48 protein-coding genes, 1 tRNA gene, 1 pseudogene and 1 CRISPR repeat array (1 of these 51 only partly in view) are annotated in these 57,671 nt (G+C 36.7%); of the genes and pseudogenes, 26 read left to right on the top strand and 24 right to left on the bottom strand.

Going from position 1 to position 57,671, the window contains the following annotated elements; all coding sequences use genetic code 11:
• From ACIR131C_RS0118615 to ACIR131C_RS0118595, 5 genes are all read right to left on the bottom strand, one after another.
• Positions 1-462: the 5' portion of a hypothetical protein gene (locus ACIR131C_RS0118615; protein WP_028083476.1), read on the bottom strand. The gene continues 3 nt to the left of window position 1, outside the view; 462 of the gene's 465 nt are visible here — the first part of the coding sequence; the start codon lies at positions 460-462; its stop codon lies beyond the left edge, outside the window.
• Between the two features lie 289 nt (positions 463-751).
• Positions 752-1,297 carry a hypothetical protein gene (locus tag ACIR131C_RS23330; protein WP_051347625.1) on the bottom strand — a complete coding sequence of 182 codons (546 nt, stop codon included), beginning with the start codon at positions 1,295-1,297 and terminating at the stop codon, positions 752-754.
• Between the two features lie 158 nt (positions 1,298-1,455).
• The gene (gene rsmH, locus ACIR131C_RS0118605; RefSeq protein WP_028091406.1) at positions 1,456-2,364 is read right to left on the bottom strand and encodes a 16S rRNA (cytosine(1402)-N(4))-methyltransferase RsmH; all 909 of its coding nucleotides are present in this window, start codon (positions 2,362-2,364) and stop codon (positions 1,456-1,458) included.
• A gap of 17 nt (positions 2,365-2,381) precedes the next feature.
• Positions 2,382-2,807 (bottom strand): hypothetical protein, encoded by a 426-nt coding sequence (locus ACIR131C_RS23325; protein WP_051347624.1) that lies wholly within the window; start codon positions 2,805-2,807, stop codon positions 2,382-2,384.
• A 187-nt stretch (positions 2,808-2,994) separates the two neighbouring features.
• Positions 2,995-6,222 (bottom strand): type ISP restriction/modification enzyme, encoded by a 3,228-nt coding sequence (locus tag ACIR131C_RS0118595; protein ID WP_028091405.1) that lies wholly within the window; start codon positions 6,220-6,222, stop codon positions 2,995-2,997.
• A 320-nt stretch (positions 6,223-6,542) separates the two neighbouring features.
• Between ACIR131C_RS0118595 and ACIR131C_RS0118590 the strand changes: the two genes are divergently transcribed.
• Complete coding sequence (locus ACIR131C_RS0118590) at positions 6,543-7,727, top strand: NAD(P)H-quinone oxidoreductase subunit H (protein ID WP_028091404.1); 1,185 nt, start codon at positions 6,543-6,545, stop codon at positions 7,725-7,727.
• Between the two features lie 55 nt (positions 7,728-7,782).
• On the opposite strand, the gene ACIR131C_RS0118585 is transcribed toward ACIR131C_RS0118590, so the two are convergent.
• Positions 7,783-8,454: a hypothetical protein gene (locus tag ACIR131C_RS0118585; RefSeq protein WP_028091403.1), complete on the bottom strand. Its 672-nt coding sequence runs from the start codon at positions 8,452-8,454 to the stop codon at positions 7,783-7,785.
• Between the two features lie 137 nt (positions 8,455-8,591).
• On the opposite strand from ACIR131C_RS0118585, the gene ACIR131C_RS0118580 reads away from it, so the two are divergent.
• Complete coding sequence (locus ACIR131C_RS0118580) at positions 8,592-9,809, top strand: glycoside hydrolase family 10-like protein (RefSeq protein WP_028091402.1); 1,218 nt, start codon at positions 8,592-8,594, stop codon at positions 9,807-9,809.
• A 185-nt stretch (positions 9,810-9,994) separates the two neighbouring features.
• Here ACIR131C_RS0118580 and ACIR131C_RS0118575 read toward each other — a convergent pair whose 3' ends face one another.
• The 8 genes from ACIR131C_RS0118575 to ACIR131C_RS0118535 all read right to left on the bottom strand — a co-directional run bounded on the left by ACIR131C_RS0118575 (position 9,995) and on the right by ACIR131C_RS0118535 (position 22,488).
• Entirely contained in the window at positions 9,995-11,611 is a 1,617-nt protein-coding gene (locus tag ACIR131C_RS0118575) for a bifunctional pantoate--beta-alanine ligase/(d)CMP kinase (protein WP_028091401.1), read from the bottom strand.
• Positions 11,612-11,764: 153 nt separating this feature from the next.
• Entirely contained in the window at positions 11,765-12,937 is a 1,173-nt protein-coding gene (locus ACIR131C_RS0118570) for a septal ring lytic transglycosylase RlpA family protein (RefSeq protein WP_028091400.1), read from the bottom strand.
• A gap of 939 nt (positions 12,938-13,876) precedes the next feature.
• The gene (locus tag ACIR131C_RS0118565) at positions 13,877-14,761 is read right to left on the bottom strand and encodes a ParA family protein (RefSeq protein WP_028091399.1); all 885 of its coding nucleotides are present in this window, start codon (positions 14,759-14,761) and stop codon (positions 13,877-13,879) included.
• A 200-nt stretch (positions 14,762-14,961) separates the two neighbouring features.
• Positions 14,962-17,514, bottom strand: a complete 2,553-nt coding sequence (locus ACIR131C_RS0118560; RefSeq protein ID WP_028091398.1) for a DNA translocase FtsK — start codon at positions 17,512-17,514, stop codon at positions 14,962-14,964.
• A 29-nt stretch (positions 17,515-17,543) separates the two neighbouring features.
• A complete protein-coding gene (locus tag ACIR131C_RS0118555; RefSeq protein ID WP_028091397.1) occupies positions 17,544-19,652 on the bottom strand; it encodes an ATP-binding protein in 2,109 nt (702 codons plus the stop codon).
• A gap of 58 nt (positions 19,653-19,710) precedes the next feature.
• A complete protein-coding gene (locus ACIR131C_RS0118550; RefSeq protein ID WP_028084557.1) occupies positions 19,711-20,571 on the bottom strand; it encodes a hypothetical protein in 861 nt (286 codons plus the stop codon).
• A gap of 553 nt (positions 20,572-21,124) precedes the next feature.
• On the bottom strand, positions 21,125-21,844 hold the full coding sequence (locus ACIR131C_RS0118540; protein ID WP_028091396.1) for a lipoate--protein ligase family protein: 720 nt from the start codon (positions 21,842-21,844) through the stop codon (positions 21,125-21,127).
• A 164-nt stretch (positions 21,845-22,008) separates the two neighbouring features.
• Entirely contained in the window at positions 22,009-22,488 is a 480-nt protein-coding gene (locus tag ACIR131C_RS0118535) for a YbjN domain-containing protein (protein ID WP_028091395.1), read from the bottom strand.
• 738 nt (positions 22,489-23,226) lie between these two features.
• On the opposite strand from ACIR131C_RS0118535, the gene ACIR131C_RS0118530 reads away from it, so the two are divergent.
• Positions 23,227-23,607, top strand: a complete 381-nt coding sequence (locus ACIR131C_RS0118530) for a hypothetical protein (protein ID WP_028084553.1) — start codon at positions 23,227-23,229, stop codon at positions 23,605-23,607.
• Positions 23,608-24,469: 862 nt separating this feature from the next.
• On the opposite strand, the gene purH is transcribed toward ACIR131C_RS0118530, so the two are convergent.
• The gene (purH, locus tag ACIR131C_RS0118520) at positions 24,470-25,993 is read right to left on the bottom strand and encodes a bifunctional phosphoribosylaminoimidazolecarboxamide formyltransferase/IMP cyclohydrolase (RefSeq protein ID WP_028091393.1); all 1,524 of its coding nucleotides are present in this window, start codon (positions 25,991-25,993) and stop codon (positions 24,470-24,472) included.
• Positions 25,994-26,115: 122 nt separating this feature from the next.
• Between purH and ACIR131C_RS0118515 the strand changes: the two genes are divergently transcribed.
• From ACIR131C_RS0118515 to ACIR131C_RS0118500, 4 genes are all read left to right on the top strand, one after another.
• Complete coding sequence (locus ACIR131C_RS0118515) at positions 26,116-26,742, top strand: alpha/beta hydrolase (protein ID WP_028091392.1); 627 nt, start codon at positions 26,116-26,118, stop codon at positions 26,740-26,742.
• 145 nt (positions 26,743-26,887) lie between these two features.
• Positions 26,888-27,100, top strand: a complete 213-nt coding sequence (gene isiD / locus ACIR131C_RS0118510) for a protein IsiD (protein WP_028084549.1) — start codon at positions 26,888-26,890, stop codon at positions 27,098-27,100.
• 85 nt (positions 27,101-27,185) lie between these two features.
• Complete coding sequence (gene coaBC, locus ACIR131C_RS0118505) at positions 27,186-28,406, top strand: bifunctional phosphopantothenoylcysteine decarboxylase/phosphopantothenate--cysteine ligase CoaBC (protein ID WP_028091391.1); 1,221 nt, start codon at positions 27,186-27,188, stop codon at positions 28,404-28,406.
• Positions 28,407-28,768: 362 nt separating this feature from the next.
• The gene (locus ACIR131C_RS0118500) at positions 28,769-29,461 is read left to right on the top strand and encodes a hypothetical protein (protein WP_081677221.1); all 693 of its coding nucleotides are present in this window, start codon (positions 28,769-28,771) and stop codon (positions 29,459-29,461) included.
• A 69-nt stretch (positions 29,462-29,530) separates the two neighbouring features.
• On the opposite strand, the gene ACIR131C_RS0118495 is transcribed toward ACIR131C_RS0118500, so the two are convergent.
• Both ACIR131C_RS0118495 and ACIR131C_RS0118490 read right to left on the bottom strand, forming a co-directional pair.
• Positions 29,531-29,968, bottom strand: a complete 438-nt coding sequence (locus ACIR131C_RS0118495) for a hypothetical protein (RefSeq protein ID WP_035372482.1) — start codon at positions 29,966-29,968, stop codon at positions 29,531-29,533.
• Positions 29,969-30,208: 240 nt separating this feature from the next.
• Positions 30,209-30,433 carry a type II toxin-antitoxin system HicB family antitoxin gene (locus tag ACIR131C_RS0118490; protein WP_028091388.1) on the bottom strand — a complete coding sequence of 75 codons (225 nt, stop codon included), beginning with the start codon at positions 30,431-30,433 and terminating at the stop codon, positions 30,209-30,211.
• A gap of 304 nt (positions 30,434-30,737) precedes the next feature.
• On the opposite strand from ACIR131C_RS0118490, the gene ACIR131C_RS0118485 reads away from it, so the two are divergent.
• On the top strand, positions 30,738-30,971 hold the full coding sequence (locus ACIR131C_RS0118485) for a hypothetical protein (RefSeq protein WP_028091387.1): 234 nt from the start codon (positions 30,738-30,740) through the stop codon (positions 30,969-30,971).
• 164 nt (positions 30,972-31,135) lie between these two features.
• On the opposite strand, the gene ACIR131C_RS0118480 is transcribed toward ACIR131C_RS0118485, so the two are convergent.
• Positions 31,136-31,558 (bottom strand): hypothetical protein, encoded by a 423-nt coding sequence (locus ACIR131C_RS0118480; RefSeq protein WP_028091386.1) that lies wholly within the window; start codon positions 31,556-31,558, stop codon positions 31,136-31,138.
• Between the two features lie 219 nt (positions 31,559-31,777).
• Here ACIR131C_RS0118480 and ACIR131C_RS0118475 point away from each other — a divergent pair, with 219 nt between their 5' ends.
• Both ACIR131C_RS0118475 and ACIR131C_RS23320 read left to right on the top strand, forming a co-directional pair.
• Positions 31,778-33,640, top strand: coding sequence for a S8 family peptidase (locus tag ACIR131C_RS0118475; protein ID WP_028091385.1), 1,863 nt, complete (start codon positions 31,778-31,780; stop codon positions 33,638-33,640).
• Positions 33,641-34,166: 526 nt separating this feature from the next.
• Positions 34,167-34,577 (top strand): zinc ribbon domain-containing protein, encoded by a 411-nt coding sequence (locus tag ACIR131C_RS23320; RefSeq protein ID WP_051347623.1) that lies wholly within the window; start codon positions 34,167-34,169, stop codon positions 34,575-34,577.
• A 218-nt stretch (positions 34,578-34,795) separates the two neighbouring features.
• Here ACIR131C_RS23320 and ACIR131C_RS0118455 read toward each other — a convergent pair whose 3' ends face one another.
• Positions 34,796-35,668 carry a WYL domain-containing protein gene (locus ACIR131C_RS0118455; protein ID WP_028091384.1) on the bottom strand — a complete coding sequence of 291 codons (873 nt, stop codon included), beginning with the start codon at positions 35,666-35,668 and terminating at the stop codon, positions 34,796-34,798.
• Positions 35,669-36,155: 487 nt separating this feature from the next.
• Between ACIR131C_RS0118455 and ACIR131C_RS0118450 the strand changes: the two genes are divergently transcribed.
• The 12 genes and pseudogenes from ACIR131C_RS0118450 (at position 36,156) to cas2 (ending at position 47,384) form a co-directional block, all read left to right on the top strand.
• The gene (locus ACIR131C_RS0118450) at positions 36,156-36,326 is read left to right on the top strand and encodes a hypothetical protein (RefSeq protein WP_231395497.1); all 171 of its coding nucleotides are present in this window, start codon (positions 36,156-36,158) and stop codon (positions 36,324-36,326) included.
• 80 nt (positions 36,327-36,406) lie between these two features.
• Positions 36,407-36,649: pseudogene (locus ACIR131C_RS0118445) on the top strand (DUF1016 N-terminal domain-containing protein); the annotation flags it as partial.
• Positions 36,642-37,094 (top strand): type VII toxin-antitoxin system MntA family adenylyltransferase antitoxin, encoded by a 453-nt coding sequence (mntA, locus tag ACIR131C_RS0118440; protein WP_028091381.1) that lies wholly within the window; start codon positions 36,642-36,644, stop codon positions 37,092-37,094. The pseudogene ACIR131C_RS0118445 and the gene mntA, both read left to right, overlap by 8 nt.
• 108 nt (positions 37,095-37,202) lie before the next feature.
• Positions 37,203-39,218 (top strand): type I-D CRISPR-associated helicase Cas3', encoded by a 2,016-nt coding sequence (gene cas3, locus ACIR131C_RS0118435; protein ID WP_028091380.1) that lies wholly within the window; start codon positions 37,203-37,205, stop codon positions 39,216-39,218.
• Between the two features lie 3 nt (positions 39,219-39,221).
• Positions 39,222-42,197, top strand: coding sequence for a type I-D CRISPR-associated protein Cas10d/Csc3 (gene cas10d / locus ACIR131C_RS0118430; protein ID WP_028091379.1), 2,976 nt, complete (start codon positions 39,222-39,224; stop codon positions 42,195-42,197).
• Positions 42,197-43,249, top strand: a complete 1,053-nt coding sequence (cas7d, locus tag ACIR131C_RS0118425) for a type I-D CRISPR-associated protein Cas7/Csc2 (RefSeq protein WP_028091378.1) — start codon at positions 42,197-42,199, stop codon at positions 43,247-43,249. The genes cas10d and cas7d overlap by 1 nt, the downstream gene beginning before the upstream one ends.
• Before the next feature lie 3 nt (positions 43,250-43,252).
• Positions 43,253-43,918, top strand: a complete 666-nt coding sequence (gene cas5d, locus ACIR131C_RS0118420; protein WP_028091377.1) for a type I-D CRISPR-associated protein Cas5/Csc1 — start codon at positions 43,253-43,255, stop codon at positions 43,916-43,918.
• Between the two features lie 83 nt (positions 43,919-44,001).
• On the top strand, positions 44,002-44,820 hold the full coding sequence (gene cas6, locus ACIR131C_RS0118415; protein ID WP_028091376.1) for a CRISPR-associated endoribonuclease Cas6: 819 nt from the start codon (positions 44,002-44,004) through the stop codon (positions 44,818-44,820).
• A gap of 69 nt (positions 44,821-44,889) precedes the next feature.
• Positions 44,890-45,258, top strand: a complete 369-nt coding sequence (locus ACIR131C_RS0118410; RefSeq protein WP_028091375.1) for a four helix bundle protein — start codon at positions 44,890-44,892, stop codon at positions 45,256-45,258.
• Between the two features lie 44 nt (positions 45,259-45,302).
• Complete coding sequence (cas4, locus tag ACIR131C_RS0118405) at positions 45,303-45,956, top strand: CRISPR-associated protein Cas4 (protein WP_028091374.1); 654 nt, start codon at positions 45,303-45,305, stop codon at positions 45,954-45,956.
• Between the two features lie 97 nt (positions 45,957-46,053).
• A complete protein-coding gene (gene cas1d / locus ACIR131C_RS0118400) occupies positions 46,054-47,058 on the top strand; it encodes a type I-D CRISPR-associated endonuclease Cas1d (RefSeq protein WP_028091373.1) in 1,005 nt (334 codons plus the stop codon).
• 53 nt (positions 47,059-47,111) lie between these two features.
• Positions 47,112-47,384 carry a CRISPR-associated endonuclease Cas2 gene (gene cas2, locus ACIR131C_RS0118395; RefSeq protein WP_028091372.1) on the top strand — a complete coding sequence of 91 codons (273 nt, stop codon included), beginning with the start codon at positions 47,112-47,114 and terminating at the stop codon, positions 47,382-47,384.
• Positions 47,385-47,611: 227 nt separating this feature from the next.
• Positions 47,612-49,820: a CRISPR direct-repeat array (repeat unit 37 nt; unit sequence ATTGCAATTTAACTTACTCCCTATTAGGGATTGAAAC).
• A gap of 445 nt (positions 49,821-50,265) precedes the next feature.
• Here the strand turns inward: cas2 and ACIR131C_RS0118385 are convergent.
• The 4 genes from ACIR131C_RS0118385 to ACIR131C_RS0118370 all read right to left on the bottom strand — a co-directional run bounded on the left by ACIR131C_RS0118385 (position 50,266) and on the right by ACIR131C_RS0118370 (position 53,146).
• Positions 50,266-50,955: a sterol desaturase family protein gene (locus ACIR131C_RS0118385; RefSeq protein WP_231395496.1), complete on the bottom strand. Its 690-nt coding sequence runs from the start codon at positions 50,953-50,955 to the stop codon at positions 50,266-50,268.
• Between the two features lie 163 nt (positions 50,956-51,118).
• The gene (ccsB, locus tag ACIR131C_RS0118380) at positions 51,119-52,162 is read right to left on the bottom strand and encodes a c-type cytochrome biogenesis protein CcsB (protein ID WP_028091369.1); all 1,044 of its coding nucleotides are present in this window, start codon (positions 52,160-52,162) and stop codon (positions 51,119-51,121) included.
• Between the two features lie 85 nt (positions 52,163-52,247).
• The gene (locus ACIR131C_RS0118375) at positions 52,248-52,862 is read right to left on the bottom strand and encodes a chorismate lyase (RefSeq protein WP_028091368.1); all 615 of its coding nucleotides are present in this window, start codon (positions 52,860-52,862) and stop codon (positions 52,248-52,250) included.
• Between the two features lie 201 nt (positions 52,863-53,063).
• Positions 53,064-53,146: transfer RNA gene (locus tag ACIR131C_RS0118370), tRNA-Leu, on the bottom strand.
• A gap of 279 nt (positions 53,147-53,425) precedes the next feature.
• Here ACIR131C_RS0118370 and accC point away from each other — a divergent pair.
• Positions 53,426-54,772, top strand: coding sequence for an acetyl-CoA carboxylase biotin carboxylase subunit (gene accC / locus ACIR131C_RS0118360; protein WP_028091366.1), 1,347 nt, complete (start codon positions 53,426-53,428; stop codon positions 54,770-54,772).
• A gap of 344 nt (positions 54,773-55,116) precedes the next feature.
• On the opposite strand, the gene ACIR131C_RS0118355 is transcribed toward accC, so the two are convergent.
• Complete coding sequence (locus ACIR131C_RS0118355) at positions 55,117-55,404, bottom strand: YggT family protein (protein WP_028091365.1); 288 nt, start codon at positions 55,402-55,404, stop codon at positions 55,117-55,119.
• 252 nt (positions 55,405-55,656) lie between these two features.
• Here ACIR131C_RS0118355 and psbX point away from each other — a divergent pair, with 252 nt between their 5' ends.
• The 3 genes from psbX to ACIR131C_RS0118340 all read left to right on the top strand — a co-directional run bounded on the left by psbX (position 55,657) and on the right by ACIR131C_RS0118340 (position 57,570).
• Positions 55,657-55,776, top strand: a complete 120-nt coding sequence (gene psbX / locus ACIR131C_RS0118350) for a photosystem II reaction center X protein (protein ID WP_028083398.1) — start codon at positions 55,657-55,659, stop codon at positions 55,774-55,776.
• 244 nt (positions 55,777-56,020) lie between these two features.
• A complete protein-coding gene (locus ACIR131C_RS0118345) occupies positions 56,021-56,947 on the top strand; it encodes a Ycf66 family protein (RefSeq protein WP_028091364.1) in 927 nt (308 codons plus the stop codon).
• A 62-nt stretch (positions 56,948-57,009) separates the two neighbouring features.
• Positions 57,010-57,570, top strand: a complete 561-nt coding sequence (locus tag ACIR131C_RS0118340; RefSeq protein ID WP_028091363.1) for a TolB family protein — start codon at positions 57,010-57,012, stop codon at positions 57,568-57,570.
• The last annotated feature ends 101 nt before the right edge of the window (positions 57,571-57,671 follow it).

Genomic DNA, 57,671 nt, shown 5'->3' with positions numbered 1-57,671 from the left:
ATTTTTTTCAAAAATTAAACCATTGATTTCTTGAGACTTTATCTCTGCGGCTTGATAGGCCAGCAAATATTCTTGGCCACCCAACATAACATCACCATAATAATCATAAGGCGCTTCACCATAAATAGGTAAAGGATCATCCTCTGGATAATCTTCCTGAGATTCTTCAATTACAGCTTTTAACTGCTTAACACTGAGACTTTGAGCCGGAAAATAATAAAGTTCTTGGGGCTTTTTTTGGAGAAAAGGAAGTGTAGGATCAATAATCACATCATTAACTTCAATCCAACCATGTTCAACGGGTTTATATGGCTTACCCGCAAATACTAAAAAGCCTTGTACATACTTTGCCCCCTCAGTCACCAAAACCGCTTTATAAGCATTATCAAAAGGTTTTTTGGCTTTACTTTTGATAGTGTTTGCAACTTGATGAGACAGAGTTTCATCTAATACTTTATTCATTGGATAAATCCTCCTTTAATTATGCCGACAATTATCTGTTAATTTTTGGTTTAGCATTAAGTAATTTTAGCAAATTTGGGATCATTTTTACTTTTTTTGGGTAAATTTAATATTTTATTTGTTCTTTCTGACCCAGTTATTTCATATTCAGGAAGCAAAACAGAAATTAAACAGAAATTAGGGGTAATTCCTGGATTACCCCTATAATCAGGTCATTAGCCATATCCTAATAATAAATTCCCTGACCTTCAACAGGATATTTTAAAAGTATCATCAGGAATAAATAAACCTAATTTGAATTATTTTTATTTGGGTTTTTATTTGGGTTTTTATTGGGGGTTTTTTGTGGTGCAGGAGTTACCGCTGCTGGTTTAGAAACTTCTTGCTTGTAAAAGCGAACCACCTGCTGCACATAACCAGCCGTAAAGCCCTTATCGCAGCCAGTATAGTTACCAGTCATCCACCAACAAGCAACACCACGTACAGCAGCATTCTCATCGTTTTTAGTGGCTGCAAATTGCTTATTTAACTCACGGGTGGTGATACAAGAAACAACTTGACGGGCTACCTTGGGATCATTTTCAAACTGAGTTGGTGTTAATTCTTTTTTCAGACAATTTCTCGTCCAACCTTTGAGAGTTTCCGGTTTAACTTGCCATTCACTATAATATCCATCATTGCGCTTTTTCGTTTTCGGTGCAGCTAGTCGCAAAGCTTCTACCATGGCTGCGACTTGGGTATCAGAAGCAGGAGGTTTCGCTTGCGCTAAAGACGGTAAAAATCCCAAACCAATAATCATAGTGCTAAACATCAATACTATCGGGTTTTTGTTCATAACTCAATTTCTGATTCAAAACATCAAAATATAGCATATAACAACAGTAGATAATTCAGTCAAGAATTTTCTTCACTCCCTGTCCTCTGTACCTAGAGTGGTTAGTTCAAAAAAGAGTTTTAGGGCTAAACCAGGGACAAAGAGAGAGTTTAAAAGTATCAATCATCTACAAATTTCTTTTCTGCTATTCTCAACTTAGCAGAACGAGAACGGGGGTTTTCTTTTATTTCCGCTTCCGTAGCCATAATTGGTTTTTTTGTTAAAATTCGCAAGAAAGGTAAGTTTCTTAAACCGTGTTTAACTATTCTATCTTCTAAGCTGTGAAAACTGATAATTGCTATTTTTCCACCGGAAATAAGGGCTGTTGGTGCTTTTTCTATTAAGGTTTCTAAGACATTTAATTCATCATTGACTGCTATTCGCAGGGCTTGGAAAACACGGGTGGCAGGGTGTATTCTTCCGTAGCGATATTTAGGAGGGACAGAGTAGGCGATCGCATTTGCTAATTCTGTAGTAGTATTAAATGGGCGATTTTCTACTATTCTTCTAGCTATTTTTCTGGAAAGTCTCTCTTCACCATATTTAAAGAAAATATCCGCCAATTCTTTCTCGTCCCATTCATTGATAATATCTCCAGCGGTGAGAGATTGTTGTTGGTTCATACGCATATCTAAATTAGCAGTATTTCTAAAACTAAAACCTCGTTCTGGATGATCTAAATGATAGGAACTTACTCCCAAATCTGCTAAAATTCCATGATAGGTACTTTCTAGAAATTGGTAATTTGCAAAATTGCTATGAATAAAATTCACTCTATTTCCAAATTCCGCTAAATTCTCTTTGGCTGCATTTAAAGCATCTAAATCTTGGTCAACGGCGGTAATTTTCACATCTTCAGCAGTTGCTAAGATTAAGCGACTGTGACCTCCACCACCAACGGTTAAATCTAAATAATGTCCACCAGGTTGGATATTTAAACCTGTGATTATTTCTTGACTGAGAACGGGAATATGGGAAAATGTAATTTCTTCTAAATCTAGTGAGTTTTGTAAATCTGATTTGCTCATTAATTTATTTTATTAATTTATGAAAATGTAACTACTTTTTGCTTTTTAATGACAGAATTAAAATCAATTCCTTTCCAATCTTTAAATAGTTCCGCAATTTGTTCTAATGTGGTAAAATTGTCTGTAAAATATTCAAATTGGCAAAGATCAAGATTGAGAAAAAAACTCAAAAAGCTACAATGATCTTTTACACCAAAACCAAGGGAACAATCAACACGCCAATTATCTATACTTGTGCCATATTCATGAATAAATTCGCATATTTTTTCAATGCTACCAGAATATTTTTGACATAATTCTAATAATTCAAGAGGATTTTTAGCGATATCACAAAATAACTCTATTGCTTGATAGGTTAAATTGGTAGGACGATATTTAAAATCAATTAATAATTGACAAATATCTAAGGCTTCTAAAAATTTTTGTTCAGATGTTTTGTTCATTATGAATATCAAGAATATTGACCATATTTTGACCAAGGGGCGGTTAGAAACCGCATCTCAACAGACAAAACCCACCTACGTGGGTTGTTAATTTAGTCCGCGCGGACTTTGTTTGTGTAGACGCGATAGCGCAGCGTAAGCCATATTATATTCGCCGGAGTTTTATTATATTCACTTATTGATAATCTCATTCTAACGGAAAACCGCCATATTTGTCAATGATTTGATCAATATTTTCCATAATGTTAATAGTCTCCGATATGATGGAAATAATATTTTGATAATGACTAATATCATCAAAATTTAATTGTCTTCCTTTTCTGTCTTTCAACCATTTTTGACAAACTTGATAACCACCAATATAAAAATTCCAGATTTGTTGCGGAACTTGATCAAAATACTGTTCAGCATTTATCCAGATTTGTTGATGATTTTCATGATATTTGACCTGTTCGACCAGATCAGAACCAGGAATAGGATAGGTAGAAATTTCTGTTCCGGTTTCCTTCATTAAATGGTATTTTACTAGTTTATCACCTTTGATTACTAATTCCCAAAAAAGTGCAGCATTGGCAGTTAAAGGAACACGAGGAAAATCAATCTTTAAAAATTCGGCGTAACGTTGACGGTAAATAGGAGCATGAAAGATAGCGTAAATGTAATTAAAAATATCCTCTGGTCCAAAGGTTTTAGTTTTATCTCCTTTTCCATCATAAATAAATTCTAAGTCTAGTTTTTGAGAGAATTGTGTAATAAATTCTGGGGATAAATTCGGTTTACGTTCATGAGAATGATTAATGACATTATTATCAAGAGTAGGCTTATTAGTTGGGTAAAGATAGAGAGGAAAAATATACGAACCATTTACATCCATAGAAATAGCAGTACAGGGAACATTAGATATTAGTGAATGTCTCCATTCCTGGAGTTTTACTATTCTTGGTAAATTGAAAACTAAATTATCTTTCCTAAAAACATGATTCAGTAACTCTTTTCTAGGTCTATCCATTACTACATCACTATAATAACAATAGCGTAAATCAAAAGGACGATATAAACAAGTAATTATTTTAGCTTTCCATTTATCATCTGAGAGAATTGCTTTTCTAACTTTATCTAATTCCCAATTTTGATTATTAGTAATGTTATATTTGTCAGCATATTCTTGATTAGATAAATTGTTCTCTCGCAATTCCTGAATTTTTTTAGTCATACTTTCTTCATCAAAATCAATAGCAAAATTGTCTCTATGAGTTTGAAAACCTAAAACATTAACACTCATTATTTCGTTAATTTTCCACATTTGCTCATGTTCGACTCTTAAATCAATATTTTGAGGCTTAAATAAATAAAATGGTGTATTTGGTGCTAATTGTTCCCAATTAGTAGAATTAATATCATTTTCCCCTAACCAATGATACTTACCACCAACTAACTCTTTATTTTCATAAACTTCTCTAGAACCCCATAAATCAGCATGATAAACTGTTGCTAATTGTTTCTGACTATTTTGTTCTTTATTTTGATATTTAATAAAAAATCCAATTGCTACCCCTTGCTGAATATCAAAAACATTTTGATCTGCTGAACCGTCAGGACAAACTTCTTTCTTCTTGCTATTACCATGTAGATCTAAAACATAAATCTCATCAAAAGTTTCCATCAAATTTTGACGCATACCCCGAAAGGTGGGGTTATCTAAATAACCATGATTGGTAATAAAAGCTAAAATTCCGTAACCTGTTTTTTCAATTCTCCATTGACTAAACCGGATAAATTTTACATAATCATCATTTAACCATTTAGGATTTTTTTCACCTAAAGGTTTTCCGTCAACTTCAAAATAATTTCCTGTTTCACAATTATAAATACTATCTTCACCTTTCAAAAGATTTTTGATCCAATCACCTGTGTTTACAGAGTGTCCAGAATAAGGAGGATTTCCCAAAATTACCATAACTGGATTTTCTTGTTTAATAAGCTTTGCTGCTTCTGCTTCTTGTTTAATTCGATAACCAAAACTAACCATTTGATCTTCTAACTGAAAAGCCTCTTGTAAGGTATTAGTTAAATAAATCCTTAACCGTTCCTCAGAACTAAAATCATAACCCAATTCTTGCAACTGTAAAACTAATTTTATATGTGCTACAGTATAGGGAGCCATTAATAACTCAAAACCAAATAATCGCGGTAATAAATGTTGACTAACATAACTTGACCACATTCCCCTTTGATTTTTAAACTTATCATAAATAAAATCAATGACATTGTGAATAAAAGTTCCCGTTCCCACCGCAGGATCTAAAATCAAAACTTGATGGGTTTCGATAGTTCCCTCACCCTTGGGATTAGGAACTTTAATCTTTTTAGAATCTGCTAAACCTTTACTAATATTAAACTTATGTTTGAGAATATAATCTACACTTTTGACAATATAATTAACCACTGGTTCAGGAGTATAATAAACCCCTCTTGATTCTCGCATTTTCGGGTCATATTCCGCCAAAAACGTTTCATAAAAATGGACAACAGGGTCTTCTGTGCGAGTCCGTTTACCAAAATTTTTGAGAATTTCCGCCATTTCCGTTTGTTGGAGAATACGCGCTAAATTATCTACAGCCCAACTAATTCTATCATCTAAATCAGGTCCGGCTATTTGTCCAAAAATACTTCTTAAAAAAGGGTTAGTTTTCGGTAATTTAAACGCTGCTGTTTCCCGTGAAAAAGTCTGAACATTATCAGTATTACACCGCGCTGCAAATAAACCATAACAAATAGTTTGGGCGTACATATCCGCAAATTGTTCAACGGTTAAATCCTTAATTAATACTCGTTGAAATGATTCCAACTGTTCCCGTAAAGTTCCCCCTTTATCCACATCATGCAACGCAGTTTTAATTGCATCTCTCATCAATTGAGCTAAACTAGCCATACGTTTAGCTAAATCCTTGGGTGTCGTGATTTGGGGAACTTTAGCTAATAAAAATTGCTGCAAAAGTTGGTCAACTTCCTGCATTCCTTCCTGATCAACTTTGATTTTTTTGTTTTTATCAATAGTTCCCAAAGCAGCAGATAGTTTTAACTCTCCTTGGACATACCAACGAAACTCTAAATAATCAGTTAAAATCAAATTACCCAAAGCCTGAAAATAACGCCCCATTTGAGCAGTTTTTTCCGCTTTTTTGAGAGAAAAACCAATATCTTTAGCCTCAATATGACCAACATCTAAAACACCATTTTTGACCACAAAATCCGGCGCACCACAAGCGATTCTTTTCGGTTCATTAATAGCTTGAATACCAGAATCTAAAGACTCCATTAACTTCTTCAAAGCTGGACGATAACTATGCTCAGTAGCATTTTGTCCTTGATAAACTTGAGTAACTTCCTGAAAATAAACTTGCAAATACTTCATAATTGAATCATACCCCTTAAAAAACTCTGCTTCTCCAACTTTGCACATCTGGGTGAGCTAAAAAAAATTAGCCATAGATAGCCATAGATACTAATTAGGGTAATTATAAATTAAATTTATCTTGCTACGAGTCAAAAACCATCAAAACTACCCAAAGATTGATATAATTGTCAAGAACTCAATACCAATCATCCTCTGATACATGAAAAAAGTCAAAACTCTTAATCCCCTATATATCAAGCTTCCCTATAATAATTGAAGTACAAGTTAATCTTAGCGGGTCAATTGACAACATCCACAACGGGAGAACAGCAAAATCTATGAGTAGAATAGAAACCCGCACCGAACCGATGGTGCTAAATATGGGTCCTCATCACCCATCAATGCACGGAGTTTTGCGCTTAATCATGACCTTAGATGGTGAAGATGTCGTTGACTGTGAACCAGTTATAGGCTATTTACACCGGGGGATGGAGAAAATTGCCGAAAACCGTTCTACAATCATGTATGTCCCCTACGTTAGCCGTTGGGACTACGCTGCGGGGATGTTTAATGAAGCGGTGACAGTCAACGCACCGGAAAAATTAGCGGGTATTACCGTACCCAAACGCGCCAGCTATATCCGTGTGATCATGCTGGAACTCAACCGCATTGCTAACCACCTCCTATGGTTTGGTCCATTCTTAGCTGACGTTGGCGCCCAAACACCCTTTTTCTACCAATTCCGGGAACGGGAAATGATTTATGATCTGTGGGAAGCCGCCACAGGCTACCGCATGGTTAATCATAACTATTTCCGTGTTGGTGGTGTGGCTGTTGACTTACCCTATGGTTGGGTAGATAAGTGTTTAGATTTTTGTGATTACTTTATCCCCAAAGTTGATGAGTATGAACGCTTAGTTACCAATAACCCCATTTTCCGCCGCCGTATTGAAGGCCTGGGAACTATTACCCGTGAAGAAGCTATTAATTGGGGGCTTTCTGGTCCGATGTTACGCGCTTCTGGGGTAAAATGGGATTTACGGAAGGTTGACCACTATGAATGTTACGATGATTTTGATTGGGATGTTCAGTGGGAGACTGTGGGCGATTGTCTTGCTCGTTACATGGTACGGATGCGAGAAATGCGCGAATCTGTAAAAATCATTCGCCAAGCTATTGCAGGATTACCCGGAGGACCCTACGAAAACCTGGAAGCGAAACGGATAATGGCTGGAAAAAAATCTGAATGGGATGGTTTTGATTACCAGTTCGTGGCTAAAAAAGTTGCTCCTACTTTTAAAGTTCCTAAAGGTGAAATTTACTCCCGTGTCGAAAGTGGTAAGGGAGAATTGGGAATTTACCTAGTTGGTGATAATAATGTTTTCCCCTGGCGCTGGAAAATTCGCGCCGCAGATTTCAACAACCTACAAATTCTTCCCCATTTACTCCGAGGAATGAAGGTAGCAGATATTGTTGTTATTCTCGGTAGTATTGACGTAATTATGGGTTCTGTTGATAGATAATCAATAGGAAACAACCAAATTTAGTAGAGACGTTTCCTGGAACGTCTCTACATTTCTAATGTTTAAGTTGAAATTGTTGACTATGATTTTGGAATAAAGGACGAACAATTATATACCCAGCCGCAAAACCAGTAATCATAATTAATACAATGGTTATTAATAAATTCCAGCCGCTTAACTCCTTTGTATTAGACATGGTAGGACGAGAAAAGCGTACCTTTTTCTCTTCTATAAATACCTTTTGTGATCCCGTAGCGTTAATATTCGTACCAGATACGGTTGCCCCCTGGTGATGGTTTTGAGAATGTGTATTTTTTATGACTGCTTTTTTTTGGGGTTTAGGCTCTTGACGTGGAGGTGCTGCGGTGAACTTCGGCTTATTTGTAGGTTTATTTGTATATGTTACCTCATCGTTATTACTGATTTGAGGTTGAATTTGAGTTAAAGATTTGACTCGTTTATTAGGCTGAAGTGCTACGGGAGAACTAGGCGCTGAAGCATCAACTAACCTTTGTAGTTCTAAGCAAGACTCAATGACTTTGGTAATTTCTTGACGCAGTTGTTGATTTTCTTGGGCTAGTTTTTGATTGTGATTTGTGACTACATCCAATTTGGATTGTATTGCTTGTAACTCTGCTGTCAACTCCCGATAAACATACAGAGGGACAGAGGGGGGGTAGTTGGTAGGTGGTTGACTATAGTTGTTAGAGGCTGTAGATGTTTTCATGGATATTTTAGTATCAAAATTTGCTAATTAGACTCAAGACAACAAGGAGGAGAATATAGTTATTTGCGAGATTATGCCTAAGAATAATGTAAAATTGCACAGAAGGCAAAGTTTTGCAATTAAATTAATTGAAATTAATGAAAAAAATATTTCTCAAATGGCAAAGTCAAACTAGAAAACTGGGATTTTTAGCGATTATCATGGCCATGAGTATGATAGCTATCATTATGCTATCATACCCTTTAAATGCCCAAATTCCTAATTCCACAGAATTACGGGGGGTATGGTTGACAAATATTGATAGTGATGTTTTATTTGAGAGAGAACGATTAAAACAGAGCTTACGAACATTACAGCAATTCAACTTTAACACCGTTTATCCCGCCGTCTGGAATTGGGGATATACATTGTATCCTAGCAAAGTAGCAGCCAAAGTAATTGGTAAAGCAGTTGACCCCACCCCCGGACTGCAAAAGCGAGATATGCTTAAAGAAATCATCACCCAGGGACATAAGCAAAATTTAACAGTCATTCCCTGGTTTGAATTTGGCTTTATGGCACCTGCTGATTCACTTTTAGCTAAAAATCGTCCTGGTTGGTTGACAAATCGCCAAGATGGCACAAGAATAGTCAAAGAAGGAATACATAACCGAGTTTGGTTAAATCCCTTTCGTCCCGAAGTGCAAAAATTTATTCAAGATTTGATAGTAGAAATAGTTAAAAATTATGATCTTGATGGAATTCAATTTGATGATCATTTCGGTTTACCATCAGAACTAGGATATGATAGCTACACTACAGCATTATACCAGCAAGAACATCAAGGTAAACTTCCCCCCACAGACTTCAAAAATCCAGAATGGGTAAGTTGGAGAGCGAACAAAATTACCGCATTTATGCAGCAGGTATTTACAGCAATTAAAGCCAATAAAAAAGATTGTATCGTTTCCGTTGCACCAAATCCCCAGCGTTTTTCCTATGAATATTTCCTAGCAGATTGGCAAAAATGGGAAAGAATGGGAATAATTGAAGACCTAGTTTTACAGATTTATCGTGATGATTTAAACATCTTTATCAGCGAATTAGAATATCCAGAAGTAAAACTAGCCCAAAGTCATATTCCCGTGAGTATTGGAATTTTAAGCGGGTTAAAAAATCGTTCAGTTTCCATAGAACAAATAAAAACCCAAGTCGAGAAAGTACGCGAGAGGAAATTTGCTGGTGTTTCCTTTTTCTTCTATGAAACCCTCTGGAATATTAGCCAAGAAAAACCCCAACAACGTCAACAAACATGGCGAAAAATATTCCCCACACCTGCAAATTATCCCAACTTATTAGCAAATTGGAAACCGTAGGAAATTACAGCAGTTATCGGTATTCACAAAGTACAGATATGAATGATAAGATAAAACTCTTGTGGTGCGGGCATCTTGCCCGCATAAGCTGTATTTCACTCAATCTGAACTTGCTGTATCTCATTACCCGACGACAAAGCCGTCCTAGAAGGACGGGGCTTGTATCCAATTTTTTTCGGTCATTATCAATGGGATAGCCGCTGATTGTAATGGCTAATAATTTGTGCAGCCACTTCAGAAGCAGTTAAACCATCGGTTTGGACTTCAATAGCATCAGGTGCTTTTTGTAAGGGGGAAACCTTACGAGTGCTGTCTTTTAAGTCCCTTTCCGCAATGTCCCGTTCTAGCTGTTCTAAACTAACTTGGGGTTGATTTTGTTTTTCAAAGTCTTGATAACGACGACGGGCCCGTTCACCCACGGAAGCAGTTAAAAAGATTTTAACTTCTGCATCTGGAAACACATGAGTACCAATGTCTCTACCTTCCGCTACTAAACCTCCCCGTTGTCCCCAAATCTGTTGTTGTTGGACTAATGCTTGTCTAACAGCGCTTTGGGCAGCGATCGCCGATACTTTTGATGTCACCTCAGTTGTGCGAATTTTTTCAGTTACATCTATATCGTTAATCTGGACCTTTACGGGAGATTGCAGACTTTGACCAGGAGTAAGTTCAATTTTACACCGCATCGCCAATTCAGCCACAGCACAATCATCATCAATATCAATAGCTTGTTCCAGCACCAGCCAAGTGATTGATCGGTACATAGCACCCGTATCTAAATAAACCAAACCTAATTCCTGTGCCACCTGACGAGCGACTGTAGATTTACCAGCGCCCGCAGGACCATCAATAGCGATAATCGGTTGGCGGATTTGGTCCTTGACATCCCGTAGAATCGTGTTGTCAATTAACCTGGTAGAACCAAGACGAGCCGCGATCGCCAACATTCCTTCATTCTCAACTTTTTCTAAAAACATCAACGTATTTGGTTCAACTAATTCAATATATTCCAAGCTGATAGTCCTCACCTTGGCGATTTCTTGCCTGGCCAATGCTATTAACTCACTACTGTGACGAACGCCAGCTTGAAACGCCGCTTTAGCCTGTTCTAAAGCTTTAAATAACACTGTTGCTTGCTCTTTTTCCGTGGTAGTCAAATATTGATTCCGAGAACTTAAAGCCAAGCCGGACAATTCCCGCACCGTGGGACAAGAAACAATCTCAACGGGCAAATTCAAATCAGTTACTAACCGCTTAATAATTGCCAGTTGTTGACCATCCTTTTGTCCAAAGTAAGCTCGGTCAGGTTGTACCAAGTTGAAGAGTTTAGTCACAATTGTGGCTACACCCGCAAAATGACCCGGCCGAAAATTACCACACAAACTAGACATCATAGCAGATGGGGGGATAACTTGTGTCACCTGAGTTGCTGTGATATTTTCAGCAGAGACACCAATTTCTTCAGGATTTGGGGCAAAAATCGCATCTACACCAGCTTGTTCACAAAATTCTCTGTCCCGTGCTAAAGTCCGGGGATAGCGTTGATAGTCCTCATTTGGTCCAAATTGCAGCGGATTAACAAAAATACTGACAATTACCGTCAAATTTTCCCTCCTAGCTCGATGAATCAAGCTCAGATGCCCTTGATGTAAATTACCCATAGTTGGCACTAAACCCACCGCAGTCGGATACCAAACAGCTTGATCATCAACTTCCTTATCCTGGGTCGTCCCGAAATGGTAACACCTCCGGCGGCCATTCAAATAACACCGTAAAGCTGTAACTGTTGTCAGCAACCGCACAAAAAACCCCCAGTTCCTTTCAATCCTTTCCCCCGTTAGTGTATATCTGATAGCGCCGCGTGGCACAATTGATAATTGGGGGATAAATAAGATAGATGAACCAGGGGAATTTAATAGTGAAGAGCGAAAAAAGATAAGGAACGAGAAAGGGGATTATCTTCCCAAAATTTCCAGACTGACTGGAGCAAGACCACTGCCGATCATACCTAATACACGGGCAGCACCGGCAGAAAGATCGATAATTCGACCACGGATGTAAGGACCTCTGTCATTGATGCGGACGACGACAGAACGCCCATTTCTGGTATTAGTAACACGGATTTTTGTCCCCATAGGTAAACTGCGATGAGCAGCAGTTAAACCTTCGGGATTATATCTTTCCCCACTGGCTGTTTTATTGCCAGAGCCGTCATAACCATACCAAGAAGCTATGCCGCGAAAATTAATATTTACCCCGCCAAAAGCAATTTTTTGTGGTAACTTTAGTGTAGAAACTGATTTACCAGCGGGTAGATTAGCGATTTCCTTGATGGGATCTGCATTGCCAATCAGTCTCCGCAGTCTATTAGTTGCCTCTAAAGCATCTTGAGCCAGATTAGTGGCTGGGGTTTTCCTGTCCCCATTAGTATTGGCTGATAGTCGCGTGGTTTTATTGACTTCTACCAGTTCTTGACCGTCAATTGTGATGGTGTAGCGATCACGGAGCGATCCATAGGAATCCCCAGACGGTCTACGAACAGAGCGGCCATTCTTGTAAGCTTTGTTATTACTTGCGGGATTATCCGCTATTTTCCAACTGACGGTAATCTTGCTTGCGTCTACATTGTTTTCAACTAGTTCATTAATTCTAGCTGCTATGACACTAGCTTTCTCAACCGGGTCATTGTCAATGGCACTGAATTGTTTGTTGATATTGATTGTATTGCCAGTATTGCTAAAATTGGCAAATTTACCTGAGTCAGCAGCAACTTCAGAATCAGAATTTAAACTCTGATTATTGCCAATGACTCCAATTTTGATTTTCTTGTTAGAAACTCGGGCAGAACCGAGAAAGGTGAGAACGGGAGTATCCCGAACATAAAGAGTTGCTGCTTGTAAACCCTGAATACTGTGAGGCTTAATTCTGGCAATCACAGGCTCAACCAGGGGTTGTTCTGTCGGTAATTGGTATTCTCCAACTTTAACCGCATCATTGGCAGATGATTTGGCCAGAGTTGGAGAACTTCCCTCGCTGGCTTGAGTTCTAGCTGCTAAGGGTAGACCCAAAACGGTTAGGGTCAATATTGTTTGGGCTACGACAGTATTCCACAAATGTCTTTGATTCATGCGTCCGATTTTTAAAGCGACTTGAGAACTTAAGTTGTTTTTAGTTGGGTTTTTCACTTGTGATGGTGACAGTACCTGCAAACTCGAACCTGTTCCGCTTCCACTTTGGATTTTGTAACTGCAATAGACTAGCATGAATGTTTAAGGTTGGGGATCAGGGTTTTAGCGTAAATTTCAACAGACTGGCAAAATTTCAACTCAGACTTGGGCTGTCAAACTGTTTTCAATTCAGGATTTTAGCTATGTAACGTTTTTTGAAGATATCTATATTTTCTCAGACCAAATTATTATTGACCAATAACTTGATCCCAGAGTTACTACTTAATATTTATCCTCAGTATTTATCAAATATTATGTATTTAAAATAAACTTAGCATCATTTAGGTTTAGATGCAATTTTACTGGCAAATAGTTTTATTCACAGAAGCTCAAATCTCGGAAAATATAGTCTACATAAGGACTAAATTTGAAAACCTATTTGGGATATTTCACTAAATACTTAATTTGTTACCTACATAATTAATGGATAAATACTGATAATAACTTACTTATCTAGTATACATAATTACACGAAGTATTGAGTAATAAAAGTGTTTTTTCTCCAGTAAGTATTTATTCCTGTGATCAGGTCAATAATTAATGAGACAATGAAAAAAGGGTAATAAGCGCGTATATATTAATACTCAAGGTCTAAAATCATACATATTTGCTTTTTATTCAGTGATAACCTCAGTAATCAATTTTGTATCAAGCTATCAACCCTATATTTAGTCCAGAAATTTCAGAAATATTACCACCAGCACTTTTAAACATGATTAAGGAATTGTATTTCCAGTATAAATCCCTCAAAGATGGGTAGCAACTAACTATAACTATATTCCCGAAATTGCAAAAATAAATCCCAAATTCCTAAAACCCTAAATCCTTGTAGAAACCTACTTACAACTTCTGCAATAATTCCTGAGTTAATTGCATAAATGCTTTAGAACCGGCTGTATTAGGACTTAGTAAAGAAACTGGCATGAAACTATCAACAGCTTTGGCAACATTCACATCAACTGGTATTTGCGCTTTACAGATTTTATCTATTCCAAAATCTTCAATGACTCGGTGCATTACCTGTTTATAATATTTACTATTCAGGATATTTGCACTGGACATACTAAAGACTATTCCCAAGATTTTAATATCCATTTTTGCTTCTTGTTTGTGACTATCTTTTAATTGGGAAATCCGTCTTTCTAAAAGTTGGATTCCTACTACAGATAAGGGTTCTGGCCTAGCTGGGAGAATATAGAAATCACTACTGGCTAAAGCACTACGAGTCATGAGATTATAACCGGGAGCGCAATCTAAAAGAATAAAATCATATTCATCGCGCACAGGTTTTAAGATATCTCTAATTAAGACTCTTTCAAAGCGATTCCAGATAGTTTCAAAGTCCTGTTCACCCAATGCTACAGATTGATTATGCAGCATTTCTGAAACCACAAATTCATCATATAAATCTATATCTCCCGGTAATAAATTTAATCCAGGAAGATTACAAACTTGCGGTTGAATAATGTCATGAATGGTAAATTTTGCCTCTGGTTCGGGGTTGATAATTTGATCTAGCAAATATCTCAATGTCTTTCTTTGTTTACGACGTTTGGCAAATTCTACTGGTGACATTAAACTCAGTGTGGCACTAATTTGACTATCTAAATCTAAAACCAGGACTTTTTTTCCGTAATTTTTCGCTAAACAAGTAGCTATATTGACTGTAATAGTGGTTTTACCAACTCCACCTTTCATGTTTGCTGTTGCGATTATATGTCCCATTTTACTTCCTCTACTGACGCTTTCCCATTTAGATAGCGTTCATATTATCTAATAGATTTTAACTTTGGTGATGTTACTCTTTTAGAGGGATGTGGAAAAGTATCAAATGATTTCTAATAGACATCTCCGACAAAAATAGTAGAAACGTTCCATGGAACGTCTCTACTAGATGGAACGTCTCTACTAGGTTATTTATTTGGCTAAACTAATGGTAGCTGAATACTTTGTGCTAATAAACTCTGAAGACGTTGCAAGTGTGAACCAACTTGGTAAACTAAATCACCTTTGCCTATCAGATAAGCTGCTACGGTTGATGTTCCACCTAAGATGATTTTTGAATCTGCTTCACTTTTAGTGCTGAGTGCAACCCTTCCAGGTAGGTTAGAACGGATAATTGGGGTGACAATACTCGCTTCTGGACGTTGGGTAGAAATAATTAGATGAATACCTGCGGCTCTTGCCATCGCGCCTAAACGTTTGATACTTTGTTCTAATATGGTGCGGACCTCTTTTTCTGCCATAAAATCGGCATATTCATCAAAAATACAAACAATGCGCGGTAACATTGGGGAGGAACGTTGATTATAAACTGTTAAATCTGCACATTTAGCCTTTTCAAATTTTTGATAACGAGATTCCATTTCTGCAACTAGTTCCTGCATTAATTCTACAGCGCGATCGCTATCTTTGACAACTGGTGCATATAACCATGACATTTGTTCAAATTCGGGAAATGTTACCCGCTTAGGATCAACTAAAGCAATTTTTAAATGTTGGGGAGAATGACGATAGATTAAACTGAGAAGAAGCGATCGCAAAAATTCACTTTTTCCGCTTCCTGTTGTTCCTCCCACCAAAAAATGACAGGTATTTGGATCTGATAAATCAGCCTCTAACAATTTACCATCAATACTCACCCCAATGGCAATTTTTACGGGTGCTGTTGGGGGTAAAAATTGCTTTTGAATAAAATCTTCAAATTTAGCAATTTGTCTATCTTGACGGGGTAAATCAATACTTACATAACCAGCTTGAGGTGCAATTAAAGGCGGATATTCTAACCCCAATTGTACTTGTAAATCAGCGGATAATTTGAGAATTGAATTTACCTTTACACCCGAATTTGGTTTAAGTTTGACTCTGATAAATGCTGGACTTACCGCAGCACCATGATACTCAACACCAATACCAAAAGATTGCAAAGTATTAACTAAATCTTCGCCTATCTTATCAGCATTAATAGATGGCTCTGGCTTTTTTCTAGAAGGTTCTGTATCTGAATTTTGATCATGATTAGATTCAACATCAAAAAAAGTTTGACATTTTTGTTGTTGGGGACAAATTTCACATAAATGAGGTTGAGTTGTCGCTGGTGGTGGGTTAGGATTGGGAGATTCCCAACTTAACCAGTTTTGCATTTGTAATAATTTATAGGGAATTAATTGATGAACCGTATTTTCTAACTGTTCCCAAGAATATTTGTACTCTTTAAATTCTGGTAAAACACAATAAACAGCAGAATCAACAGGTGTTTTTTTCTGCTTCGATAACATATAACTATAGAGAGAGACTTGCGCTAATTGTGCTGCTGAATCTACAGGTTGATAGGTTTTAAATTCTACCATAAAAAGGCGTTTAAGTTCAAAATTAAAAACCAGACAATCAAACTCACCTTTAATTAATTGTTTTGTGCCATTAGGTAAATCAAAGTAATATTCTAAATTGTGTTCTCCAGAAATAAAAGTATTTTGAATAACTGTTTCCGCACTGCAATAACGACGATTGATGATCATCAATTCAGTAAACCTCTTAATTAATCCTTGTAAACCTTGCCAAACTTGTAGTAATACAGGTGCTTTACTCGCGTCTTTTGCAATTACATCTTGTAAATAGGGAAAGAACTTAATTTGATAGAATAATTGTTGAATTTCCGATGTAATTACATCTACCTTTAATTGTGTTGCAGATGGATTAAATAAACTTTTAAATCTGGGTTCAATCAGCAGTAAATTAATAAAATCATCTGCTAATTTATGAAAAACATTACCAACACCCCCAACAGTATCTTTAGGAGAGAATATTGCTTTACAATTAAAATGGTGATTTAGATAAAATAGTCGAGGACATTCAAAAGCTAATCTAACTTTAGTAGGAGTTAAAGAGGAATTTTCAGATTTGTGATCTACCATATTAAATACACGACTGATAACATCAGGATTGGATATTTCAAGCAAGCGATAATGAACAGCAGCGAGATAAACAGTATCCATAGCTGCATAGTTTAACTGTTTTTGAGTCAGGGGACGTTTTCCCCAATCACTGCTTCCCTCTTCTGCGTCTACATGAGAAAATTGACAGAGTTCAGCAGCTAGAGTTTTTAGTTTTAAGTTGGTAGTTTGTAAAACTTCTTTGGTAATTTTTTTAGCTATTTTTATAGTACAAGTGACATTTTGGGCTAGTTCCTTCCCTAAATATTTTAAATCAAAACCAGCATTATGAAAAACTTTCTCAATTTGGGAATTAACCATAATTTGGTTAATGAAATATACAGCCAAATCAGGTTTATCTAAAACATCAAAAATGTAAGCAGATTCACCAGTTAAATCTGTATAATCAGCCAATACCTGAATTAGTGCTAATTTTGGTTTATCGGTATAACAATCAGCAATTTCTGTATCTATCCATAGGGTTTTAGATAGGGACAGTTGGGAAATTTGCTGGTAAATTTCAGAAGCTTCTGTCAGGTAGTGCATTGACTGATATAAAAAATGTGCTGGATAGATTACTTGTGAGGAACTAAGCAAATTAATTGAGCTTCTGGCTTGGCTTTGGGGTCAAGAATTTGAATTTTATTTTCCTCACATAGTTGTTGAATCAATACATTAATTTGAGCTTCGTTAACTGTGGAAAAGTTGCTAATAGCATTGTCAATTAAAGTTGGTTTTCCTAAAAGATGTTGAGTTTTAACTAGATTTAATAAGAAATCCTTAACAGGTCTTAAATCTTCTCCTTCCTTACCATTTGGCTTTGGATTTGGTTTAGAAACAATTCCCAAATCTTGTAATAAAGTACATTGATTCAATATCTCAGATTCATTAATTAAAGTTTCTAGTTCTTGTAAATTAATCGTTTTACCACCAATTACCAATTCTTGAGATTTGGCAGAATTTACCAAACTTTGATATGTTGCCAAATAGTGAATAGACTGTAAACTTGGTTTAATATGAACATGATTAGTATCAGTGAAAATCTGTCTATAGAGTTTATTTCCCGCCAGATTTGGTTTTCCTAAATCCCCACCACGAATTAAGTACATAGTTTGACAGAGATTTTTTTGAATGACTGTTTGACAAGCGTTCATTACATGATAAAAGCTATTCATATGTGAGTCTTCTGTCCAAACTATACCCAATTTTTCCTGCTTGGTAGGATGTTGATAACTCAAGGAATAACTAGCATACTTTCCGCTGAAAAGTTTAGACTTAACTCCCTGCATTTTTAAACTAGATATAGACTGTTGCAACATCTGAATTAAATCAGGTGATGACAACAAAGAAATCTTGGTAATTTTCCCATGACTTTTTGTATATTCCTGCTGCCATAATAATTGAAATTCTGCTTGAGTTGTATCTTGATTATCTGGAGGTGGTGGGGGAAGAATAAATATAGGTTTAGAAACCGTTTTTTCATCGGGTATTGTCACCTTTATTTGTATTGTAACTGGTTCGGTCTTTGGTTTTTCATCTAATAATGAACCTTTATATTTTTGATATTCTTCACGACCTAAAACTAATGTATTTCTAGGCATAGTTTTACCACCAGGGGAGGTTTTCTCTAAAATTTGCCGATTTAGAGGAAAAATAGGAGATTCAGGTCTAGGATTTGCTAGTTGATGTAATGGCTGAAGTTGATAGGACCAAAGTGCTTCTGCCTGTTCTATAGTAATAGGTTTTAACTGAATTGTTTTATGTATTCCGGCTTTATCGGCTGGGAGAATCCGATCAAAATGCCGTTTTAATGTGTTTGTAATAACGCTAATTATCACCAAGAAATTTTTTAAATTATCCCCATGAATTGTGGTGTTGACATTGAAAAAAGGTTGTATGTCCAGGAAACCTTCTGGTAACTGGGGCATAGTATCTAAATTGTCGAAACATAAAACTATTGGTTGGGTTTGTGTGGAAATTCTGCCAAAATTTGCTAAAATATTTTTCGCAGCATCTTCTGTATCAATGCAGGTTTTGACTTTGATTTCTTTCATGGAATCTTCATTTAAGTCATCTCCACGCAGCCATTCACAAGCTAAGTCATATAATTCTGGATTTGCGAGATCATGTAGCACTCCAAAAAACATATCTGGATTATAAATACCTGCTTTTTTATAAGTATCTTTGAGGTGTTTAATGAATCTTTGCCGATTACTTTGTAATGCTTCCCAAAAATTATCATTAAATATTCGTTGTTGGATATCACTTCTTGTAAACGCCGTTAAACTTTTTAGCCACAACATTAACTGTGATTCTTTTTCACCTTCGGGAACTTGAATTAAACTATCAACAGTGTGACGTAAAATATGCCGCCAGATATTACCACTATCAGCCCAGTTGCAGAGAATATAAGCAAAAAAGGCTTTCGGGTTAAGAGTACGTTTAAGCCGACCTAATAAATAGCTTTTGCCAGAACCAGACTCACCGGCTAATAAAACTGTACGGCTACGATGATCTTTACCTACTAAATCAAGTAAACCTTCAATTTCTATGATTACGTTTTTATGAATTGACTCAACCATGAGTTTTGAATCTTGTTCTTCAGCCCAAAAATTAGTAGGCTTTAAATTGATCACGTCAAAAGGGTTGACCTCGCGTTTAATAATGTCGTTAATGTCTGTCATAGATACACATTTGTGAGAGGAGGAAGTAATGAAAAAATGAAAAATATTGGAAAACCTGTTAATTAACTATGAGAAAGAACAGTTGTCCACCAATATTTTGAGGAATTCCCGCGTCAATTTGTTCTGGTGTATAAGCACTGACTTCTTGTAGGGTACTAAAATCAATTTTGTCACTTTTTTGTAATCTATACAACGCCTGATCTAAATCGTCTCGTAATAAAGGCGGTTGTAACTTTTGCCGTAAATGGAAAATTGGTAAATAATTCTCTGTCCCCAATTCCCGATCTAATTTCTTAATAGTTTCTAAAATTTCTTCATCACTGATATTGCCAGTAATATCAGAATGTGATGCCATATTATCAGAAACTAAAGTAGAAACTTGTTCTGACTTAACCCGCAAATTGTTCCGCAAAAAGCGCAAGTAATTACCCAGCAATTCCAAACTAATAACAGGGTTAGTACCTTTCTGGGGATTATATTCATCCCGCAAAACCTCAATACCTCTTTCTGTTAACCAAACATCAGCGTTACGCATTTTCATCTTAATTTCAGCAGCAATCAAACCTCGTTCACTCAAGGTTTTTAATATTACATCTCGTTCATCTGATTTTAGTCCTGAAACTTTGATTTCACTGGGGGCTATTTTTCCAGAACTTTTATTTATCTTCTCCAGTACCTTGAGTTCTTGATCATCAATAGGTAACTGTGTAGAGTCAAGTTTCAATAGTGCTTGACCAGCAGGTAATATCTTCACCGTAGCAACTTCCTGGGAATAGCCCACATATTCCAATTCTCCCAAATCTCGACAAATTTTGTTTTTTTCACTTTTAAAACTATCAAAAATGCTAGAACTCAAGCCAGTACGATAATTGGGACATCCCAGCAGCTTTAATAGGAACTTTAACTGTTTCGTTTCCATCGGTTACTTAGATTGTATTTGATACCTAACAAGTCTAGTCAGAATTACAAAAAATTAATAAACCTTCTCCAAAATAACACAATGAGTATAATTCGTCTATATTTCTACAATTTTTGCAACACCAAGTGGATATGTTTCCTTAGTTCCCTTATTTCTGATAAAAATCTTATACATATCGTCAATAATTTACACAAAAAGACGAGATTTATATGTATCATCTTTTAGATAACTAGATCATCCAGAAATATTAGCCTATATACCAGGTAAAATCATGAATAATTACAGCCATTGTCCGCGCAATTATCTACTCCAAAAACCAGTAAATAAAGATCAAATCAAACAAAAAGAATTATGTGATTTTTGTTGGAATGAATATTGTTTTTGTTGGTCAGAATACTGTTTAAATGAATGGTACGAACTGCAAATAAAACATGACAATTTAAAAAATAGACATCATACCAAAGACAAAAACTAAAATAAACCTGACTTCTCTCTGCGCCTCCGCGTCTCTGCGAGAGAAAAAAACTTAGGGTAGTCCAAAAACTGACCCTAATCAACAATCTGCTAAAATCAAATTCCACTCATCTTCAGACAAAGGTATCACCTCTATTTCCATAGCAAAACAATCACAAGCTGCGGCTATTAAAGCCTTAATAATTGTTTCTTGATTAATACTTTCAGGAAATTGAAAAGGATGAAAAAACTCCTGATTAAATACTTTTATAAACAAATCCCCATCTGGATTTAATCGTATAGAACCATGTTGAAGAACTGCGTCACCTCTGCGTAATTGGGCGCTACCAATGAGTTTAGAACCATCTGCTAAAACCAAATCTGCACCAGTGGCCGTTCCAAAACAATTAGGATTATGAATATAACCCCGTCCAGCCTGACCATAGTACAACTCTATACCAAGCGATCGCCATCCTTGGATTAAAAATTCACAAATCTTTGCATATATTTCTAAAGTATTTCCTCTGAGACCAGAAGTCACAACAGAGTAAGTTAAATCACCTTGATGTAAAACCGCTCTCCCACCAGTAGGACGACGTACCAAATCCAATTTTTGGCCTTCCCAGATTAGATCTTGCCAAAATTCAGGATATTGACGTTGATGATAACCCAGAGAAATTGCTGGGGGAGACCAAGTATAAAAGCGCAGAATCGGTGGACATTTTCCCAACTCATGCTGTACTAATAACCAACGGTCTATAGCCATCTGGACAGAACCAGAAGCTGCTAAAATCGGAATAAGTCGCCACTGCTCAGGCATTAAAAGTCAACCCCCAGGCTAAAATACTAAAATAGTGACAGCAATAGTTACAGCAGTTTTCATGTATTTAAACCACAAAATCAACCTATTCCTTTGCGGCTTTGCTCCTTTGCGTCTTAGCGCGAAACATAATAAACATAATTTATACCGCAATAGTGCAATACCTACACTTTACAAAACTCAGATTGCAGATATTCATCATTATCATCAGCGATAGTTGCAACGATAGTAATGATCCGAGAAACTTCCCCCGGAGACAACTCTGCTAAAGTGCGTGTAGAAATCACCACTACCTGATTGTCAATAATCCCAAAACGGGCTTCAAAGGTACTCACACAGTTCAATTCTAATAAATAGCGTGTTAATCTGGCCTCATCTTGAACTGGTAGCGTTAGCACAGCAGACCAAACCGTAATTGTATCCTCATCAGTAGTTCCCGTCAACTGTACAAATACTTCTACACTGCCATACTGGAATTTCCACAAATACCCACCCTCGGCCGAATGGCTTACCATTGCACTTTGATCTTCCGCTAGAGTATTAATCACATTTTCAATAACTTCTACATGATTTAGCGGTGTGGTTTCTTGCATAACTTGATCAAGCAACTCTTCTGGAGATTGGGTTTCTAGGTAGCTGGCCATACAGATTTTTTTCCAAAAATATAGTTTCTAGTGTAATCTATTATTCTGCTACCAGAAATGCCAGTATCTACCTTGGTTGTATAGTAGCGAATTATATTCCCCCAATAGTTTTAAAACATCCTCTTAGATATATATTTAATTTGCTTTAATCTTTTTTGATAAATATAAATAAAGTCATAGGTACATAATAGCTTATGCAAAATTCGGTCAATCTGACAATTATTTTTTCCCGGTTTCAGACGTTTACATCCAGAAATATTAGATGTAATTCGTCTTTATCACCATTGGATGTCAACATGAGGAAAGACTCTCCAATTTATTGCTTACTGCGTCTGATTAATTACACACAAAACTGCCTATCTTACTTTAATTGCCAAAAATGCCTTTTGTCTGTTACGTAAACTACAAACTACTAATTTGGTTGATAAATTCAATTAAATTAATTAAAAACAGTTTATTTGGTACAGCCCAAAAATTACCAGACTTACTTAGTGTTACAAAATGTAAGAATAATAAAAAAGGAGTAGTTTATTGATTTATAGTATCAGGAGATACGGAAATATGAGTTAAATTCTGCACTGTTGTATGGAGTTCTCTAAAAACTCGAGTTGACAACTTGGGGTGACATCTGTTAAAAAATTCTGAAATCTCACGGAAAAAAACCGAAAACTTTTAAGAGATTTTTCCGGATTAGCCAAAAAATCTCTGATTATTGTTACACTGATTTTAATAAACACTATGAATATCAAGCTTGATCACAGCACCCCATGTCATTTAACTTCCTTCTTTGCTTTACTCATGAAAGAAGGTATTTCCCCGAATCAAATCGTTCTTGGTATTGTTCAGTTAGCCACTCAAACCCATGAATTAGATGGCATGATGGCATCAACAGACTGTTTACGTTTGCTACTAGTGCTAATGCCAGCAACAACCTGTGCTAAAGGCGTTTCCGAATATATCTCATCTTTAGCAGCAGAAGGTATTACCACCTTGATGCTATTAGATGCTCTTAGTTTAGCTTGCTACCTTTGTGGTCAATTAGATGAAGCTAATTTAGTTCACTTGACTTACAAAAGATTACAAGCAGATGCAATTATTTCCCAAATGCTTCGTGATTAAGAACTAGATTATTAACTTTTGTTACTTTTTTCACAATCCAACCATTTTCAAGTTATTGTGTACTCATACAGTTCAATCTCGGACTGAACAACTCCGTTTGTTTACTAAGCAATCGGTAAAATACTATATATTCTCTGTCTTCTCTATGCAATTCTTAGTTAGTTGCTGTTAAGGCGTGACTCATAGCTGTGATTTTAATCTAGCAATGTTTTTAGAGTGTTTGACAGCAGCTTATCTATCAATTGTGATTAAGTTTAGAGTTTTTCAGTGCTGGGATCAATCCCTACATCAAAACTGCTCAACTTTCCCACTCACCCTGTTGATATTCCATTAAAACCCGAAACTAAAATTATTGTCTGCCAAATTGCCAAAACTTTAGATCATGAATGCAACATTTCTGGAATTATAGGTTTTGCAGATGAAGCGAGCATTTTCTTGACGGGGAAATATATTTTTTTAGTTTTTTAGGTCTTGGATCATGGCGGTATGGATTAGGTTTCGCATAAAGGCACAAAAGCGCAAACCCAAGACCTATCCGACTATCTATTTTTAGGTGTGCAGGTGATTATTTGCTACAAGAAGATTTTGCAACTGAAATGAAATTGAAATCAAAAAGCGTCCGGGAGTGTTGCCGTGTTTCCACCCCAGACGCTTTTTGAGTTTTCTCCTCACACACAAATATAAGTTATCACTATTTCAATTAAATGGCAAGTACCTTAGACAACAATTTTAGAAATTGTTTTTCCAAGGCAAGAATAAGTAGGTGAACGGAAAAAACCCGACATAAGTAACGAAAAGTAAAGTTGCCCAAAACCCGTTCCCTGTTCCCTTGTCATAACGACAATTTTTAACCCCAACCTACTTAATGTAAAAAGTGCCGGACACCAGTTGTAACCATGAGTAAGCCTAGTTCATTAGCGGACTTGATAGAATCTTTATCTCGAAGACTTCCCCCCGGCTGGACAATGGCAGTAATGCCAGCACCAGCGGCAGCGCGAATGGTATCATCGAAGGGGAAGAAACCGTCACTGGCTAAAAATGCACCTTGGGCTTTTTCTCCGGCTTGGGCAATAGCGATTTTTGTTGAACCGACGCGGTTCATTTGTCCAGCACCAATACCTAATGTAGTGCGATCGCTTGTAATTACAATAGCATTTGACTTGACGTGCTTACACACCTTCCAAGCAAATAATAATTCCCCTAACTCCTGGGGAGTAGGTTGACGTTCGGTGACAACTTGCCATTGAGTAGGATCAGCAATGATATCATCAGCAGACTGGACTAAAAACCCACCGGCGATCGCTTTTACAGTTTCTTTCGGTCCAGTCAACAAGTCTGGTAAAATTAAAAGGCGGACATTGCCCTTTTTAGTTAAGATCTCTTGGGCTGCTGCGTCACAACCAGGAACAACTACGCATTCTAAGAATGTCTTTGTTAACTCCGTTGCCGTTGCCGCATCAAGAGGACGATTTAAAGCCACAATTCCCCCAAAAGCTGAGGTAGAATCGGCATTAAAAGCCTTTTGATAAGCGTCGAAAATGTTGGTTGCTTCCGCAGTTCCACAGGGGTTAGTATGTTTAATAATTGTCGCTGCGGGACTGTCGGTAAATTCGGCAATTATCTGCCGTGCGGCTTCCAAATCTACCAAATTATTATAGCTGAGTTCCTTCCCTTGCAGTTTGGTGGCCGCTGCCCAACCAGTAGCTTCACTGCCGGTTTTATACCAGGCTGCCGGTTGGTGGGGATTTTCCCCATAGCGTAAAGATTGAATTTGTGTTCCAGAAAGAGTAAATTCTTGTGTTTCCGTACCAGCTAAATAAGATGCTATGGCATGATCATAACTAGCAGTGTGCAAAAATCCCTTTAAAGCGCATTTTTGGCGAAACTCTAAAGAAACTACTTCATTTTGGCGTAATTCTTGTAAATACTCGCCATATTGGGCAGGATCACATAATACCGTTAAATGGGCGTAATTTTTAGCAGCAGCCCTTAACATTGCCGGACCCCCAATATCAATTTGTTCCACAGCGTCAGCTAAGGTAACACCCGGTTTAGCAATGGTTTCCGTAAATGGATAAAGATTAACCACCACCAAATCAATGGGTCGAATTTGGTTATTTTCCAGGTCTATGATATGCTCTTCCATATCCCGCCGTGCTAAAATACCGCCATGAATGCGAGGATGAAGAGTTTTCACCCGACCGCCTAAAATTTCTGGTGAACCTGTATAATCAGAAACCTTAGTAACTGGTATTCCTGCATCTTTGAGGGTTTTGGCTGTTCCCCCACTACTGATGATATCAAAGCCAAATTCTTCAACCAAACTCCGGGCTAAATCCCCAATACCAGTTTTATTAGATACACTCAGCAGGGCTAAACGCGCCATAATTCCCCAGATTCCTTTGGACTAAATTACAAACAGAAGAGTATTTTACCTAAAGAGTGGTCAGAAATGCGGCCTAGATCAGCAGTATACTGGATAGACGTTGATTCTTGACTCAATTATCCATGACTCCAGTATTAGATTTTATTAGGGTTTCTCCACCAGGGAAACAAACACCAAAAGCCTTAATCGTTACTTTACATGGTTGGGGCGCAAATGCTCAAGATGTGGCTTCTTTGATTCCTTATATCAATTTACCAGATTACGAATTTTTACTACCAAATGCTCCCTATCCCTATCCTCATGCTGACACAGGTAGGGCATGGTATGACTTACGGACAGAAAATATGTATGCTGGATTAGTAGAAAGCAAACAACTACTCATAGATTGGTTGCAATCCTTAGAAACTAATACAGGCATACCTTTATCACGCACAATTTTGAGTGGATTTTCTCAAGGTGGGGCAATGACTTTAGATGTAGGATTAAGCCTACCATTAGCTGGTTTAGTTGTGATGAGTGGATATCCACATCCTAGCGTAGCAACGCTTAATCCAGGCAATTTTCCACCTACGCTAATTATGCACGGAACAAAGGATGAAGTAGTTCCCCTACAAGCGGCCATTAAGTCCAGGGACATGGCAAGATCTCTAGGAGTAGCAGTAGAGTACCATGAATTTGAAATGGGACATGAAATTAATTTACCAATGTTAGAAGCGCTAAGAACCTTTGTTGTCAAGACAATTGGTTAACTCTAGTTACAAAAATTTTGCAAATTCTGGAAAAATCAGAAAAATTTTTACAAATTTAATGCTCGTTAATGAGTAAGATAGATCAGGTGGAAGCAACTCCACCCTAAGCTGAATGTAAGTGCTGCAAAAGGGAGGGGCAAGCATTATGAAGACTCTAAGCATTTCCAAAACAGAAATTTCTGCTATGACAGCGACAGAGGTACAAGATTTAGCTACACGTCTGGAATTAGATAATTATAGTAATGCTTTTGAGGGTTTAAATGATTGGCATCTACTGCGAGCAATTGCTTTCCAGCGTCCAGAATTGGTTGAAGCCTATATTCACCTCTTAGATTTAGAACCCTACGACGAAGGCTAAGAATTTTAGATTTTGGATTTTAGATTTTGGATTTTAGATTGGTAGAACGGTTTAAAATCTCAAGTAATTGAGATCCTATCCTAAAATGCCATTATTTTCAAGTCCTAAATCCAAACGAGTCCTCATTGCTGTAGGCGGTGGTATCGCCGCCTATAAAGTTTGTGAGTTGGTTTCTACACTCTTTAAATCTGGGGTGGAATTGCGAATTATTCTCACTAAATCTGCCGAAGAATTTATCACTCCTTTAACTTTAGCAACTTTATCCCGCCATCAAGCTTATACAGATGATAATTTTTGGCAACCAATTTATTCACGTCCATTACATATCGAATTGGGTGAATGGGCTGATTTAATTGTTATCGCGCCTTTAACTGCTAATACTTTGGCTAAATTAGCTTATGGAATGGCGGATAATTTATTAACAAATACTGTTCTCGCTTCTACTTGTGCCGTATTGTTAGCACCAGCGATGAATACAGATATGTGGGAACAGGTAGCAGTACAAAGAAATTGGCGGCAGCTATTGACAGATAGCAGATTTTATGGTATGGAAACTGGTTCTGGGTTGTTGGCTTGCGATCGCATTGGCGCTGGTAGAATGGCAGAAGCCGCAGAAATATTTATTTATATTCAATCTTTATTATACACCCAAGGCAAGAGAGATTTAGCGGGGAAAAAGGTTTTAATCAGTGCTGGAGGAACGCGAGAATATTTAGACCCCGTGCGATTTATTGGCAATCCTTCCACTGGTAAAATGGGTTTAGCATTGGCACAGGCTGCACTACACAGAGGTGCAAAAGTAATATTGGTACATTGTCCAGCGAGTTGGGAAGTCCCTTTAGGAGTAGAAGCAATTCCCGTAATTACCGCAGAAGAGATGCAGCAAGTCATGTTAAATCAGTTACTCAACGCAGATATAATTATTATGTCAGCGGCCGTTGCAGATGTCAAACCTAGAGATTATAGTACCGAAAAATTGCCGAAGCGATCGCTCCCCGAAAATTTACCATTGATACCAGTACCAGATATTGTCGCGGAAATCGGCAACCGTAAACAACCCCATCAATACTTAATTGGTTTTGCAGCACAAACGGGGGATATTGTCAAGCCAGCGCGGGAAAAATTGCAAAAAAAGAAATTAGATGCAATTGTCGCAAATCCTATTGATCAAGTTAATAGTGGTTTTGGGAGTGATCATAATCAAGCGGTGTTTTTAGATAAGTCAGGAAGAGAGGTAGAAATTCCCACTTGTTCTAAGTTGGAAATGGCGCATTATTTGTTTGATTTTGTTATTGGTAATTTATAATTGATAACCGTTCGAGGTGTTACCAAAAATTGGGATAAGGGGTTTTTGGAGATAAGGATGAATAAAAAAATGAGGTTCTTCAGTTATTTTTATGGAAAACTTGGTTCAAAATCATTAAAAGCCTTATTGTGTGGGCATTTCATTGAGAATATGGGAATAATTGTTTATAACCCTTGTCCCGTAAGAGTTTTGCTATAATCAATCTTCAATCAGCACAAAAAAGACGCAAGAGCCAAAAATGATAATTTAGGAAACTTTGCCATATAAAAGTAGTTTTTTCCTAAACTTCACCATAAATTACTCTGTCCATGATAAGATATAAAAAATAATTTTATGCTGTAGCAAGCCCTAAATATAAAAGTATGAATCAAACTACAAATAATAGTCAAAAAGAATTGCGCTCAGAAGCAGAAACAAACATACCAAAAGATTTACCAGAATTAGAAAGATATTTACAAAATTATTCTCATGATGATCAGGCTATTAAAACTATCCAACAATTTGCTAAAAATCTGAAGAAGACAAAATATCGTCAAGATGTATTTAATCAGGCACTTATTCGTGAGCCAATTTATTATAAAGACCTTCTTGAAAAGGGTTTAGCAGATCCAGAGAAAGACTCCTTTACACCTTTACAAGGTGACATTGTTAGTACAAACGCAGCTTACTTTCTAGGAGAGCGTCTAGAAAATACCAAGTTTGCAATAGCTAGTTCTACTTGCGATCTCGTGAAAAATAGACGCAAATATGCAGCATTACTGCGCGTTCAACCCATAAGTAATCAAAATTCAGAAGCCAAAACAACTCTTTCGCAATTGTTACAGTTTACTTCCACACAGCGGATGTATCTTCCACCCTTTGCGGATGATTCATCTGATACAGTTGGAAATTCATTACTATTTGATGGAATAGTACAAATACATTTAGATGATTTGCTGTTAGCGCAACGACACGCAAGTTTAAGTCTAGTAGGATGGCGTATTTTTGGCTCGATGGTTCGCTCAATTCTAGTTCGTGCTGGTGAAGATGAAATAAAAATCCGGTCATCTATATAGTAATAATATTAGGGTCGTTATCAATGACCCTAATATCTATCAACGAGAATTGTACTCATGAGCAAACCTCTAATAATTAAGAGGTCTTTTAATTGTAGTAGGATCGAGATTTACTTCATCATCCTCATCTACATCTATACCATCTTCTGGCAACAGAGGCTCGAAACTACTACGAGTGGGAAGTTCGGGTAAACCTCCTAGCATAGCAATTGCTTCTATCAATAAATCAATACTCTCAAGATCACGATGTTTTTGCACAACACGCACAGAGCTAGATATTACACGTAACCCTCCGCGCAAACGATCAAAATCACGAGCTAAACCTAATAAATGTTGAAAATCCTGTTCTTCAAGAATGCGGTATTGTCCAGTTTTAGTATTTAAAGTAGCAACTGTCCCACTTTTCACAGATTCAAGAGCTTTTCCACCTTCTGTGCGAAATTTCTCAAAGGATGTCCAATTTGGACCATTTTGTAAATTAAGTGATTTTTCTGCTGTAATTGCCATATTTATATTTTCCATCCACTGTCTTCTCGTGTTCTTCGCATTATAACTTATTTTCTTTGGAAATACATTGGCATTTCGTTGTTTAATTATAGGTAACAAATAAAAACTATACCTACGTAGGCTGACACGCTGATTTTTTTAAGCGCAGTAAAGACTGTTTAGGAACTGTTATTTATTGAAACTGTAATTAATCAATGTTGGGTTTCATTTTATTCAACCCAACCTACATCAATTTAAAAATTACGCCACTTTCAAAAAGTTTCCTAAAACTTGCGGTTCGGGAAGAGATTCACCATCTGCCAAATATGACTCAATTAGCATTTCTAATACTTCCTGACCATTTTTTAAAGCTTCTTCGTAAGTTTCCCCATGAGTACAAGGCTGCATTACATTAGTAAAATCAGGCAATAATACTACATAACATTTATCTTCTTCAGACCATTGAATAATTATTGTATATTTCATTCTTTTGGTTTCTCCCGTTCGTCTGCTTCGATCTTCTTTAGTTCTTCCAGTGCTTCCGTTACCTGCTTTTCTAAAGCTCAGTAAATTTTTGCTTAATGTTATATATAATACAGCGCTTCCCGATGTTATGAGGTACAAGAACCCCACCCCCAACCCCCTCCCCGCAAGCGGGGAGGGGGTTTAAAATGTACCTCATAAGAGCGGAAACCCCTGTATAAATAAGGGTGATTTAATTAGGGTACATAATGAAGTAAATTGAATCCTATGGTGTATACTAGAGGTGTCCAGTCAATACCACTGGAATATGAACAATTCCAATCCCGATAGAAGTCTTGAGATAGAAGAAATATCTCATTATATAGCTAGGGCATCTCAAACGATCGTTAATGAGATGAAAAAACAAGGTGAAAATTATTTGGATTTTGATGAAGCTGTTGAAGCCATGAAAAATGAATCATTAATAGAGCAACAGAAATGTCAGAAGGATTTTAATGCAAGAAGATCTCGAATTAAAAGAAAACTTAATAGAAGAAGATGAGATTTCAAGCTTAAAACATTACAGGCAAAACCCACCAGCGTGGGTTTCAAAACACCCACATTTAATTTTCAACAGATACAGTAGTTCCCAGTATTATGAAGTACAAATATTAATGATAAAACTCTTGTGGTGCGGGCATCTTGCCCGCATAAATTGTACCTCACTCAAGCTAAACTTGCTGTATCTAATGTTTTTTGCAAAAATTTACCCCATTTTGCGGCCAGAGGAACTTCTGTAAAAGGAACACAAATTGATTTATCACTAGTTAATAAAAACTGCAATTCAATTTTTCTACCTTTTTGCGGAGGATTTTCTATATCTACCACATTACCATTCACTAAAAAACGAATTTCCTTAACATCTAATAAAGAAAAAGTTTCTAATGCAATTGGTCCTTTAGTTGTTGGTTTTCCCCAAGTAATATCATTACCTTTTTGAGCTAATACAGCATAAATATCATATTTAGCTCGTTCAAATTCTTCAGCCCAAATCCGATAAGCTTCAAGTTTCTGATATTCCTGTGAACCTTGCCACGCTAACCAGAAAAATACTACTAACAAAGGCAACCATAAAAGACCACGTTCCATACTTTGATTTCTGTGATTTGTGTGATTTTTCTTATTATTTAGTCTAGACTATTATTCATGGAATTGATGTCAAACGATTAGTTTTCACCACCCTATGCACCAAAACCAGAAACATTTCACCCCGTTACCTGTCAGCAACTATAGCCTAAATTTTCCCAAAAATACCATAATATGAGTTATCGTAGTGAACAAACTGACAAAAAGCGGTGATCAGCGGATATGAAAAAACTTATATTATTCTGCTTGTTCTTTGTGGGACTGACTACTGCGGTGTTTGGATTTCTACATTTTCAGGGACTCGCAGTTAAAGGCGAATTTGAGACAATTTTACTGGATTTTCGGGAAGATATAGCAGAAAATCTCATTCAAAAGGATTTACAAGCGATCGCTCAACAATATCATGTTACGCCCCAATTGGATAATAAATATTCAGCAGCAGATCATGTATATATTATCAAAGGCGATCGCCAAAGAATCACAGATTTAAAAAAATCCCCATTGGTCAAAGTTACGGAATTTATTGAACCCAATTACATTTACAAAACTGTACCTACAGATAAAACCACCCGCTTAGGGGAAATTCTACCACCAGAAAACGACCAAGAACCAAATTCCTCTTTAATTGGTCCCAATGACCAATATTATAGCAAACAGTGGAATTTACACAAAATCGGTATAGAATCTGCTTGGACACGCACTAAAGGTAGTGGTATCACTGTTGCTGTCATTGATACTGGTATTAGTAAAGTCCGTGATTTACATGAAACCAAATTTGTCAAAGGCTATGATTTTGTCAATGATACAGAACCAGCCCAAGACGACAATGGACATGGAACTCATGTCGCTGGTACAGTTGCCCAGTCTACTAATAACAGTTATGGTGTGGCGGGAGTAGCTTACGAAGCCAATCTTATGCCCCTAAAAGTATTAAATGCTGACGGTGCAGGAACAGTAGCCGATATTGCTGAAGCTATCAAATTTGCCGCTGATAATGGTGCAGATGTAATTAATATGAGCTTAGGTGGTGGTGGAGAAAGCCAACTTATGGCGGAGGCGATTAATTATGCTCATAATAAAGGTGTAACTATTATAGCCGCGGCTGGGAATGAAAACACTAATGGCGTTAGTTATCCTGCCCGTTATCCTCATGTTATCGGTGTTGCGGCTTTTGGTCCTGACGGTGAAAGAGCATCTTATTCTAATTATGGTGCAGGTGTGGACATTTCCGCCCCTGGTGGTAGTGAAACTGGGACAATTCTCCAAGAAACTATTAACGAAGAGGGTGAGGGTCTATTTCTCGGACTACAAGGAACAAGTATGGCTTCTCCCCACGTTGCGGGTGTAGCTGCATTAATTAAAGCTTTGGGAATTAAAGAACCCAATGAAATTTTACAGGTTCTCCAGCAGTCAGCGAGAGTTATTCAAGATGATGGTTTAAACTATTATGGGGCTGGACAACTTAACGCCGAAGCAGCGGTTAAATTAGCTAGTGATGGTATAATTAGCGTTCCTGACTTTTTCCGGTGGTTGCGAGAAAACGGCTATCTAAATCCTGGTTTTTGGATAGATGGCGGTGCGATCGCTTTATTGCCTAAAATACTCATGGTGATAGGTTCTTATCTCCTGGCTTGGTTTTTACGGGTTTATTTTCCCTTCGCTTGGAGTTGGTCTTTATCCAGTGGTTTGATTTTTGGTAGTTCTGGCTTATTTTTCCTGAAAGGAATTTATATCTTTGACCTTCCCCAATGGCCTTTCCGGCTTTTAGGTAGTTCCATTCCCGAACTAGGAAACACTTTACAGGGAACAGACTCATTAAATCCTCTTTTTGCCAGTGTCTTAATTCCCTTTGTGTTGATAGCCTTATTTTTAGGACATCCTACTGGGAAATGGTTTGCTATTGGTTCGAGTTTAGGTATAGCAGCTTGTTTAACAGTTACCGCTATTTATAGTCCTACTGTTTGGGGTTTAGCAAATATTCATCTATCACGAATCTTCCTTCTTGTCAATGCCCTACTTTGTTATGGACTAGCCCGGTTAGCTTTGAAGAAGGACGGACAAACTGACACCCTCTTAAAAGTCTAACTCTCAATACAAATATCCCCGATTTTTTGAACAAGTCGGGGACTCTGTGTTTTATTAATTGAATAACAGTAGAATAGTTCTTCCTTATCAAAATAAGGATAACATATTCAAATTTCTTTGTCAATACCAAAAAATAAATTTTTCCGGGGTTCGTGCCGTAAAGCAAATATCTAAACATTTCTAGTAAAACCTTTATAAATCTCCTGATGAGATGCTAAGTAAGATTATAGTATTAAGGTCGAGATTATGTTAAGGAAGAAAGTTATTCGTGTTAGTTCCACAGAGTTTGAACTTGAGGATGGGTCTATCTTTCCTCACGCGGTTGAGTTGGAAGATGTACCTAGTCCTGAAGAGTTCCAGAAGTTCTAGTTCTATGATCAATCATTGGTTTTCCATATTCGAGGATTTAACTAATGGAGAAACTTCTGACAATAGGACAAGTTGCCAAACAGCTTAACGTCACAATTAAAATCTTTCTTGCAGCTAGGATTTACGGGAAACGTTCAGCACAACGAAGGAAGAAGAAATGATTTTAGTTGAAAGACATATCATTAAACAATCTCACCAACATTGGCAAGAGATTGATAAACTATCTTTCCTCATAGGTAAAAAGAATAATCAGTCATTTACACAGATTCCCCATGCAAGATTAATTGACCAACTAACTTATAAATGTCAATTAGCAGGAATCAAAGTTGTAGTAACTGAAGAATCTTATACCTCAAAGTGCAGCGCTTTGGACTTAGAACCAATACAAAAACACTCTATCTACTTGGGGAAGAGAGTGAAGCGTGGTTTATTCAAATCTGCTCAAGGAATCCTCCTGAATGCAGATTGCAATGGGTCAGCTAATATTGTCAGAAAAGTATTCCCAAATGCTTTTGCAAATGGGATAGCGAGTGTTGCCGTTACACCAATAAAGGTTATGCCTTTATAAAGTGTCATTTTGAACAGATAGAGATTTGTTCAGTTTAGCACGAACGGTTTTGAGTTTATTGTTTCTGTTATCACTTCCTATGAATGAGTTAACAATCAATCATCATGAAAACTGATCATAGGATTGCGTATCTTTAACCATCCAATGTGCTAATTTAATATGGGTTTTCGCCGTGGTGCAAGGTATTTGTAAATCCTCGGCTATTACCTATAATAATCTTAACTTGTGAGTGATGCAGTTAGGTCATAATTTTGACATAGCTTGACGAGACTTTCTTTAATACGCGATCGCACATCCTCCGGTGAAACTACAATACAATCAGAGGAATACTGCATAATTTCTCGAATAAACCAGAATGTATTTGATATTCTTCTAATTACTTTTTTGACCTGTGGTTGTTCTGGTATCCATTCCACTATTTTATCCTCTGGTTTAGGTTGATAGGCAAACGCTAACCTATTTAATAAGTGTATTTCCACATCTATTTGATCCAAGCCATTAAGCCATTTTTGAGTAATTTCCGTAACTGATGCTTCATTAATTCCGTCTAAACGAAAACACCAGTTATGTTTTAATTCTGGTATATCAAGATTTCCTTCTGTCTCTTCACACCAACAATCAAGGTATTGACGTTTTTCATGGGGTCTGATTTTGGCATACCGGACAGTAAAATTAAATACTCGTTCTGCTGCATCTTGATAAGCAAGTTGAAAGGGTTGTTGACGTAAGATATAGTGATCTACTTGTAACCGCCAAGATGGATGGGAGTTATTTAAAAACCCTTCAATTTCCTTGCGTAAAGGTACGGATAATTCGCTGCGTTCTAGTAGTAAATTAGCAATAATTTCCGCCTGTTCATTTTGTCCGATATCCGTTAATGCACTTATACAACGATGTAATGCACGGATACGTGAATCTTGCCAGTCATTATTTTTACTAACTATTAATTCATGTTGGGCTATGGCCTTGATCAGTTTGGAGATATTGGGATCATCTCCCCACTTCATCCCAAATTGAAGAGCGATCGCTTCTAGTTGCGTTTTATTGCGCTCTGATACCGACAGTGTAATGGATTGACCTTTTCGACTCATGGAAAGTGTCCGTATATTTTATACTTGTTTTTACTTGTCAATTTTTATTGTGGCTGTTATTATAGATTTTAGCAATGAGTTATAGATTTTAACAATGAGTTACGGACACAATATGAGGTATTATAAAAATATACAAAACAGCCAGAGTCTAGCTCTGGCCTACAAGCCCTGATAGGGATTAATGAGTGTGTTTAAGCCTTGATCACATCTTTTCTATAATTTCAATCCCTGATAGGGATTAGGTTTTAGTTTCAAGGCCTCTCTAGTATACATCTTGGGAAAAGCTAATGGAAAATTTTTTATTTTGCTCACACTTCTTTTCTATAGACCCAAAATATATGCTAAAGTAGGAGAACCAGAAAAAAGTCATTCTAGTTCACCTATACAGAGTCGCACCTTATAGGTTAGCACAGGCATGGCTTCTTTGGCGCAAATAAATCTATTGAGGTTATCTCTCATGAACTTACCTGATCGTATGCTTGGGCTAATGTCAGATGGTTGCTGGTATTCTACAGAGGAGCTAGTAGAAAAAATCAGCCACCGATTTTCTGCAACTATGCACGTTTTGGCAAAACGTGGTTATCAATTTGAAAAAAGACGTACTCATGGTCAAAAGTATGAGTATAGATTAGTCATCGAGTCAAAAGCGATCACTTAACAGGAATTTCTAACATATTGGGGGTAGTTTCTCCTACACCCATTTTCTAAAAATAGTAGCTAGTGAGGTCAAAAACTATGTTTCCAGGAATTAGCGGATTTTCAGCCCGAAATATTTGGAGAATGAGAGATTTTTATTTAGCTTATCACTCCAAAGAAAAACTGACACCATTGGTGGCAGAAATTGGCTGCACTCATAATATAGTCATTTTAGAAAAGTGTAAAAATGACTTAAAACGTCAGTTTTATATGAGAATGACTCGCAAGTTTGGCTGGACAAAAAATGTTTTAATCCATCGGATTGAGAATAGAACTTATGCAAAATAGTATTCCCACAATTGCAGAACTTCAAGAATTATCTTCACAGATTCCTGAGAGAATACCTTACTTAAAAATGTTAGTTTTATTTGGTTCTATAGCAAATGGTAATACCAAAGCCGATAGTGACTGGGATTTTGCGGTTTTATGTGATGAAGAAAAATATAACTTATACATTGAAGATCATCCATTAGCTTTATTTGCAATACCTGGAATTTTGGGAGAGATATTTAAAATCAATTCTGATAAAATTGATATTGTCAAACTTAATTATTCTTCCAAATTAATAGCCCATTTTGTAGCTCGTGATGGAAAGGTATTATATGAAGAATCAGCAGATGAATTTGAAAAATTTAAACAAAGGGTATTATTGAGTAATACAGAAATTACAATGATTAGAAAAAACCAATTGGCAACCATTGAAAATTTTTTACAAAGGTGGGAAGTATGACAAATACATCAATATCCTATTTATGTTAGACAAACTAACTCTTATTGAATTAGATTGGAAGAATAAAATGATTAACCAGAAATCATAATATTTTTTACGGAGTGATTTATGAAAATAAAACTACTGTCTACATGGTCTAAATATTCCCAAACATCAGTTAATAATATCCAACTTAATAATATCCAACTTGTTACCCATCAACAAGAAGTTTGGGATGCAATCAAAAATTATCAAGTTGTATTTGACACTGCTTTAACTGGTGACGGTAAAACTTTAGCTGCTTTGCTTCCAGCGTTTTTTGATACACAAAGAGCATTAGGAAAAGGTTTATTTAACTATCCTACAAATGAGCTTATTCGTGATCAAGGAAAACAAATAGGAAAATGGAAAAATAAATTTAATCTTGAGTTACAAGTGGGTGAACTCACAGGATCTAAATTAGCTTCATATATGAGTGAAGAAGGTTTTAACAAACTAGAAACACTACGAAATGTAGCTGATGATAATAATATAGTTGTCACAAATCCTGATATTTTTACCTTAATTCATCGCTTACATTACGATAGTAGAGGTGGTAACAAAGCTCGTTTAGCTGAAACTTGGTTTAATCAATATCGCTACATAGTGTTTGATGAATTTCATATTTTTCATGCTCCACAAATTGCTAATGTATTGGATGGTATTGCTTTTAATAGAGCAAGTTTAGGAGAGCGTTTTGCAGCAAAATTTCTCTTTCTGTCTGCTACACCAGATAATTTTTTATTAAAAGTTCTTGATAAAGCAGGTATTACTACTAAAATTATTCAAGGTGAATATGAACATGGGTTAGAAAAAAGTCAAACTCATCGGAGAATTTTACATGAAGTAGATTTAGATTTAGTTACATCTGAGCAAAGTAATGGAGGAATTGAAAATTGGGTAGTTGAGAATTTAGAATATATCAAACAATTTTTCTCTCAATATCCTAATTCTAAAGGACTGATCATTACTAATAGTGTATTTGCTGCTAAACGGATCGTCAAAACTTTAGAAAATGCCAACTTAGGTTTAAGTATAGGCGAGAATACAGGACTAACTGGTGCAAAAGTTAGAGAAGATGCAATGAGTAAACAATTAATTATTGCAACTTCTACAGTTGATGTTGGTGTAGATTTTGAGATCAATTTTCTGGTTTATGAATCTTTAGATGCAGGTACGTTTATTCAGCGTTTAGGAAGATTAGGAAGACATGATGGGTTTCCAACTTACCAAGCAATAGCTTTAGTTCCAGATTGGGTAAAGGATAAATTTTCTGAAATTTATGGTAATGAAACTGAAGTAGACAGAGAAAGTTTTTTCCAAAATGTTAAAGAAAAAGTCTACCAAAAGCCTCAAGAATTTCAGCGATATTTAAGCCGTTGGGGTTGTGTTCTTTCTACAATTAGGTTTTGTTTGCTGAGTAAACAAAAGGATCAATATCAAACTTTGATTGAACGTTATTGTCAAGAAGCTAACCGAATTGTGGGTAAAACTCCTTATCGGGATAGATTAAATGAACTGAAAGAACATAGAGTAATTACTCAGGATTTGTCAACTTTTCGCGGTGGAGGACAATTAGATATATGGATTTATGACCCAGATACAAACGCAGTGAAAAGTATGAGTTTAATACGTTTACTTGCAGGAACAGATTTTGAACTTATATCAGAGGAGGAAGCAAAAGAAATAAGTGAGAGATTCAATGAACCATTTTATAAAAATAATTTGGGAATATATGTAAAGATCACACAATATTTAAGTAGCTATGAACCTGTAGCACTAATTTTTACAGACAAATTAGATAGGTTACAACTCAACATAGCACAAGCAAGAAAAGGGTTTTTTATACAGTGTCGTCATCGAGCAATTAAAAAGATAAATGAAAAACTTGAATATGTATCAATTACAACTTGTGTTGCTGACCCTGGTAAATATGATATCAAAACATTGCGCCGACGTTATAGATTACCTGCTTTATTTGAGCTACATAAAGTAGTTGATTCTAGTAATCAAGAATATGCTGTAGCTTTTGGTTTAGATGCACTGCTTTTAGATAGTCTTCTTTATTGGCAAAAAACTAATGAAACATTCTTTGCAGGAGATTGAAAAATGATAGATAATTTCGATTGGTTAACACCTGATAATAATTATGAAAAACCAGAAAAAGAACCTCCTTTAGTAGTTTTAGCATTAGAAACTTTAAATAATGCTGAGGATCAAGTTTTGCGAGATTGGATAAAAAAGGTATTTCCCAATATTCTGGATTATTTCAGTCTTAAACCAGCTAAGGGAATGAGTCCAGAAGCGGCTAAGGACTTAGCTGTTAATGTTAACCCAGATAAGAAAGAAAAGATCATCACTAAATTAGTTGACTATCCAGATCAAAGTTTAGCTATACATCTTTTAAATGCTGCTGTTGGTGGTTGGACTCTAGTTAAATTAGCTAATTTAGAGGAACTGCAACAACGGTTATATTTAGCTGCTGTGACTCTGCACGATCTCAATAAAATTGTACTCAAGGAATTGGGTAATTTGCGGATGGACGGTAAAGAATGGGATAAATACCACCATTATTTTAATATTTGGGCGGAAAGTTTGGGACTGTGGAAATTTATTAGCAATGAATATTGGCAAGATATCGCTTTTCTTGGTCAAAATGCTGAAGATGCAAGAGGAGCAAATTTGACTCTTGCTAATTTTCCAGATATAAAATTATCTCCTGAAGATTTAATAGGGTTAGCTGAATTTGTCCGTTTTGCTGACTTATTAGCTTCTATGGCTCATCATCCAGATAGTTTATATCAAGAAAAGATTCGGGCAATTGTACGACGTAGATTAAAAGATAAATATGTTATTCGCCATCATCGTACAATAGAAAATAGGGGATTATTAACTCAAACTATTCACAATGCAGTATTAGATAAAGCCAGGGAAATTGGATGGATAGCTTTTTTATTTTTCCCTGATGGAATTACATACTTTGCACCAAAGGATAGTGAAAAACTAGATTTATCTAATCTAGCCGAAATAGTGCGATCACAAATCCTAAAAACTGCTGAAAAAGGATTGAATCGTTTAATTTATCGTCAACCAAAAGGTATTATCAGTTGCAAACCAGACATGAAAGAAGTAGCTGATGTTGAACGTGCTTCAGAAACTCTCATTAAGCAACTTTTTAATATACTTGGTGATAAACGAAACCCTGTAACTGGTGAAAGAAGAGAAAAAATTAGGTCTATTCCTGAATTAGCAGATTTAGATTGGAATTATCCAGCAAATTTACAAGTTGATAGATTAGCAGAAGGAGTTAGAGGGTTAGTAGATATCCTCAAAGAATACTATGGAGTAACTGAAGATCAGTCCATCCAAAGTTTACTTAATGCTTTGGATATGAACGAGTATTTAGAAACTTTAAAACGTATTCCGGCTCTTGGTGGTGTACCTCATGGGTGGTATTTTTTAGCTGGTCATTATATGAGGAAACATGGCAGCTTAAATGATGCTCAACTTGAAGATAAAATGTTAAAAGCTATCCACCAAGTTATTACAGAACGGGGTAAACCAGAAGGTATAACAGCTTTTGCTTTTCTTGATAGTTACATTGCTCAAGTTTTGGATATTAGTGACAGTGATAAAAAACATGATTTTGAAAAAGAGTTGAATCGTTATCACCGAAACAAAGCCAATCGTAAACGTGAACCAATATGTGCTGTTTGTAATAGTGCGTTTGATGTACGAGAGGAATTTTCTAGTTACACTAACAAACGAGTTACAAGCCTTTCTAAAGAGTCTTTACGTGGAATTTGTACAGTTTGCCAAGCAGAAAAACTACTGCGTAGTTATTCTTTAAACCGGGGTTTAGAAGCGGATGATGATATTATTTACCTGCATCTTTATCCAGATTACTATTTCACACCAGAAACCGCTATTATTATGAACCGAGCTTATAAAAGCTTTGCTCAAAATGTCTTTTCTGATTTAGATAAAGAGTTAGCAAAACATAACTATGACCCTAGCTGCATTCACCGTGTAGATGTTTTTAGAGTAGGTGCTGATTCTAAAGAAAATGAGAAACGGCGAGTTGAAAAAGTGGAATATCCAGAAGGACAAATGCACGGCTATTATCTTTTAGGAGTTCCCGCATTATTTAAAAAACCAACTGATACCGAAGTATGGCATATACCAGCATTACTAACATTAATTGCACCTTTAACCTTTGGAGTTAAAGTCGTTGCTAGTCGTTCAACTCTTCCACCATACGACTCAGGAGCAGATTTTAAAGAAACAGCAATTTTGGATGGTGTACATACTTACTGGCAACACAGCATCAAAAAATCTAGTTTCCGTTTAGATGAATTTATTACTGCTATTCCTGCGGCTTTTTCTGTGTATGCTTTAACATCCCAAGCATATCGTAGTAAAAATTTTCCTGTTTGGAATGCTTTAAATAATGTTTCTCAATCTTTGGATACTAGCCCTTTGTATGTATTTCACTATGCAGATCGCATACTCGAAAATATCAAAAAGGAGGAACGCAAGAAAAAAGCAACTCAGCTTAGTGAACCAGCAATTATTGTTGCAAAAAAATTGCTGAATTATTACCAACTTTTGATTAATTATTATCAAGGTGATGACCCCATGAACATGATTCGAGAGTTAGTTGATAAATATACTCGTTTTTATCGAGCATCAGGTAAAAATTCCTCTGCATATACAAGGCTTCGACCTTTAAATATAGCAGCAAAAGTCATCTTAGAAAGTCAACCAAATACTGCTGAAGATGACCTGCAATTAATGATAGAGGGTTACTTATTTTCTCTGGTAGATGGTGTACTCAATAACAACAACGAAGGTTACATACCCTCCGAAGTAGTGAAGGATAAAAGCCAGCGTGAAACTGTCATTCAAGACTTTTCTAAATACTTTGTTAAAGAGGTATTTCAGAACTATTGTAGGGCAGAGCGATCGCTTCTCAGACAAAATATCAATCTGATTCGTCATGCGTCTGAGGCTTGGTATATCAAACAGTACATTAAGAAACCTGAAGAAAAAACACAAACATCAGACAATAAGGAGTCAAATTAATGTTTGAACAGTACAAAAAGCATTTTCAAGAATCTATTACTCGCATTCCTGGGGCTAAATATGCTCACTTTATAGTTCTCAGAGAAACAAATTCTTATGCAGTATTTAAAACTGATGGAGAACTCAATGTAGCCAGAGTTAGAGCAGGACTTAATGATTCACAAGCAATTAGTCGTTTAGTGCTTTTCAAACGCAAGCAAACCACTCCTGAACGTTTAACAGGACGTGAATTATTGCGGCGTTATGAAATCTACCACCAGATCAAAAGCCAACATAAAAAAGACTGCGCTTACAATGAAAATCCTTGTGGAGTATGTCCTGACTGTGTTATTTACGGTTATGCAGTGGGTAAAGGAGGTGCAGATAATTCTGGTTCTGAGAAATCCAAAGTTTTTATAGATTCAGCTTATGCTGTTCCTAAATATGAAGAATCTCACGGAACTTTTACCTTGAATGCACCCTATGAAGATGGGACAATGACACAAGGAACAGAAACCACTAATCGTTTCAGTGAACAAGATCATGTGTTACCAGAAATTCCTTTTCCCAGTGTAGTTACATTACGTGATCCAACACCAAATACATTTTTGTATCTGCTGAATAATTTGCAACGTACCAAACGTTATGGCGCTCAAACTACACGAACTGGACAAGTCAGAAATACAGTTGTAGCAATAATCTTTGCTGATGGTGAAATTTTCAGCAATTTACGATTAACTCAAAAAATTTATGACCTTATCGGAGATGTTTTACCTCCTTATGACACCAATGTTATCACATCAGCTACAGAACAAGCTGTTAATGAATTAATTCAAAAAGACGGAGTTTTTTATGAATTAATTTCAAAAGAAGCACTTGTATCTCTTCAAAATGAAGCTCAATATATTCTTGGTAATGAAGATAATTTCAAACAATGGATGAACTCATTAACACAAGATACTCTAAATTATGCGAAAGCCGCAGGTATTTTGAAAGAAGAAAAAGCGGAAAATACTAATACCAGGGGTAAAAAGAAAGATAAAAAGAATACCTCTGAAGAGGAGGAAACATAATGTATGCAAATTTATCGTCTTCTCCTTACCTTACAAGACCCTTTGTATTTTGCTACTCGTGAATTAGGTAGGCTTTACGTAACCGAACGATATTTACATAATTATGCTCTGACTTACGCTCTTGGTTTAGCAAAAAGCAGCTATTACGACGCAGAACATATACCTCATTACGAAAGAGATTTAGAACCTCTTAATCATCAAGGTATTTATATTACACCTGCGCGTCCTTTAGGATCTGCTTATGTTACCCACACTTATAAATGGGCTAACCTTAATTATCACGTCAAAATGGAGCAAATTAGTAAGAATATTCCAACTTATGGGCGTATTCGTGAATTAGCACCAGAAAGTGAATTTGAGTTTTTTCTAATTGCTCAAAAAGACATCAAATTACCTAAATGGATTCGTTTAGGTAAATGGATGAGTAAAGCAGAAATTACGGTTGAGAAATTACCACAACCAAAAACTAAAACTGATTTATTTACCTGTACTCATCCTTTAAATCCATTGGATGTCATGTTTACTAATCGAGTAATTAGCTATGATGTGGTAAATATGCCGCCAGTAAGCCTGATCCAAAATGTGCAAATGCAAGGAGAATATTACTATTTTGATGATGTCAAAAATGTAAAACTTCCCCAACAAATGCAATATAGATTTAAGGCTTAAATTCTCATCATTTTCACACTTACAAATCCTGTGGGGTGGGCATCTTGCCCGCCTTTAACTTAAAATTTTCAACCATCAATAATATGCCCCATAGTCTCATCCTCAACATCATCCCCCAATCTCCAATTTACCCCAATTTCCTCACCGGGAGACATTACCACGCCTTATTTCTTAACCTGGTCAGTTCTGTTGATAGAAAATTAGGAGACTACTTACACGAATCCAACGCCGATAAAGCCTTTACTCTCTCACCATTGCAGGTACAAAACAAACATAAAACCCAATCTTATACTTTGCAATATATCCATCAAAACCCTATTCCTGCTGGTAGTTCTTGTTGGTGGCGTATTTCTTTATTAAATGACAATTTATTTAGTCAACTCACCCCTTTATGGTTAAATATCAACCCGGAAAAACCTTGGCACTTAGGTTCAGCCAACCTATATATTACTAGCATTCAAGGTACACCCCAATCTAATCAACCTTGGGCTAATGCTTGTAATTATTATCAACTTTATCAACAAGCAAGTGAAACAGAACGCAATCTTAATTTCATCTTTTCTACACCTGTAGCTTTTCGTCAAGGTGCATTTGATAATGTTTTACCAACACGGGAATCTGTATTCAATAGTCTACTAAATCGCTGGCATAAATATAGCGGTATTGAATTAACCAATATTTCTTTTGAATCAGTTTATCCTAGTGCTTTTAATATCAAAACTGAGGTGATTAGCAACTATGAAAATAAATTTATTGGTTGTTTAGGTGAAATCAGTTATCGCATTCTTGGCAATGTAGAAACAACAGCAATTAAACAAATTAACACCTTGGCTGATTTTGCTTTATATGCGGGAATCGGACGTAAAACAACAATGGGAATGGGCATGGTGAGGAGAAGGTGACAGGGGACAGGGGAGAGGTGACAGGTGACAGTTAAGAAGTAAAAAGAGAAAAGAGAAAAGGAGTTATTTATGAAGATTGAATCACATCGAGATTTAATTGTGTGGCAAAAATCAATGGATATGGTAATGAATATCTATCAATTAGCCGCTGGATTTCCAAATACAGAAATTTATCGTCTTACTTCACAAATTACCCGTGCCGCTGCATCTGTTCCAGCCAATATTGCCGAAGGTCATGGACGAGGAATAACTAAAAACGATTTTGCACATTTTTTATCTATAGCTAAGGGTTCATTAATGGAAACAGAAACTTTTTTAATGCTTGCAGTTAGGTTAAATTATCTAACTTCAGAACAGGCAAATCCTACATTATCCCTGATACTAGAAATTAGTAAAATGCTCACTTCTCTTCGTTCAAAAATCTTAAATACACCATAACTAACTTTCTTCCCACTATCAACTTTTACCACTTTTAATTAATTATGTTTCAAAACGAACTAACTAACTCTCTTCCTACTGTCACCTGTAACCTGTCACCTGTCACCTCTGATGATGATTACGTTAATATCGCCTCTTTAAATCAATATTCCTATTGTCCTCACCGTTGCTGGTTGATTCATTGTGCGGGGGAATTTATTGATAATCAATATACTATTGAAGGTACAAGTTTACATGAACGAGTTCACACAGTTGGAGAACAAAATCGTGAGGAAACTTGGCAGATACGCGCTATTTATCTGAAATCAGAGCAATATCAACTTATCGGTAAATCTGATTTAATTGAATTTGAAAATGGCGAATTTTACCCTATTGAATATAAACGCGGACGTAAAGGAGAATGGGATAATGATGAATTGCAAGTTTGCGCTCAGGCTTTGTGTTTGGAGGAAATGACAGGCAAAAATATCAATACTGGCTATATCTATTATGCTCAAACTCATCAGCGCAAATTAGTAGAAATTACCCCGGAATTACGAAGTATTACCATTGCGACTATTGAGGCTATCCAAACCTTACTGTTTACAGGTGCTATGCCAAAAGCTATCAAAACAAAACGCTGTGATGGTTGTAGTCTTTATTCTCGATGTTTGCCCCAAGTTGCTGATAAAGTGGGGCGTTATCAAGAAGCAAATTGAGAAATTTATACTTGATGCAAAAACCTTTCTAAAACTCCTTTTACTGTTACCTGTCTACTGTCACCTATCTACTGTCAACTATTTTGAGGATTTAATCATGGGTACTCTTTACATCACACAAGATGATGCTTTTATTGGTAAAGTTGATGAAAGAATTAATGTCAAATTTGATAAAAAGATCATCATAGATGTACCATTTATTAAATTAGATGGTGTCGTTGTTTTAGGTCGTTCTACTATTTCTCCTGCTGTTGTTTCTGAGTTGATGATTCGTCATATTCCTCTATCTTTTATTGATGAAAGAGGTCATTATTTAGGACAGTTACAACCGGAAATGTCTGGTAATATTTTTGTCAGAAAGGCTCAATGGCAAGCTGCTGGAAATACCCCTCAATCTATTCATGTTGTCCAGGGTTTTGTCAGGGGTAAATTAAAAAATTATCGGCAACTTTTGGTACGTCGTCAACGAGAATCTAATCATCTTGATTTGTCTGCTGATATTACTCGTTTAGAAAATATCATTGCTGCTATTAATAAAACAGAAAGTATTGATTCTTTACGAGGTTTAGAAGGTGCTGGTAGTGCGATTTATTTCGGTTGTTTTAATCAGTTAATTCTTAATCCTAATTTTGAATTTACTAAGCGTGTTCGTCGTCCACCTACTGATCCAGTAAATTCTTTGTTGAGTTTTGGTTATTCTTTGTTACGTCATGATATCCAATCTGCTGTGAATATTGTCGGGTTTGATCCTTTTTTGGGATATCTACATTTTGATCGTTATAATCGTCCTTCTTTGTCATTAGATATAATGGAGGAATTTAGACCTTTGGTGGTTGATTCTTTGGTTTTGACTTTGTTGAATAAACAACTTTTAAAACCAGATGATTTTATTCGTGAGCCCTTGAGTAATGCTGTTTCTCTTACTGCTGAAGGTAGAAAAATTTTCCTCACTAATTATGAAAAGAAAAAACAATCAGATTTTAAACATCCAGTTATGGGTAAAAAATGTACTTATCGAGAATCTTTTGAGTTACAAGCTAGGTTATTAGCTAAGTATTTAATGGGAACGACTGATAAGTATCCTCCTTTATTCTTGAAGTAAGAAGGAAGGACTTTTTTACCAATTTCCTATTACCAATTAGCAATTACCAATTTATGAATGTTGTGGTTTCTTATGATATTTCTGAGGATAAACGACGAACTAAAATTCACAATATCCTCAAGTCCTATGGGCAATGGGTACAGTATAGTATTTTTGAATGTGAGTTAACTGATACTCAATATGCTAAACTGCGATCGCGTCTTAATAAACTCATTAAACCTGATACCGATAGCATCCGTTTTTATTTCCTTTGTGCTTGCTGTCATGGTAAAATAGAGAGAATTGGTGGTGAACAACCCCGCGATCATACTGTTTTCTTTGCTTAATGCGCGAATGGGTGGGTGTAAAAAATTTAGATGGACAAAAAATGGCTGAAATCTTTTCTACATCAGCTTTTGATATGTTTTATCTCTGTTACCCATCCGCGCACCTTACACAGCAGGAGTTTCAGCTATTTTACCCCTTGACACTTTTTTTGAATTGGATTATGATAAGAACATCCGCGCAACTGAACCTTGAAAACCAAATATATATAGGCTTTCAGCATTCCGCCATTGCAATTTAACTTACTCCCTATTAGGGATTGAAACAATAATTCCCTGCCGATCGCTCTTCAGGAGAAATTGCAATTTAACTTACTCCCTATTAGGGATTGAAACCGCTGTTTGGTGGCGGCCTCCACCTTATCAAGCCGGAAATTGCAATTTAACTTACTCCCTATTAGGGATTGAAACAGATAAGCTTTAGCTTTTAGCAAAATGGCAGCTAATATTGCAATTTAACTTACTCCCTATTAGGGATTGAAACTCTTGTTTGTTACCCTTGATCACCGAAGAAATCGGATTGCAATTTAACTTACTCCCTATTAGGGATTGAAACTTTTTCAAGAATCAAGCCGATAATGACATAGCGACATTGCAATTTAACTTACTCCCTATTAGGGATTGAAACCCCGCAGATTAAAACCATGCCCTGAAAAATAAATCATTGCAATTTAACTTACTCCCTATTAGGGATTGAAACTTTATTAGCCAAGGGTTTGATGCTAATCATTGATTATTGCAATTTAACTTACTCCCTATTAGGGATTGAAACTTCAGCGTAGCTGCAATAATTGGGATAAAGCCAGATTGCAATTTAACTTACTCCCTATTAGGGATTGAAACGGCGGCGCTTTTGAAGCCTCCTTAGATAAATCTTTATTGCAATTTAACTTACTCCCTATTAGGGATTGAAACGTTTCAAAAGCTGAAGGAGAAAGGCTTACAAAAGCATTGCAATTTAACTTACTCCCTATTAGGGATTGAAACTTCTAAAATCAGAAAAAAGATTGAAACACCAAAAATTGCAATTTAACTTACTCCCTATTAGGGATTGAAACCTCGCTGAAGCCTCTTCCCTGTGATGCTGCCGAAATTGCAATTTAACTTACTCCCTATTAGGGATTGAAACCATAATTCAAGATAGTTGTCTAGTATCTTTAATAGATTGCAATTTAACTTACTCCCTATTAGGGATTGAAACGAAACAGGAATATCCGAAGACGGATATCTCATGGAACATCAAATTGCAATTTAACTTACTCCCTATTAGGGATTGAAACAGCTTAAAAGTATTTTTGGCTTCTATTGTAAGCTTTTGCGCATTGCAATTTAACTTACTCCCTATTAGGGATTGAAACTCTTTTGCCACCCGCTTGCGCTCACATTCTTCTTTTATTGCAATTTAACTTACTCCCTATTAGGGATTGAAACAGACAAAGATGGTAAAGACGCGATTGCATCAGCATTGCAATTTAACTTACTCCCTATTAGGGATTGAAACACGACCTTGACCCGCAAGCTATTGAAAAGGCAATTGCAATTTAACTTACTCCCTATTAGGGATTGAAACATCTAATTTTTGATCCAAAAGCCTAACAGGAATAATTGCAATTTAACTTACTCCCTATTAGGGATTGAAACATGACAGAAATTGATCCAAAAATGATGATTGAAAATTGCAATTTAACTTACTCCCTATTAGGGATTGAAACAGCAATCAAAATAATACAATCAATAATATTAACAATTGCAATTTAACTTACTCCCTATTAGGGATTGAAACGCCCAACCCCGGCGGACAAACTGAATTTTTGAAATTGCAATTTAACTTACTCCCTATTAGGGATTGAAACAGATGATACCCCGTGATATCTGTTCATTGCCGTTAGATTGCAATTTAACTTACTCCCTATTAGGGATTGAAACCTTTGGCTATGACATAGGGGGAAGTTGGGCAGGGATTGCAATTTAACTTACTCCCTATTAGGGATTGAAACGTATCTGTATTAGGCAGCGCGAAAGGTTTCACTACATTGCAATTTAACTTACTCCCTATTAGGGATTGAAACAAGGCAGCACGCCGCAGACATGACAATTCCTGATTTGGTTGAAATTTCACTTAATCCCTATTAGGGATTGAAACTTAGAAAGAATCGGGATCAAAAGGATCAGGATCAGGATCGTTGAAATTTCACTTAATCCCTATTAGGGATTGAAACTTGTTCACCGAGCTAACAAAATTTCTCCTTCCCGAAGTTGAAATTTCACTTAATCCCTATTAGGGATTGAAACTTGGTGTACTCGGACGCTCATGGATATTTCCCCAGGAGTTGTTGAAATTTCACTTAATCCCTATTAGGGATTGAAACTACTTCTACCTATTGCTTTTTGAGCGATCGCAAGTTGAAATTTCACTTAATCCCTATTAGGGATTGAAACTTTATAAAAGCAAACTTGAGAGTATTCGAGAAATTATCGCAATTTAACTTAATACCCTCTTTTTTATTTTTTTAATCTTAATTAATTCTGAAACTCCTGGTTGATAATCAATTGAGAGTGTTAATTAGCATAACATTATTGGCAGCTATCCAGTTTATTTATGTTATTTTACCATAACTACTCTAGGAGAGCCATTTTTTCGATTCTTTTAGAATATATCCTAGTCGGATTGTTAATGATAATTAGGATGATTATTGTCCTAGAATATGCTCATTAAAAATTCAGCAGATTTTACTCCTAACTCCTGTTGAGAACTTGCAAAGAAATGTTTTGAGAAACTGTTTTAAAATCTAAAGTATACATAAATATCTCTGCTAAAGGATTTCTAACCTGCGTAGGCAGGTTTTGTCTGTGTAGATGCGATTTTTATCGCCGATTTTAGCTTTTAAAACAGGCTTTTATTGACTCCTAGCTTGCGGATCATAATATCAGTATTCATTAATTTATCCCAAAAACGAAAATAAAGACCATAATTACAATTAAACTTATGATGATGAAGAGTATGGTGGGTTGGTGTAATCCAATTTTTACCCCAAAAACCACTCATCCAAGAACGGGGATAAACCTCATAACCAGTATGATTGACAACACCAAATATGGTCATTAAGGTTAATAATAAAAGCACCATACTAATGTGAATGGGAATAATAAAAACTAGGATAGGAATAATAATGGCTTGAATAACACTCTCAACAGGATCAAAAGAAAAAGATGTCCAGGGTGTAGGATTAATAGATTCGTGATGTATTTGATGATAACGACGATATATACTGGGAATGTGTAACCAGCGGTGAGTCCAGTAAAAATAAGTATCGTGAAGAAATAAATAAATAAACAAACTCAAAGGTAAATATATTAAACTATATTCCAGAGGATTAAAATAAACTTTTGTATTTCCTGACACAATCAGAGTCATCATTAAAGCACTGGGTACGGAAAAAATCAGACAGGATAAAAGTGACCATTTAATTTCGCTGTTGATTTTACTTTTACGTCCGTCCAAATCATGAAGACGACGACTCTCCCAAGACTTTGGACGACGAACCCAAAGCAACCAATAGAGAAACGAGGACACAACTAGGTATCGTATTGAAAGCACAAAAAACATGAACAAAATCGAGATAGCAAATTGTGTCAAGTTAGGAAGCATAGGGCTAGGATGTAAAATGATGGCTAAGACATAATATAATATACATCCCCCTCAACCCAAGAGTTAAGGGGGTTATGGGGTAAGATGATTACAAAAACCAACCGTAGGAGTGTAAACCTTTACCCAAAAGATTTACACCCAGGTAACAAATCCAAACCACGACAAAACCAGCAGCGGCTAAAATTGCCGGTTTTCTACCTTGCCAACCGCGAGTGATTCTAGAATGCAGATAGGCCGCGAAAACTAACCAAGTAATTAGCGCCCAAGTTTCCTTGGGGTCCCAACTCCAGTAAGAACCCCAGGCTTCATTAGCCCAAACCCCACCAGCAATAATACCGATAGTCAATAGGGGAAATCCTAAGCCAATAATGCGGTAACTAATATTATCCAGGGTTTCAGCTAAATTCAGGCGTTGAGGTGAAAGATTTTCAGTAGTTTTACTGGAAGTAGTTGTAACTAAATCTAAAACTGCTGTGCCATTTCCGTTATTATTGCTTTCCATGCGTGAAAAGCCATTAGTTTCCGCAGTGTTTGTAGATGTAATTAACTCTAACTCATCTGCTTTGATTAATTTATAACCATTACTGCGATAACCGCCATTACCAACAGAACTACCTTGTAATTGGATATTTTTTCCGCCAGTGACAATTAAAAAAGCGATCGCTAACAATGCCCCTACCATTAAAGCAGAATAGCTTAACATCATAACACTAACGTGCATCATCAGCCAATTAGATTTCAAAGCCGGGACTAAAGGCTCTGAAACCTGCATATTTGCTGGTAGAGTCAGAGTAGCAAAAGCCGTAATTCCCATAGCTACTGGTGCGGTGACAACACCAACCAAGCGACTACGACTACTATTTTCAGCAATTAGATGTACAGCGGTAATTCCCCAAGTCAGGAAAAATAGAGACTCATAGAGATTACTAAGGGGAAAATAGCCAGCTTCTATCCATCTAGCCCCCAACAAAGTAGCCATACACAAATTAGCAATGGCCATTCCAGCCGTCCCCAAAGCCGCTGTCAGCGATAAACTCGGAAAAGCCGCCCCCACCCAGTACACCAACATTGTACAGAATAAGACAGCAAAAGAGGCGTTATCTAGCCAGTTCTGGAGTACAACCAGATTCATAAACAATTCTCTCCAGTGGATACTTGAAAAATCAATTGCGCTTACCTTGATCCTATCTGGTTTTGGGAATTAGTAATTGACAAAATTAACCTTCCAAATTCATCTGACCTAAGTATTTAGTCAAAAAAGGCGAAAAAACCTCATAAATCAAAGTTAGCGGTTTTCCATGATGCCAAAATAAATAATGACGACCCCAGAAAGGTCCTTTTTCCTGAAAACCTGTCTCTAACGCTTCTGAGTTACCATAATAAATACCTTGTACATCTCTATACAATTCAGTCCGTAACCGCGCTAAACTTGCCCAAATGGGTAAAGACTTGTTTTGTAAATATTCATCTACATGACTTGCTTCCCACCAAGAAGCAGCATAATATAAACGTTGACCAGAAGCAGTTCGCACCCACACCTGTCTTCTAATTCTTGGACCTGGTAGCATTTGCATCATAGCAGGTGCTTGATCTGCACTCATGCCAATGGGTGACATATCAATCACATCTACCTCCGTTGGTTCACCCGTCAACAGTTGTACGTGCCGAGTCGGAGAACCATCACCTAAAAGCAGTAATTGCCACGCTGGGGCTAACTGGGTGTGAGGTAAACCTTGTTTAACAACTTCCTCCCCACCAGTCCAAATAGGAGTTAGACAATACCAAGGGTTAGGAAGGATTAAGTTATGTATCGGATTAAAAGTAGTAGTCAATTTTCTTTACAAAAGTTCATCTATCTATATACTATAGCTATCTAATTTGATTTATCCACACTTCTAATTCCTCTTCGCGCCTCCGCGCCTCTGCGTGAGACAAAAAACCCTTGATTTACCGGAAAATTGCCGTAAAACTTGGAAACCAACTCCTAATATCATTTCTCTGACATTAAGAGTAGGTAAATTGTAAGTTAAAAATGCGGATGGCGAGACTCGAACTCGCAAGGGCTAGGCCCACACGCACCTCAAGCGTGCGCGTATACCAATTCCGCCACATCCGCAGGATTTCAACACAGATTAGACTATAACATAAAAAATGCTCAAATACAATATTTTCCCAAAATTTTGCAAATATTTTTTGAATGGGTATGAGACTGACAGAAATATGGTGACAGCAAAGGTGATATTAAAAGGTCTAGTCAAGAAAGAGGCCACATTATCCAATAGTCTGCTAAGAATTATGTTTCGGGATCTCTCGTCACGATTTATAATGCAATAGCTTTATGTCAACAGGATGGGAGAAAATGTGAATCTACTGGTACTGATATCCTAACTAGAAAATGAAATTTGACAAAATATTAATTGCCAATCGAGGAGAAATCGCCCTTCGCATTCTCCGGGCTTGTGAAGAAATGGGAATTGCTACAGTTGCGGTTCATTCCACTGTTGACACAAACGCCCTCCACGTCCAACTTGCAGACGAAGCCGTTTGTATTGGTGAACCTGCCAGCAGTAAAAGTTATTTGAATATTCCCAATATTATTGCGGCTGCATTAACGCGTAACACCAGTGCTATTCATCCCGGATATGGTTTTTTATCGGAAAATGCCAAATTTGCAGAAATTTGTGCGGATCATCATATTGCCTTTATTGGTCCTAGTCCCGAAGCTATTCGACTAATGGGGGATAAGTCTACCGCTAAAGAAACTATGCAAAAAGCTGGTGTACCTACAGTTCCCGGTAGTGAAGGGTTAGTGGAATCAGAAGCGGAAGGACTAGCGATCGCCAAAAAAATTGGTTATCCTGTAATGATTAAAGCCACCGCTGGTGGTGGTGGTAGAGGAATGCGGCTTGTCCGCTCTGAAGATGAATTTGTTAGACTATTCCAAGCTGCTCAAGGGGAAGCAGGAGCAGCCTTTGGTAATTCAGGCGTTTATATAGAAAAATTTATTGAACGTCCTCGTCACATTGAATTTCAGATATTAGCAGATAACTACGGTAACGTCATCCATTTAGGAGAAAGGGATTGTTCAATTCAGCGTCGCAACCAAAAACTCCTAGAAGAAGCCCCCAGTCCGGCTCTTGACCCCGACTTACGCCAAAAAATGGGAAAAGCCGCCGTCAAAGCCGCCCAATTTATCCACTACACTGGTGCCGGAACTATCGAGTTTCTCCTGGATAAATTCGGTAAATTCTATTTCATGGAAATGAACACCCGGATACAAGTTGAGCATCCAGTTACAGAGATGATTACTGGTATAGACTTAGTAGTAGAACAAATTCGCATTGCTCAAGGGGAAAGACTCAAACTGACACAAAAAGACGTAGTTTTAAGGGGACATTCCATAGAATGTCGTATTAACGCCGAAGATCCAGATCGTGATTTTCGCCCAGCCCCTGGTAAAATTAGTGGTTATCTTCCCCCTGGAGGACCTGGTGTACGCATAGATTCTCATGTATACACAGATTATCAAATTCCGCCTTATTACGACTCTCTGATTGGTAAATTAATTGTCTGGGGACCAGATAGATCCACCGCTATTACCCGTATGAGACGAGCATTGCGAGAATGTGCCATTACTGGAGTCCCTACAACTATTCCCTTTCACCAAAAAATTATGGAAAACTCCCAATTTTTACAAGGTAATATTTACACCAGCTTTGTTCAGGACATGAAAATGCAGTAATTAACTCAAGTTGCTAGTTATCTAGTTGAGACTGGTAATAGGTCATGGGTAATGGGTAATTGGTAATTGGTAATTGGTGATAAAATCCCTGTTTTCATCCTGTTTATCCTTTAACCTTGGACATTCTGATTCTAACACTGTGTCTAACTACCAACTTACGTTAATTATTGACATACCCGTCTTAGAAGGACGGGGCTTGTATGCGATTTTTTTCGGTCAGTGGTCAGTGCTTAGTTGCAAAAGAATATTTCTTTACCCATTACCTATTACCTATTACCTATTACCTATTACCTATTACCTATTACCTATTACCCATTACCCATTACCCTGTACCCTGTTCCCTATTACCTATATAACATGGTCAGTAACCCCTGCTGACCTAGTAGAATTTCCCTGATAAAACTAAAAATACCCACCCAAATAATCGGGGTAATATCTACACCACCAATAGGTTGAATAAACTTCCGCAACGGGATTAAAAAGGGTTCGGTAGGCCAAGCGATTAGACTAAAAGGCAGACGATTGAGATGGACTTGGGGATACCATGTTAGAATAATGCGGAAAATAAATAAAAACGTCATTACTCCTAAAAATGGACCAAGAACCCAAGCAGTCAAGTTAACACCAGTCATGTTGTTTAGCTACTATCTGTGATAAAATCCAAAACTTGGGCGCAAGCTGAAAAACTTTAAGCTTTGTAACGGATTCTTGCTTTAATTTTAGCCATAAGGTGTCATTTTCTTGTAAGAATACAAAAACAAAGTTATTGACTTGGGATCATCAATCAAGTAGATACTAAGTTAGATAAATAATCTCAGTCCACTTTTCAAGAAAGTGATCCAAGATTAAAATAAGAATAAACTGTGTAAAAAAGGTCGAAAACTATGACACCCTCTTTAGCAAATTTTCTTTGGAGCCTGGTTTGGGGTACTGCAATTGTCGTTATCCCTGCTACTGTTGGTTTAATTTTCATTAGCCAAAAAGATAAAATCCAACGTTTTTAATCCCTGGGGACTGGAGACTGGAGACTGGGGAAGAATTATCTCCTTTCTCCCAGACTCCTGAATTATTGCATAATATTGTGACTAGTTAAAGTAGTGATGGGCTGTTGAGCATTTAACTTAGGATAAGTAGAAGGTCTAACTCTTGTAAACTGAGTATCCTTGTTCGCACAAGTATCTAAATTAACTGGAATCTTGCTGACTAACTGGAACTCGTTAACATAGATTTAATTTTAGGAAAATAGTCATGATTAATTTTGGGCTAAACTCAGCCAGTGTTTTGGCTCAGGTAAATTTTGGAGCGAACTCAGCCAGTATTCTAGGAATTTTCTTGGCTGTAGCTGGAGCAGCGCTGTACTTCCTGCGTTCTGTTCGTCCTGAACTGTCAAGAGATCAAGATATCTTTTTTGCAGCAGTTGGTTTATTATGTGGTTTTATTCTCGTTTTCCAAGGATGGCGACTTGACCCGATTTTACAATTTGGTCAACTGCTTTTGGTAGGTTCTACGGTATTTTTTGCGGTCGAAAGTATTCGTCTACGTAGTATAGCTACACAACAAGCAAAACGTAATACTCCCATTGTAGATGATGAGCGGGAAGTCAGTAGAAAATACTCTTACTCAGAGCGACGAAATTATCAAGCGGAAATGGATGCTGATTTAGAACCCTTACCCTATGAAGAAGAGGAAGCTCCTCCACGTCCAAGAATTCGCGGTAGTCGAGATGAACGTTCTAGCCGTGATGACTATTATGATGAAGCACCATCACGCAGTTCACAAAGCCCACGGAATAGGGAAAAACCAGATTCAGGCGAAAAAAAGCGTCGTCCTAATTCCGGGCGTTCTGTTAGCCCTTCTAGCCAGGGTTATGAAGATGAAAATTGGGGTTCTGCTCCCAAAAAAGTTGATGATTGGGAAAGTTCCAACTCCCAAGATGAGTTAAGAAAACCACCACGTCGCAATAATAGCAGTAATAATCGTCCCCAAGGTCCACAAAGTCGTGAAGATGATGTTACTCCCACTCCTAGACCAAGAAAACGTCGTCCACCTAGAGATTCCGTTCCCTCTAGAAGACAAGATGATGATGAGGCTATCCCAACTGAATATGTACCATACAATCCCATTAATAAGCCCAGTAATGAACCGGATAATTCCGATTTGGATGACGATATTTAATTTAATTAATTTAAAATTAAAATATTGGCAATATTTGGGGTGGAAGTCGGAAAAACACGAATGTGAAAACATTTACATCTAGTTCCTGGCTCCAAAAATCAATTTATTGGAGCCTAATTTTAGGAACTACAAATTTACTAGTATCTTGTAATGCTGCTGATATCCCTATGGGAGTGACCTCCCTCAATAGTCGCTATACTGAGGAACAACCTGCTATCAGTGGAAATGGACGTTTTTTGGCTTTGATCTCCAATCGTTCTCGTTATCAGCAGTTGTTGGTATATGATTTAGAAAATCAAACTTTTATTCCCACACCGGGGTTAAATCGAGAATCAGTAATTGCGGAAAGTCCTAGTCTCAGTTATACGGGTCGCTACATTTGTTATCTCACCAGTGATCAGGGTAGACCAGTAGTTGCACTTTATGATCGTGCTTCCCAACAGTCACAAATTCTCACTCCTACTTTTCGTGGTTGGGTGAGAAATCCTAGTATTAGTCCTGACGGCCGTTATGTTGTGTTTGAATCTTCTACTCGTGGACAATGGGATATTGAGGTTCTTGATAGGGGTCCGACTATTGAGTTAGATATTCCTAATGGTACAAATGTTTCAATCAAAAATTAAAATTAAACAGGACTTACGCAAGCAAGTGTCACAAAAAATTATTATATCATTTGTTTGTAGTCAGGGCTTTAGCCCTGATCTGATTTTTTTAAGGTCTCCAG

The sequence above is a fragment of the Dolichospermum circinale AWQC131C genome, from assembly GCF_000426905.1.
GTDB classification, from domain to species: Bacteria; Cyanobacteriota; Cyanobacteriia; order Cyanobacteriales; family Nostocaceae; genus Dolichospermum; species Dolichospermum circinale.
This window is presented reverse-complemented; position numbering and strand designations above follow the sequence as displayed.

What these genes read in the sequence shown, in the direction of transcription:
- ACIR131C_RS0118410 (WP_028091375.1), top strand. Translation starts at nt 44,890, where the DNA reads ATGAAGATTGAATCACATCGAGATTTAATTGTGTGGCAAAAATCAATG.
- coaBC (WP_028091391.1), top strand. Translation starts at nt 27,186, where the DNA reads ATGCCATTATTTTCAAGTCCTAAATCCAAACGAGTCCTCATTGCTGTA.
- ACIR131C_RS0118500 (WP_081677221.1), top strand. Translation starts at nt 28,769, where the DNA reads ATGAATCAAACTACAAATAATAGTCAAAAAGAATTGCGCTCAGAAGCA.
- ACIR131C_RS0118495 (WP_035372482.1), bottom strand. Translation starts at nt 29,968, where the DNA reads ATGGCAATTACAGCAGAAAAATCACTTAATTTACAAAATGGTCCAAAT.
- ACIR131C_RS0118515 (WP_028091392.1), top strand. Translation starts at nt 26,116, where the DNA reads ATGACTCCAGTATTAGATTTTATTAGGGTTTCTCCACCAGGGAAACAA.
- mntA (WP_028091381.1), top strand. Translation starts at nt 36,642, where the DNA reads ATGCAAAATAGTATTCCCACAATTGCAGAACTTCAAGAATTATCTTCA.
- rsmH (WP_028091406.1), bottom strand. Translation starts at nt 2,364, where the DNA reads ATGAGCAAATCAGATTTACAAAACTCACTAGATTTAGAAGAAATTACA.
- ACIR131C_RS23320 (WP_051347623.1), top strand. Translation starts at nt 34,167, where the DNA reads ATGATTTTAGTTGAAAGACATATCATTAAACAATCTCACCAACATTGG.
- purH (WP_028091393.1), bottom strand. Translation starts at nt 25,993, where the DNA reads ATGGCGCGTTTAGCCCTGCTGAGTGTATCTAATAAAACTGGTATTGGG.
- ACIR131C_RS0118585 (WP_028091403.1), bottom strand. Translation starts at nt 8,454, where the DNA reads ATGAAAACATCTACAGCCTCTAACAACTATAGTCAACCACCTACCAAC.
- ACIR131C_RS0118455 (WP_028091384.1), bottom strand. Translation starts at nt 35,668, where the DNA reads ATGAGTCGAAAAGGTCAATCCATTACACTGTCGGTATCAGAGCGCAAT.
- ACIR131C_RS0118475 (WP_028091385.1), top strand. Translation starts at nt 31,778, where the DNA reads ATGAAAAAACTTATATTATTCTGCTTGTTCTTTGTGGGACTGACTACT.
- ACIR131C_RS0118355 (WP_028091365.1), bottom strand. Translation starts at nt 55,404, where the DNA reads ATGACTGGTGTTAACTTGACTGCTTGGGTTCTTGGTCCATTTTTAGGA.
- ACIR131C_RS0118490 (WP_028091388.1), bottom strand. Translation starts at nt 30,433, where the DNA reads ATGAAATATACAATAATTATTCAATGGTCTGAAGAAGATAAATGTTAT.
- ACIR131C_RS0118450 (WP_231395497.1), top strand. Translation starts at nt 36,156, where the DNA reads ATGTCAGATGGTTGCTGGTATTCTACAGAGGAGCTAGTAGAAAAAATC.
- ACIR131C_RS0118590 (WP_028091404.1), top strand. Translation starts at nt 6,543, where the DNA reads ATGAGTAGAATAGAAACCCGCACCGAACCGATGGTGCTAAATATGGGT.
- ACIR131C_RS0118580 (WP_028091402.1), top strand. Translation starts at nt 8,592, where the DNA reads ATGAAAAAAATATTTCTCAAATGGCAAAGTCAAACTAGAAAACTGGGA.
- ACIR131C_RS0118555 (WP_028091397.1), bottom strand. Translation starts at nt 19,652, where the DNA reads ATGACAGACATTAACGACATTATTAAACGCGAGGTCAACCCTTTTGAC.
- ACIR131C_RS0118560 (WP_028091398.1), bottom strand. Translation starts at nt 17,514, where the DNA reads ATGCACTACCTGACAGAAGCTTCTGAAATTTACCAGCAAATTTCCCAA.
- psbX (WP_028083398.1), top strand. Translation starts at nt 55,657, where the DNA reads ATGACACCCTCTTTAGCAAATTTTCTTTGGAGCCTGGTTTGGGGTACT.
- isiD (WP_028084549.1), top strand. Translation starts at nt 26,888, where the DNA reads ATGAAGACTCTAAGCATTTCCAAAACAGAAATTTCTGCTATGACAGCG.
- ACIR131C_RS0118535 (WP_028091395.1), bottom strand. Translation starts at nt 22,488, where the DNA reads ATGGCCAGCTACCTAGAAACCCAATCTCCAGAAGAGTTGCTTGATCAA.
- ACIR131C_RS0118480 (WP_028091386.1), bottom strand. Translation starts at nt 31,558, where the DNA reads ATGGAACGTGGTCTTTTATGGTTGCCTTTGTTAGTAGTATTTTTCTGG.
- cas4 (WP_028091374.1), top strand. Translation starts at nt 45,303, where the DNA reads ATGTTTCAAAACGAACTAACTAACTCTCTTCCTACTGTCACCTGTAAC.
- cas6 (WP_028091376.1), top strand. Translation starts at nt 44,002, where the DNA reads ATGCCCCATAGTCTCATCCTCAACATCATCCCCCAATCTCCAATTTAC.
- ACIR131C_RS0118570 (WP_028091400.1), bottom strand. Translation starts at nt 12,937, where the DNA reads ATGAATCAAAGACATTTGTGGAATACTGTCGTAGCCCAAACAATATTG.
- cas5d (WP_028091377.1), top strand. Translation starts at nt 43,253, where the DNA reads ATGCAAATTTATCGTCTTCTCCTTACCTTACAAGACCCTTTGTATTTT.
- ACIR131C_RS0118565 (WP_028091399.1), bottom strand. Translation starts at nt 14,761, where the DNA reads ATGGGACATATAATCGCAACAGCAAACATGAAAGGTGGAGTTGGTAAA.
- ACIR131C_RS23325 (WP_051347624.1), bottom strand. Translation starts at nt 2,807, where the DNA reads ATGAACAAAACATCTGAACAAAAATTTTTAGAAGCCTTAGATATTTGT.
- cas7d (WP_028091378.1), top strand. Translation starts at nt 42,197, where the DNA reads ATGTTTGAACAGTACAAAAAGCATTTTCAAGAATCTATTACTCGCATT.
- ACIR131C_RS0118550 (WP_028084557.1), bottom strand. Translation starts at nt 20,571, where the DNA reads ATGGAAACGAAACAGTTAAAGTTCCTATTAAAGCTGCTGGGATGTCCC.
- accC (WP_028091366.1), top strand. Translation starts at nt 53,426, where the DNA reads ATGAAATTTGACAAAATATTAATTGCCAATCGAGGAGAAATCGCCCTT.
- ACIR131C_RS0118345 (WP_028091364.1), top strand. Translation starts at nt 56,021, where the DNA reads ATGATTAATTTTGGGCTAAACTCAGCCAGTGTTTTGGCTCAGGTAAAT.
- cas10d (WP_028091379.1), top strand. Translation starts at nt 39,222, where the DNA reads ATGATAGATAATTTCGATTGGTTAACACCTGATAATAATTATGAAAAA.
- ccsB (WP_028091369.1), bottom strand. Translation starts at nt 52,162, where the DNA reads ATGAATCTGGTTGTACTCCAGAACTGGCTAGATAACGCCTCTTTTGCT.
- ACIR131C_RS0118595 (WP_028091405.1), bottom strand. Translation starts at nt 6,222, where the DNA reads ATGAAGTATTTGCAAGTTTATTTTCAGGAAGTTACTCAAGTTTATCAA.
- cas2 (WP_028091372.1), top strand. Translation starts at nt 47,112, where the DNA reads ATGAATGTTGTGGTTTCTTATGATATTTCTGAGGATAAACGACGAACT.
- cas3 (WP_028091380.1), top strand. Translation starts at nt 37,203, where the DNA reads ATGAAAATAAAACTACTGTCTACATGGTCTAAATATTCCCAAACATCA.
- ACIR131C_RS23330 (WP_051347625.1), bottom strand. Translation starts at nt 1,297, where the DNA reads ATGAACAAAAACCCGATAGTATTGATGTTTAGCACTATGATTATTGGT.
- ACIR131C_RS0118485 (WP_028091387.1), top strand. Translation starts at nt 30,738, where the DNA reads ATGAACAATTCCAATCCCGATAGAAGTCTTGAGATAGAAGAAATATCT.
- cas1d (WP_028091373.1), top strand. Translation starts at nt 46,054, where the DNA reads ATGGGTACTCTTTACATCACACAAGATGATGCTTTTATTGGTAAAGTT.
- ACIR131C_RS0118530 (WP_028084553.1), top strand. Translation starts at nt 23,227, where the DNA reads ATGAATATCAAGCTTGATCACAGCACCCCATGTCATTTAACTTCCTTC.
- ACIR131C_RS0118540 (WP_028091396.1), bottom strand. Translation starts at nt 21,844, where the DNA reads ATGCCTGAGCAGTGGCGACTTATTCCGATTTTAGCAGCTTCTGGTTCT.